The sequence below is a fragment of the Candidatus Delongbacteria bacterium genome (genome assembly GCA_041675285.1).
Lineage (GTDB): Bacteria > CAIWAD01 > CAIWAD01 > CAIWAD01 > CAIWAD01 > CAIWAD01.
Genome location: JBAYTZ010000002.1, coordinates 171,685 through 228,085, shown reverse-complemented (window position 1 = coordinate 228,085; position 56,401 = coordinate 171,685). Strand labels below are relative to the sequence as shown.

The 56,401-nt window shown below is 69.5% G+C and carries 55 protein-coding genes (2 of these 55 running past the window's edge); 47 read left to right on the top strand and 8 right to left on the bottom strand.

Annotated elements, in window-relative coordinates:
- The 10 genes from WC326_02755 to WC326_02710 all read left to right on the top strand — a co-directional run.
- Positions 1-1,103 carry the 3' portion of an aromatic amino acid hydroxylase gene (locus tag WC326_02755; GenBank protein ID MFA7329972.1) on the top strand. 613 nt of this gene lie to the left of the window's left edge, so only the last 1,103 of its 1,716 coding nucleotides appear in the window; its start codon lies beyond the left edge, outside the window; its stop codon occupies positions 1,101-1,103.
- Positions 1,094-1,462, top strand: a complete 369-nt coding sequence (locus WC326_02750; GenBank protein ID MFA7329971.1) for a DUF423 domain-containing protein — start codon at positions 1,094-1,096, stop codon at positions 1,460-1,462. The genes WC326_02755 and WC326_02750 overlap by 10 nt, the downstream gene beginning before the upstream one ends.
- A 31-nt stretch (positions 1,463-1,493) precedes the next feature.
- Positions 1,494-2,582, top strand: coding sequence for a 4-hydroxyphenylpyruvate dioxygenase (gene hppD, locus WC326_02745; GenBank protein MFA7329970.1), 1,089 nt, complete (start codon positions 1,494-1,496; stop codon positions 2,580-2,582).
- A gap of 25 nt (positions 2,583-2,607) precedes the next feature.
- Positions 2,608-3,768, top strand: a complete 1,161-nt coding sequence (locus WC326_02740; protein ID MFA7329969.1) for a homogentisate 1,2-dioxygenase — start codon at positions 2,608-2,610, stop codon at positions 3,766-3,768.
- Between the two features lie 5 nt (positions 3,769-3,773).
- A complete protein-coding gene (locus WC326_02735) occupies positions 3,774-4,406 on the top strand; it encodes a hypothetical protein (GenBank protein ID MFA7329968.1) in 633 nt (210 codons plus the stop codon).
- Positions 4,407-4,440: 34 nt separating this feature from the next.
- Entirely contained in the window at positions 4,441-4,926 is a 486-nt protein-coding gene (locus WC326_02730) for a GyrI-like domain-containing protein (protein MFA7329967.1), read from the top strand.
- Between the two features lie 14 nt (positions 4,927-4,940).
- The gene (locus WC326_02725; GenBank protein ID MFA7329966.1) at positions 4,941-5,726 is read left to right on the top strand and encodes an SDR family oxidoreductase; all 786 of its coding nucleotides are present in this window, start codon (positions 4,941-4,943) and stop codon (positions 5,724-5,726) included.
- A gap of 57 nt (positions 5,727-5,783) precedes the next feature.
- Complete coding sequence (gene yedF, locus WC326_02720; GenBank protein ID MFA7329965.1) at positions 5,784-6,116, top strand: sulfurtransferase-like selenium metabolism protein YedF; 333 nt, start codon at positions 5,784-5,786, stop codon at positions 6,114-6,116.
- A 265-nt stretch (positions 6,117-6,381) separates the two neighbouring features.
- Positions 6,382-7,458 carry a hypothetical protein gene (locus WC326_02715; protein ID MFA7329964.1) on the top strand — a complete coding sequence of 359 codons (1,077 nt, stop codon included), beginning with the start codon at positions 6,382-6,384 and terminating at the stop codon, positions 7,456-7,458.
- Positions 7,459-7,490: 32 nt separating this feature from the next.
- Entirely contained in the window at positions 7,491-10,655 is a 3,165-nt protein-coding gene (locus WC326_02710; GenBank protein MFA7329963.1) for a FlgD immunoglobulin-like domain containing protein, read from the top strand.
- Positions 10,656-10,738: 83 nt separating this feature from the next.
- On the opposite strand, the gene WC326_02705 is transcribed toward WC326_02710, so the two are convergent.
- On the bottom strand, positions 10,739-12,076 hold the full coding sequence (locus tag WC326_02705; protein MFA7329962.1) for a methyl-accepting chemotaxis protein: 1,338 nt from the start codon (positions 12,074-12,076) through the stop codon (positions 10,739-10,741).
- 279 nt (positions 12,077-12,355) lie between these two features.
- Here WC326_02705 and WC326_02700 point away from each other — a divergent pair, with 279 nt between their 5' ends.
- The 20 genes from WC326_02700 (at position 12,356) to rpmA (ending at position 32,804) form a co-directional block, all read left to right on the top strand.
- The gene (locus tag WC326_02700) at positions 12,356-13,186 is read left to right on the top strand and encodes a tRNA pseudouridine synthase A (protein ID MFA7329961.1); all 831 of its coding nucleotides are present in this window, start codon (positions 12,356-12,358) and stop codon (positions 13,184-13,186) included.
- A 101-nt stretch (positions 13,187-13,287) separates the two neighbouring features.
- Complete coding sequence (fsa, locus tag WC326_02695) at positions 13,288-13,935, top strand: fructose-6-phosphate aldolase (GenBank protein ID MFA7329960.1); 648 nt, start codon at positions 13,288-13,290, stop codon at positions 13,933-13,935.
- 418 nt (positions 13,936-14,353) lie between these two features.
- The gene (locus tag WC326_02690; protein MFA7329959.1) at positions 14,354-15,544 is read left to right on the top strand and encodes a trypsin-like peptidase domain-containing protein; all 1,191 of its coding nucleotides are present in this window, start codon (positions 14,354-14,356) and stop codon (positions 15,542-15,544) included.
- A gap of 22 nt (positions 15,545-15,566) precedes the next feature.
- Positions 15,567-16,262 (top strand): phosphoribosylaminoimidazolesuccinocarboxamide synthase, encoded by a 696-nt coding sequence (locus tag WC326_02685; protein ID MFA7329958.1) that lies wholly within the window; start codon positions 15,567-15,569, stop codon positions 16,260-16,262.
- Positions 16,262-16,915: a phosphatidylserine decarboxylase gene (locus tag WC326_02680; GenBank protein ID MFA7329957.1), complete on the top strand. Its 654-nt coding sequence runs from the start codon at positions 16,262-16,264 to the stop codon at positions 16,913-16,915. The genes WC326_02685 and WC326_02680 overlap by 1 nt, the downstream gene beginning before the upstream one ends.
- Entirely contained in the window at positions 16,912-17,697 is a 786-nt protein-coding gene (gene pssA, locus WC326_02675) for a CDP-diacylglycerol--serine O-phosphatidyltransferase (GenBank protein MFA7329956.1), read from the top strand. The genes WC326_02680 and pssA overlap by 4 nt, the downstream gene beginning before the upstream one ends.
- A gap of 834 nt (positions 17,698-18,531) precedes the next feature.
- The gene (purS, locus tag WC326_02670; protein ID MFA7329955.1) at positions 18,532-18,810 is read left to right on the top strand and encodes a phosphoribosylformylglycinamidine synthase subunit PurS; all 279 of its coding nucleotides are present in this window, start codon (positions 18,532-18,534) and stop codon (positions 18,808-18,810) included.
- Positions 18,807-19,511, top strand: a complete 705-nt coding sequence (gene purQ, locus WC326_02665; protein MFA7329954.1) for a phosphoribosylformylglycinamidine synthase subunit PurQ — start codon at positions 18,807-18,809, stop codon at positions 19,509-19,511. The genes purS and purQ overlap by 4 nt, the downstream gene beginning before the upstream one ends.
- Entirely contained in the window at positions 19,508-20,386 is an 879-nt protein-coding gene (gene tatC / locus WC326_02660; protein MFA7329953.1) for a twin-arginine translocase subunit TatC, read from the top strand. Before purQ ends, tatC begins: the two co-directional genes overlap by 4 nt.
- A 33-nt stretch (positions 20,387-20,419) precedes the next feature.
- A complete protein-coding gene (smc, locus tag WC326_02655; GenBank protein MFA7329952.1) occupies positions 20,420-23,968 on the top strand; it encodes a chromosome segregation protein SMC in 3,549 nt (1,182 codons plus the stop codon).
- Positions 23,955-25,370, top strand: a complete 1,416-nt coding sequence (locus WC326_02650; GenBank protein MFA7329951.1) for a GWxTD domain-containing protein — start codon at positions 23,955-23,957, stop codon at positions 25,368-25,370. The genes smc and WC326_02650 overlap by 14 nt, the downstream gene beginning before the upstream one ends.
- Positions 25,371-25,483: 113 nt before the next feature.
- Entirely contained in the window at positions 25,484-26,224 is a 741-nt protein-coding gene (locus tag WC326_02645; protein MFA7329950.1) for an ATP-binding cassette domain-containing protein, read from the top strand.
- Positions 26,208-27,554 (top strand): YihY/virulence factor BrkB family protein, encoded by a 1,347-nt coding sequence (locus WC326_02640; protein ID MFA7329949.1) that lies wholly within the window; start codon positions 26,208-26,210, stop codon positions 27,552-27,554. Before WC326_02645 ends, WC326_02640 begins: the two co-directional genes overlap by 17 nt.
- Positions 27,551-28,777, top strand: a complete 1,227-nt coding sequence (locus WC326_02635; protein MFA7329948.1) for an ABC transporter permease — start codon at positions 27,551-27,553, stop codon at positions 28,775-28,777. Before WC326_02640 ends, WC326_02635 begins: the two co-directional genes overlap by 4 nt.
- 71 nt (positions 28,778-28,848) lie before the next feature.
- Positions 28,849-29,310, top strand: coding sequence for a dihydroneopterin aldolase (folB, locus tag WC326_02630; protein ID MFA7329947.1), 462 nt, complete (start codon positions 28,849-28,851; stop codon positions 29,308-29,310).
- A complete protein-coding gene (folK, locus tag WC326_02625) occupies positions 29,307-29,822 on the top strand; it encodes a 2-amino-4-hydroxy-6-hydroxymethyldihydropteridine diphosphokinase (GenBank protein ID MFA7329946.1) in 516 nt (171 codons plus the stop codon). Before folB ends, folK begins: the two co-directional genes overlap by 4 nt.
- A complete protein-coding gene (locus tag WC326_02620) occupies positions 29,807-30,445 on the top strand; it encodes a deoxynucleoside kinase (protein MFA7329945.1) in 639 nt (212 codons plus the stop codon). Before folK ends, WC326_02620 begins: the two co-directional genes overlap by 16 nt.
- Positions 30,446-30,505: 60 nt before the next feature.
- Complete coding sequence (locus WC326_02615) at positions 30,506-32,161, top strand: Rne/Rng family ribonuclease (protein MFA7329944.1); 1,656 nt, start codon at positions 30,506-30,508, stop codon at positions 32,159-32,161.
- A gap of 57 nt (positions 32,162-32,218) precedes the next feature.
- Complete coding sequence (rplU, locus tag WC326_02610) at positions 32,219-32,530, top strand: 50S ribosomal protein L21 (GenBank protein ID MFA7329943.1); 312 nt, start codon at positions 32,219-32,221, stop codon at positions 32,528-32,530.
- Between the two features lie 22 nt (positions 32,531-32,552).
- The gene (gene rpmA, locus WC326_02605) at positions 32,553-32,804 is read left to right on the top strand and encodes a 50S ribosomal protein L27 (GenBank protein MFA7329942.1); all 252 of its coding nucleotides are present in this window, start codon (positions 32,553-32,555) and stop codon (positions 32,802-32,804) included.
- A 72-nt stretch (positions 32,805-32,876) separates the two neighbouring features.
- Here the strand turns inward: rpmA and WC326_02600 are convergent, their stop codons facing one another.
- Both WC326_02600 and WC326_02595 read right to left on the bottom strand, forming a co-directional pair.
- Positions 32,877-33,587 (bottom strand): DUF2807 domain-containing protein, encoded by a 711-nt coding sequence (locus tag WC326_02600; GenBank protein ID MFA7329941.1) that lies wholly within the window; start codon positions 33,585-33,587, stop codon positions 32,877-32,879.
- 72 nt (positions 33,588-33,659) lie between these two features.
- On the bottom strand, positions 33,660-34,328 hold the full coding sequence (locus WC326_02595; protein ID MFA7329940.1) for a DUF2807 domain-containing protein: 669 nt from the start codon (positions 34,326-34,328) through the stop codon (positions 33,660-33,662).
- Between the two features lie 190 nt (positions 34,329-34,518).
- On the opposite strand from WC326_02595, the gene WC326_02590 reads away from it, so the two are divergent.
- The 11 genes from WC326_02590 to WC326_02540 all read left to right on the top strand — a co-directional run bounded on the left by WC326_02590 (position 34,519) and on the right by WC326_02540 (position 45,642).
- Positions 34,519-36,855 (top strand): chemotaxis protein CheW, encoded by a 2,337-nt coding sequence (locus tag WC326_02590; protein ID MFA7329939.1) that lies wholly within the window; start codon positions 34,519-34,521, stop codon positions 36,853-36,855.
- Between the two features lie 41 nt (positions 36,856-36,896).
- The gene (locus WC326_02585; GenBank protein MFA7329938.1) at positions 36,897-37,253 is read left to right on the top strand and encodes a response regulator; all 357 of its coding nucleotides are present in this window, start codon (positions 36,897-36,899) and stop codon (positions 37,251-37,253) included.
- An 11-nt stretch (positions 37,254-37,264) separates the two neighbouring features.
- On the top strand, positions 37,265-37,732 hold the full coding sequence (locus tag WC326_02580; protein ID MFA7329937.1) for a chemotaxis protein CheX: 468 nt from the start codon (positions 37,265-37,267) through the stop codon (positions 37,730-37,732).
- A 4-nt stretch (positions 37,733-37,736) separates the two neighbouring features.
- Positions 37,737-38,198 carry a chemotaxis protein CheW gene (locus WC326_02575; protein ID MFA7329936.1) on the top strand — a complete coding sequence of 154 codons (462 nt, stop codon included), beginning with the start codon at positions 37,737-37,739 and terminating at the stop codon, positions 38,196-38,198.
- A complete protein-coding gene (locus WC326_02570) occupies positions 38,195-38,569 on the top strand; it encodes a response regulator (protein ID MFA7329935.1) in 375 nt (124 codons plus the stop codon). The genes WC326_02575 and WC326_02570 overlap by 4 nt, the downstream gene beginning before the upstream one ends.
- The gene (locus WC326_02565) at positions 38,566-39,810 is read left to right on the top strand and encodes a chemotaxis response regulator protein-glutamate methylesterase (GenBank protein ID MFA7329934.1); all 1,245 of its coding nucleotides are present in this window, start codon (positions 38,566-38,568) and stop codon (positions 39,808-39,810) included. The genes WC326_02570 and WC326_02565 overlap by 4 nt, the downstream gene beginning before the upstream one ends.
- Complete coding sequence (locus tag WC326_02560; GenBank protein ID MFA7329933.1) at positions 39,801-40,631, top strand: protein-glutamate O-methyltransferase CheR; 831 nt, start codon at positions 39,801-39,803, stop codon at positions 40,629-40,631. The genes WC326_02565 and WC326_02560 overlap by 10 nt, the downstream gene beginning before the upstream one ends.
- A complete protein-coding gene (locus WC326_02555; GenBank protein ID MFA7329932.1) occupies positions 40,631-41,014 on the top strand; it encodes a PilZ domain-containing protein in 384 nt (127 codons plus the stop codon). Before WC326_02560 ends, WC326_02555 begins: the two co-directional genes overlap by 1 nt.
- Positions 41,015-41,127: 113 nt before the next feature.
- Positions 41,128-43,116, top strand: coding sequence for a transketolase (locus tag WC326_02550; GenBank protein ID MFA7329931.1), 1,989 nt, complete (start codon positions 41,128-41,130; stop codon positions 43,114-43,116).
- Entirely contained in the window at positions 43,116-44,141 is a 1,026-nt protein-coding gene (locus WC326_02545) for a DUF4886 domain-containing protein (GenBank protein MFA7329930.1), read from the top strand. The genes WC326_02550 and WC326_02545 overlap by 1 nt, the downstream gene beginning before the upstream one ends.
- 205 nt (positions 44,142-44,346) lie before the next feature.
- Positions 44,347-45,642, top strand: coding sequence for an outer membrane protein transport protein (locus WC326_02540; GenBank protein ID MFA7329929.1), 1,296 nt, complete (start codon positions 44,347-44,349; stop codon positions 45,640-45,642).
- On the opposite strand, the gene WC326_02535 is transcribed toward WC326_02540, so the two are convergent.
- The 5 genes from WC326_02535 to WC326_02515 form a co-directional block, all read right to left on the bottom strand.
- Entirely contained in the window at positions 45,626-46,120 is a 495-nt protein-coding gene (locus WC326_02535; GenBank protein ID MFA7329928.1) for a hypothetical protein, read from the bottom strand. The genes WC326_02540 and WC326_02535 overlap by 17 nt on opposite strands.
- 107 nt (positions 46,121-46,227) lie before the next feature.
- Positions 46,228-47,712 (bottom strand): pitrilysin family protein, encoded by a 1,485-nt coding sequence (locus WC326_02530; protein ID MFA7329927.1) that lies wholly within the window; start codon positions 47,710-47,712, stop codon positions 46,228-46,230.
- Positions 47,709-49,457 carry a pitrilysin family protein gene (locus WC326_02525; GenBank protein ID MFA7329926.1) on the bottom strand — a complete coding sequence of 583 codons (1,749 nt, stop codon included), beginning with the start codon at positions 49,455-49,457 and terminating at the stop codon, positions 47,709-47,711. Before WC326_02525 ends, WC326_02530 begins: the two co-directional genes overlap by 4 nt.
- A gap of 65 nt (positions 49,458-49,522) precedes the next feature.
- Positions 49,523-50,230, bottom strand: coding sequence for an RsmE family RNA methyltransferase (locus WC326_02520; GenBank protein ID MFA7329925.1), 708 nt, complete (start codon positions 50,228-50,230; stop codon positions 49,523-49,525).
- Positions 50,227-51,096: a rhomboid family intramembrane serine protease gene (locus tag WC326_02515; GenBank protein ID MFA7329924.1), complete on the bottom strand. Its 870-nt coding sequence runs from the start codon at positions 51,094-51,096 to the stop codon at positions 50,227-50,229. Before WC326_02515 ends, WC326_02520 begins: the two co-directional genes overlap by 4 nt.
- A gap of 145 nt (positions 51,097-51,241) precedes the next feature.
- Here WC326_02515 and rpsU point away from each other — a divergent pair, with 145 nt between their 5' ends.
- The 6 genes from rpsU to WC326_02485 form a co-directional block, all read left to right on the top strand.
- A complete protein-coding gene (gene rpsU, locus WC326_02510; protein ID MFA7329923.1) occupies positions 51,242-51,451 on the top strand; it encodes a 30S ribosomal protein S21 in 210 nt (69 codons plus the stop codon).
- 117 nt (positions 51,452-51,568) lie between these two features.
- On the top strand, positions 51,569-53,344 hold the full coding sequence (gene aspS, locus WC326_02505; GenBank protein ID MFA7329922.1) for an aspartate--tRNA ligase: 1,776 nt from the start codon (positions 51,569-51,571) through the stop codon (positions 53,342-53,344).
- Positions 53,344-54,348, top strand: coding sequence for a PhoH family protein (locus WC326_02500; protein ID MFA7329921.1), 1,005 nt, complete (start codon positions 53,344-53,346; stop codon positions 54,346-54,348). The genes aspS and WC326_02500 overlap by 1 nt, the downstream gene beginning before the upstream one ends.
- Positions 54,323-54,874, top strand: coding sequence for an rRNA maturation RNase YbeY (gene ybeY / locus WC326_02495; protein ID MFA7329920.1), 552 nt, complete (start codon positions 54,323-54,325; stop codon positions 54,872-54,874). Before WC326_02500 ends, ybeY begins: the two co-directional genes overlap by 26 nt.
- Complete coding sequence (locus tag WC326_02490; GenBank protein MFA7329919.1) at positions 54,864-56,156, top strand: hemolysin family protein; 1,293 nt, start codon at positions 54,864-54,866, stop codon at positions 56,154-56,156. Before ybeY ends, WC326_02490 begins: the two co-directional genes overlap by 11 nt.
- Positions 56,131-56,401: the start of a hypothetical protein gene (locus tag WC326_02485; protein ID MFA7329918.1), read on the top strand. It continues 335 nt past the right edge of the window; 271 of the gene's 606 nt are visible here — the first part of the coding sequence; its start codon is at positions 56,131-56,133; its stop codon lies beyond the right edge, outside the window. Before WC326_02490 ends, WC326_02485 begins: the two co-directional genes overlap by 26 nt.

The following is a 56,401-nucleotide window of genomic DNA, read 5'->3' as shown; positions in this document are numbered from 1 at the left end:
ACTGGTGGACCGTGGAGTACGGCCTGGTGGGCGCACTGGAGAACCCGCGGATCTACGGCGCCGGGCTGCTCTCGTCCGCCGGGGAGAGCTGGCACTGCCTGGGTCCGCAGGTGGAGAAGCGCCCGCTGGGCGTGGACTGCGTCCATCAGACCTATGACATCACCAAGCCGCAGCCGCAGCTCTACGTCACGCCGGACTTCCTGACCCTGCGGGCCGTGCTGGAGGAGTACGCGGCCGGGATGGCCTGCCGCACGGGCGGCGTGCCAGCCCTGGACAAGGCCCTGCGCGCCCGCACGCCCGTCACCGTGACGCTGGACAGCGGCCTGCAGGTCAGCGGCGTGCTGGCCGAGCGCCTGCTGGACGCGGCCGGGCGGCCGGCCTACCTGCGTTTCAGCGGACCCGTGCTGCTGGCCGAGGATGAGCAGGTGCTGCGTGGCCACGGCCGGGACACCCACGCCCACGGCTTCGGTACGGCCCTGGGGCCGTTGGCGGGCCGGGAGGGCGGCACGGCCCGGCTGGACGGCGGCGCGCTGCGCGAGCTGGGCTTCGGCGGCGGCGGCCGGGGCCGGCTGGCCTTCGAGTCCGGCGTGGTGCTGGAGGGACGGCTGGCGGAGGTGCGGGAGGGCAAGGCGGGCAACCAGCTGCTGCGCTTCACGGACTGCCAAGTGAGCTGGGGCGACCGCCTGCTCTTCGATCCGGCCTGGGGCGATTACGACCTGGCCTGCGGGCAGGAGGTGCCGGCAGTCAGCGGCGGCTGGGTGGACGGGATGATCGATCCCGAGGACCTGCCCCGCGAGCGGCCCTGCATGAAGTGCAACCTGGACGAGGGCAACCGCGCCCTGAACGAGCTCTACGCCGAGCTGCGCCGCCTGCGCGAGCGCGGGGAACCGGGCCCGGCCGAGCAGCTGCGGCTGGAAGAGATCGCCGCCGAGCTGGACGCCGCGCACCCGGAGGACTGGCTGCTGCGGCTGGAGCTGCTGGAACTGGGCGCCGGCCTGCGGCCGGAGCGGATCACCGCGCTGCGTGGGCAGCTGGAGAGCCTGGCCGCCCGGGGTGGCGAGTGGCGGGAGTTGGTGGAGAGGGGGCTGGCCCTGTGCAACTGAACTGGCTCTGGGTGCTGGCGGGCCTGGACGGCCTGCTGATGGTGGCGCTGGGGGCCTTCGGCGCCCACGCCCTGAAGGAGACGCTGGGCCCGCAGGGCACGGAGTGGTGGCGCACGGCCGTGCTCTACCAGGGCCTGCACCTGGCGCCCCTGCTGGCTCTAAGCCTGCTGCCCGGGGGCGGCCGTCTGGCGCTGGCCGCGGGGATCTGCTTCCTGGCGGGCACGCTGCTGTTCAGCGGCAGCCTCTACGCCCTGGCCCTGTCGGGCATCCGTGGGCTGGGCGCCGTGACGCCCGTGGGCGGCCTGCTGCTGCTGGCCGGCTGGGCCTGCCTGGCCGCGCTGGGCCTGCGCCGCGGCTGAGTTTTGTGACACAAACCACAGAGAGGATCCCATGGCCGACTATCCCAAGCTGCGGCGTCTGCATCACGCCGAGTTCTACGTGGGCAACGCCCTACAGGCCGAGTACTACTACCGCAAGGCCTTCGGCTTCTCCCGCAGCGCCTTCCTGGGCCTGGAGACCGGCGCACGCGACCGCGTGTCCTACGTCATGACCCAGGGCCGCGTGCAGCTGGTGCTGACCGGCAGCCTGGACCCGCGGGAGAACGAGATCACGCGCTTCCTGGCCCGCCACGGCGACGGCGTGGTGGACCTGGCCTTCGAGGTGGACGACGCACGCGAGTGCCACCGGCTGGCCGTGGCCAACGGCGCTGTCTCCGTGCTGGAGCCCGTGGAACTGCGCGACGGGCACGGCTCCATCCTCAAGTCCGCCGTGGCCGCCTACGGGGACACGGTGCACTCCTTCATCCAGAAGCAGGACTACGCCGGGCCCTTCCTGCCCGGGTTCGCGGCCCGCTCCGTGCCGGGCGAGGGCGTGGGGCTGCGGATCATCGACCACGTGGTGGGCAACCAGGAGGACGGCCGGATGGAGGCCGTGGTGGCCTGGTACGAGCGCGTGCTGGGGTTCTCGCGCTTCCTGTCCTTCGACGACAAGGACATCTCCACCGAGTACACGGCCCTGCGCTCCGTGGTGATGGCCGCGCCCAACAACATCATCAAGTTCCCGATCAACGAGCCGGCGCCGGGCAAGAAGAAGAGCCAGATCGAGGAGTACGTGGAGTTCCACGGCGGCGCGGGCGTGCAGCACGTGGCCCTGCTCACCGACGACATCCTGAGCACCGTGCGGGCCTTGCGCGCCAACGGCGTGCAGTTCCTGGAAGTGCCGGACACCTATTACGACAGCGTGACCGAGCGCGTGGGCCCCATCGAGGAGGACCTGGCCGAGATCCGCGAGCAGCGCATCCTGGTGGACCGCGACGAGCGCGGCTACTTGCTGCAGCTCTTCACCAAGCCTGTAGAGGACCGCCCCACGCTGTTCTTCGAGATCATCCAGCGCAAGGGCAGCCAGAGCTTCGGCAAGGGCAACTTCAAGGCGCTGTTCGAATCCATCGAGCGCGAGCAGGAACTGCGCGGCACGCTGTAAAGCGGCACGCTGTAAAGGAGACCCCATGCCGATCTATCATCACCTGGGCGAGATCCCGCGCAAGCGCCACGTGGTCTTCCCCGGACCCCAGGGCCAGTTCCGCCACGAGGAGCTGGTGGGCAACAAGGGCTTTGTCGGACCCTCCAGCCTGCTCTACCACGTGAACCGGCCCGCGGCCGTGCTCTCCCAGCGCCTGCTGGCCCCGCTGCGCTGGGAGGCCGAGGAGCCGGGCGGCCTGCGCATGCGCCACCTGCGCTCCAAGCGCCTGCCCGTGGGCGGCGGCGTGCTGGGCGGCCGCACGCCCCTCTTCTTCAACCACGACGTGGCCGTCTCTGTCTGCCGGCCGGACCACGCCGAGGATGTGTTCTACCGCAACGGCCAGGGCGACGAGCTGATCTACGTGGCCGCCGGCGGCGGCGTGCTGGAGAGCCAGTTCGGCCACCTCGTCGTCGGCGAGGGCGACTACGTGGTGATCCCGCGCGGCCTGCTGCACCGCTGGAAGCTCGATCCCGCCGCCGGCCAGGCGCACCTGCTGGTGGTGGAGAGCGCGGGCTACCTGCGCACGCCGGAGCGTTACCGCGGCGAGCACGGCCAGCTGCTGGAACACAGCCCCTTCTGCGAACGCGACCTGCGCCTGCCCCAGGGGCTGGAGACCCGCGACGAGAAGGGCGAATTCCCGCTCTGGGTCAAGCAGGGCAACGCGCTGACCGAGGTGATCCTCCAATACCATCCCTTCGACGTGGTGGGCTGGGACGGCTACTACTACCCCTGGGCCTTCAACATCCGCGATTTCGAGCCCATCGTGGGCCGCGTCCACCAGCCGCCGCCCGTGCACCAGACCTTCGCCAGCGACGGTTTCGTGGTCTGCAGTTTCGTGCCGCGCCTCTACGACTTCCACCCCCAGGCCGTGCCCGCGCCGTATCACCACGCCAACGTGATGACCGACGAGGTCTTGTATTACGCGTCGAACGAGTTCATGAGTCGCAAGGGCATCGAGAGCGGCTCCCTGACCCTGCACCCGGACGGCCTGGTGCACGGTCCGCACCCGGGCCGCGCCGAGGCCAGCGTGGGCCAGCCCGCCACGGAGGAGCTGGCCGTGATGATCGACACCTTCCGGCCGCTCAAGGTGGCCCGGGCGGCGCTGGCCATCGAGGATCCCGACTACACGACGAGTTGGCTGGAGTAGGCCCGGTGGCCGGCAAGCTCACGCCCAAGCTCATCCTGGAAGGCACGCGCCTGACCTTCAAGACCGAGCTGGCCTTCGCGCTGAACGAGCACGCCCGCGTGGTCGGGCCGCGCCGCTACCGCTACCACAGCCCCGTGATCTCCGCCGAGTGGTGCGCGTTCACCAACTATCCCTGGGGTCGCGGGCTGATCAACTTCCTGCCCGAGGAGGAGCCCCAGGCCCTGGAGACCTACCGCACCTGGCTGCGCCTCTTCCAGCTGCAGCGCTACTACAGCTGGATCGTCGACCGCTTCCACATCAGCACCCAGGTCTACCAGGAGCAGGCCCACGGCCGGAAGCTGGACTTCGGCTGGCTGGAGGAGGGGCTGACGGAGCTGAACTTCCGCCTGATCTTCTGCACGCGCCGGGCGGAGACTTTCGCGGCGGCCCGGGAGCGCCGGCTGCTGGTCAGCGGCAAACCCTCCCAGTACGACGAGCTGGAGCGCTTCGTGGAGGAGCAGGAGCGGATGCGCGCCCGCGTGCAGGCCAGCCGCCTGCCCTGGCTGGAACTGGACGTCAGCGACAACGACATCGCGGCCGCCGTGGAGCGCGCGGCGGACTGGCTGGCGGCCAGCGGCGGCCTGGAGATGCCCGACTGAGCCTGCCAGTGCGAATGGATGGAAAGGACATCTGATGGAGATGGAACCCCGGGTGGAAGCCACCCAGTTGCCCGAGCTGACCCTGCTGGGCTACGCGCGCCGCGTGCCCGCGCCGGGTCCGGGCCCGGTCCAGGCGATCGGCGAGTTCTGGGACGAGTTCCTGGCGGGCGGCCTGGCCGCGCGGCTGCCGGATTCGGTGATCCCTGGCCTGCTGCTGGGCGCTTGCTGGAACGAACAGCCGGACGGCAGATTCGACTACCTGATCGGCGTGCCGGTCCGCACGGAGGCGCAGGCGGGCGCGGATCAGGTCCGGCTGGAGCTGCCCGCGGCGCGCTATCTGCGCTGCACGGTGCGCGGCCCCAAGGCCGAGGCCATTCCTGCCGGCTTCCACTGGCTCTTCCGGGAGTGGCTGCCCGGCAGCGGCCTGCGCGTGGCGCCCGGCGCCTGCCTGGAGTGGTACGACCACCGGGCGGAGGCCGACGCGGAGGCCGAGGTGGACCTGTTCGTGCCGATCCAATAATCACGGGGCGGAGCATGGACCTGCAGGTGAAGGACCGCGCCTTCCTGGTGGCCGGCGGCAGCGCCGGACTGGGACTGGGAACCGCCACCCTGCTGGCCCGCGAGGGGGCCCGCGTCTCCATCTGCGGCCGGGATCCCGTCCGGCTGCAGACGGCCCTGGACGACCTGCACGTCCTCGATCCCCGCGCCCACGGCCGGGCCCTCGACCTACGCGACGGGGCCGCCCTGGCGGCCTGGGTGGACGAGGCCGCCCGGCTCTTCGGCCGGCTGGACGGCGTGCTGGTGAACGCCGGCGGACCGCCCCGGGGCGGGCTGGAGAGCTTGGACGACGCGGCCTGGCAGGCGGCCTGGGAGCTGAACCTGCTCTCCGCCGTGCGCTTGGTCCGGGCCGTCCGGCCCCACCTGCGGGCGGCGGGGGGCGGCTCCATCGTGGCCGTGACCTCGGGCTCCGCCCGCGAACCCATCGACGGGCTCTTGCTCTCCAACGTGCTGCGGCCCGGCGTCGGCGCGCTGATGAAGAGCCTGTCCCGCGAGCTGGCGCCGGAGGGCATCCGCTGCAACAGCCTGGCGCCGGGCTTCATCGACACCGAGCGCCTGCGCAGCCTGGAGGCGGCCATGGCGGCGGAGGCGGGCCGCACGCGCGTCGAGCAGGAGGCGCGGCTCTGCGCGGAGGTGCCGCTGGGGCGCTACGGGCGCGTGGAGGAGTTCGCCCATGCGGCTGTCTTCCTGCTGGCGCCGGTCTCATCCTACCTTAGCGGCGTCCAGCTCCCGGTGGACGGTGGCCGTCAGCGCAGTGGCTGACGAATCGGCAGCCTCCAGCCGGGGTTCAGACAGCCACCACCAACCAGGATCCGGCACATGACCCTGCTCTACCTCAGTTCCGACCGCATGGGCCAGGGCGACGACGCCCTCGGCCGCAAACTGCTCAAGAGCTTCCTCAAGGAACTCGCGGCCAGCGCCCACACCCCGGACATGGTGGGCTGCGTGAACGACGGCGTCCTGCTGACCACCACGGGCAGCCCCGTTCTGGAGGAGCTGGGGATCCTGGCCGCCCGCGGTGCGCGCATCGCCAGCTGCGGCACCTGCCTGGACGACCTGCAGCGGCGCGACCAGCTGCTCATCGGCGAAGTGGGCACCATGAGCCAGATCGTTCAGGTGCTGTTCAGCGCGGAGCGCGTGATCCGGATCTGAGGGCGCTGGCCGCGACTCCGCTTCATTCTGAATGCAGGACGGATCCAGCGCAGCGGCTGCGCGGATCCCGGCCCCGGAATGGCCCCGGGCGGGATGCGCGGGCACCCGGCTGTCAAGTCCGGTTTACAGCTGGGCCCGAGGGCGGGGCAAAACCGGGCCGCCGGGGGCGAAATTCACTGGAACGATTTTTGCTTGGAAGGTTGAGCTGGATGGGCCCGCTCATCCGGTCGCAGCGGAACGATATACGCAAACACAATGGGCCAACATGAAATTGTCTAAAATTCTGTTCGCCTGCCTGGCGGGCGCGGGGCTGTTGCAGTCGTGCGCCGAGCGCGAGGACGCCATCCAGAGCGAAATCAGCCTGGTGGGCAGCTGGGGCGACGCCTGGGGCGAAGTGGCCGACGTGGCGGTGGGCCAGGACGTGCTCTACCTGGCCGCCAACCAGCGCGCCGGCGTGTTGACTTTTCCCCTGGCCGCGGAGGCCGCGCCCTTCCCGGCGGGCGGCGCGCCCGGCATCGACAGCCTCTACGCCCCGGGCGACGTGGACTATCTGTCCGCCCACCTGCTGGCCGAGCGCTACCTCTTCCTGAAGCTCTCCACCAACCTGCTGGTCTTCGACGTGCAGGACCCCTACCAGCCGCACTACATGCGCACCTTTTTCGCCAGCGGCGTCAACGAGGTGGAGACGGTGGTGGAGGACGGGACGGCCTACCTCTACTACAGCGACCGCTCCGACGGCTTGAGCCTGCACGCTTTCCCGCTGGATCCCGCGGGCCTGCCGGCGGACAGCCCGGCGCGCTGGTTCCACAACGGCGCCAACCCCACCACGGACTACGTGGACACCTTCCTCGACTACGAGAACGACGGCAACGACCTGGACGTGGTGGACGACCTGATCTTCCTGGCCGACGGCCGCTACGGGTTGAAGATCTTCCAGCACCAGGGCGCGCGCATGCCCATGCGCCTGAGCGAGCTGGCCACCCTGCGCCTGCCCGGCGACGCCCTGCGCCTCTCCGTCCGGGACGGGCTGGCGGCCGTGGCGCTTGGTTCCGGCGGCCTGGCCGTGGTGGATGTCAGCGATCCCAGCCGGCCCTACCTGCGCAGCGTGCTGCGGCCGGGCGGCACCACGCTGGACGTGGAGCTCAAGGACGACCACGCCTATCTGGCCAGCAGCTCCAAGGGCGTGATCGTCGCCGACCTGCGCGATCCCTCCCGGCCCGTGCCGCGCTGGCAGCACGAGGGCGGTTACGCGCGCCGCCTGCAACTCGCCCACGGCCGCATCTACGTGGCCGACGAGGACGAGGGTCTGCTGATCCTGGCGGATCCGCTGGGCGCCAACTGAGACAACAACGAACTGAACCGAAAGGACGCCTCATGAGCAAGACCCTGTGCCGGACCTGGTTGCGAAGCCTGCCGGCGGTGGCCGGGCTGCTGTTGCTGGCCTCGACCGCCCGCGCGGTGGATCCCCCCCGCTACTGGTCCAGTGAAAGTGGCATGGCCGTGCGCCAGGGCTACCACATCGAGTGGCAGCGCACGGCGGAGGAGGGCGGCCCCGGCGAGTTGATCATCAGCTGGTCGGACACGCGCTTCGGCATGCGCGACCTCTTCGCCCAGAAGATCGATGTCTCCAACCCCGGCCAGCCGGCCGTCTGGAGCACCACGGACGAGCACGGGCTGGTGGACGCGCTGATCGTCAACGACGACGTGATCCGCCAGGAGGACCCGGTGCTGATCGGCGACGGCGCCGGCGGCGCCATCGTCAGCTGGATCGATTTCCGCGACGATCCGCGCGGCGACATCTACGTGAACCGGCTGGTGGACGGCACGGGCTCGGGCGCCCTGGCCTGGGGCGCCTCCGGCGTTCCGCTCTGCACGGACTGCGCCAACGGCTCCGAGAACATGCCCAAGAGCCAGTGCATCGACGGCGCGGGCGGCTCGTGGGTGGCCTGGGCCGACCACCGCAACTCCACCTGGGACCTCTACGTCAGCCGGGTGACGGCCGACGGCGACGTGCCCGCCGCCTTCGGCAGCGACGGCTTGCTGGTGGTGGGCGAGGTGGGCGACCAGGAAGCCATGTCCATGGAGCACGACGGCGCCGGCGGCGCCTTCCTGGCCTGGGTGGACAAGCGCGACGCGGCGGACGACGACATCTACATCGAGCACGTCCTGGCCAACGGCACGCTGGTGGCCGGCAACGGCGGGCGGCCCGTGGTCAGCCTGCCGGGCAGCCAGCAGTCGGTGAAGGTCACCTGGGACGGCGGCACGGGCTGCTTCGTCAGCTGGGTGGACCTGCGGAACGACAACGCGGGCGACATCTACCTGCAGCACTTCAACACCTCCCTGACGGAGACCTTCGCCGAGGGCGGCCTGGCCGTGGCGGCGCAGGTGGGCAACCGCGAGAACAATCCCCGCCTGAGCTACGCCGGCGACGGCACCACGCTGCTCATGTGGGAGGACAACCGCAACGACCCGAACAACATCCAGGCGGACATCTACTGCCAGAAGGTCAGCACGGCAAACACGGCGATCTGGGGCGCGGGCGGCGTGCCCGTCTGCCTGGCCGCCGGACACCAGCAGCAGGCCCGCGCGCTGGGTGACGGCGCCGGCGGCGCCTTCTTCACCTGGCAGGACAGCCGGGACGAGGACTACTCCGCCATCTACGCCCAGCGGCTGAACTCCAGCGGCGTGCGCCAGTGGGCGGCGGACGGCGCCGTGGTGGTGGACCGCGCGGATCTCGAGTCCGACGCCATCGCCCCGGCCCTGCGCCTGGACCAGCAGGGCGGGCTGTTCGTGGTCTGGGGCGACCTGAGCCGCGGCAGCCTGGGCATTTTCTCCCAGCACCTGAACGCCGCCGGCCAGCGCAGCCTGGCTGTGACCGGCCATGACTCCGTCTGGGGCATCTCCGGCTCCTGCAGCCTGGTGCGCAACGTGGCCACGCCGGACGGCGCCCTGGTCTTCTGGATCGACCCGCGCAACGCGGGCGGCCCCCACGTCTACATGCAGAACCTGGCGCGCTTGACCGGCGCCCTCCAGCTGCCGGAGAACGGCGTGCCCGTGGCCCTGGAGCTCGACGGGGGGCAGAAGAACTTCCAGGTCGCGGCCGACGGCGCGGGCGGCGCCTACGTCTTGATCGAGGTGGGCTCCGAGTCCGCCCAGCGCGCCTGGCTGACCCGCGTGAACGCCAGCGGCCAGCCCATCTGGGACGCCCCGCGTCCCGTCACGCCGGGCTTCGACTCCGGATCCGGGCTCGAATACCAGGAGCGCTCGCGCCTGCTCGTGCACGGCGACCAGATCCTGGTGGCCTGGTCGGGCGTGGACACGGACTACAGCAACTTCATCGCCGAGGTGGGCATCCAGGCCTTCGACACCGCCGGCAACGTGCTCTGGGGCGACGACGGCCTGCGCATCACCTCCACCAGCGCCATCCACGAGAAGCTCACCGACCTGGTGGCCGGCCCCGACGGCGGCGCCTGGCTGCTCTGGGATTCGGGCAACTGGCAGGACACCAACGTGCTCACCCAGCTGGTGAACGCCCAGGGCCAGCCGGTCCTGGCGGCGGGCGGCGTGAGCTACGCCGGCGGCACGGGCAAGCAGGAGCGCGCCGTGGGCGCCCCCGGGGACCACGGCAACCTGCTGGGCGTCTGGCTGGATTACGCGGCGGAAGTCTTCGACAGCGACCTGATCGCCCGCAGCCTGTCCCCCGCCGGCGGGGTGGAGTGGACGGCCCAGATCGACATGCGCGCGCTCTCCCAGAAGACGCCGGTCATCATCTCCGACGGGCAGGGCGGCGCCTACGTGGCCTACACGGACTTCTCCAACGCGGCCAACGACGACGTCTACGCCACGCACATCCTGTCCGACGGCAGCCTGGCCTGGACCGGGACGGAGACCAACGTGGCCGTGGGCGCGGGCACCCAGGAGGACGTGGCGCTGGCCCTGGTGCCGCGCGGCGGCTGGAACGGCCTGGTGCTGGCGCTGGCCGCCGAGGAGATCGGCGACACCACCGGCTACAAGGACCTCTGGGCCCGGGACTCCCACGTGAACCCCATCGGCGGCGACGTGACGGATACTTTCTACGAGGGCACGATCTTCAACTTCTTCCACACCCAGCGCGAGCCCGTGCTGAGCCACGACCTGGCCGACGGCACCTACCTGTCCTGGGTGGACATGCGCGCCTCGGGCAAGGAAGACCTGAAGGACATCTACACCCAGCGGCTGGCCTTCGGCGACGTGGACGTGGAGTCCCCGCCCGCCGTGGCCCGCGGGTTCCAGCTGGCGCAGAACACGCCCAACCCCTTCAATCCCGACACGCGGATCGACTTCCAGATCCTGCGCGCCGGCGAGGTCAGCCTGCGGATCTTCGACTTGCAGGGCCGGCTAGTGCGCACGCTTGAGGACGGCCGGCTGGCCACGGGCACCTACCAGCGGATCTTCGACGGCCGCGACGCGGCCGGTCGTCCGCTGGCCTCCGGCGTCTACATCTACCAGTTGCAGGCCGGCGGGCACGAGGAGAGCCGCCGCATGCTGCTGGTCAAGTAGACCGCGCCTTCTCCTGTCACACAAAAGCCCCCCGGTCCACGGATCGGGGGGCTTTCTCATGTGTCACAACCATCTGCTCCGCGCTAGTTCTCCAGCCGCCGGGCCGCCTGCTCCAGGCTGTCGCCCAGGCTGCGCAGTTGTCCGGTGTGCTCGCCGGCCTGGCGGACCTGGCGGCCCACGTCCTCCATCCCGCCCCGCACCGACTGGATGCGCTGGCTGATCTCGTGGGCAGCGGCGGAGGCGTCGGACACGCTGCGCGTGGCGTCGTTCATCCCTTGCACGGCCTGGCCGATGTTGCGCGAGATCTCGCGCGTGGTGGCGTTCTGCTCTTCCAGGGAGCCCGCCACGGTGGTCATGGTGTGGCTGATCTCCGTGATGTAGCCCGTGATGCTCTGGATGTCGTCCGCCGTGGAGCGGGCCGTGGTCTCGATGCCCGAAACCTTGGTCTGGATGTCCACGATGGCGTCGCTGGTCTGGCGCGCCAGGTCCTTGACCTCGTTGGCCACCACGGCAAAGCCCTTGCCCGCGCTGCCCGCCCGGGCCGCCTCGATGGTGGCGTTGAGGGCCAGCAGTTTGGTCTGCTCGGAGATGCTGATGATGGTGTTGACGATGGAGCCGATCTCGCTGGAGGCCTGGTTGAGCGCCTGCACGCGGCCCTGCATGCCCTGGGACTGCTGGACGGCGTGCTGCGTGCGCGCGTTGGCCTCGGCCGTGGTGCGCGAGATCTCGTCGATGGTGGCGCTCATCTCCTCGGTGGCCGCGGCCAGGTTGCGGAAGATGCCGTGGGTCTCTTCCACCGCGGCGGAGGCGGTCTGGAAGTTGCCGCTCATCTGCTGGGCCCCGGCGGCCACTCCCTGCACCTGGAGGGACATGTCGGCGAAACCCTGGTCCACCGAGTGCGACATCTGGGCCAGCTGGCTCACGGCGCTGGAAAGCTGACCCGCGCCGCTCTGCACCGCGCCTTGCGCCTCCACGATGTGCGAGATGTCCAGCACGTGCTCGATGGCCCCGATGATCCGGCCTTGGGCGTCTCGGAAAGGCGAGCCGGCATAGAGGATGGGCACGCTGAGGCCGGGCCGCGGGTTGGCCACCGTGCGTTCGGTGACCGGCGCGCCCTGGGCCATGGCCTGGGCCAGGGCGCACTTGTCCGTTCGGCAGTGGCCCGTGCGGAAGAGGTCGTAGCACTTGGTGCCGATGTAGTCCTGGGCTCGCTTGCCTCCCAGCGCGGCGCCGGCCGCGTTGAGGGAGACGATGGTGAAGTCCTTGTCAATCATCATGACAGGCAAACTCATCGAGTTCAGCATGCGCTCGCCGCGCTCGTCTTCGGCCCCGGGCTTCGAGTCGGTCCGGGGGCGGCGCAGCAGGCTCCAGGCCAGCGCGCCCAGACTGACGAGCAAGGCGCCGATCAGTGTGTACAACATGGATCCTCCCGTTCTGTGCAGAACTATGCCGGTGCTTCGTTCGATTATCGGGCAGGCAGCCGCGGCGTCTTGAGGTGGATTCATTCTTTTTTGGGAAGAAATTCCCAACAATTCCACCCCCCTTTGCCAGCCCGGCCGCCGGACCCCGCTCCGCCCCGCCGGCCGGCGCGTCGGCCGGACCCTGGACGCCCTGCCGGAGGCGGCCCCGGCTTGGCTTTCCCCGCCTCCGGTGGTACTTTTCCCGGGCATTCCGCCGGCAGGTGAAAGGAGCGCTTCCGCGTGCTGCTGCAGGCCCCACAGCCCGGTTCGAGAACCTTTTCCATCGAGCTGGCTTACGAGGGCTCGGGTTTCCTGGGCTGGCAGATCCAGGCCACGGGCCGCACCGTGCAGGGCGAGCTGCGCGCGGCCTGCGAGCGCATTCTGGCCCAACCGCTGAACGTGAGCGGCGCGGGCCGCACGGACACGGGCGTGCACGCGCGCGCCAGCCTGTGCAGCTTTCCAGCGCTCACCGCGCGGCGGGCGGACGAATTGTGGCGCGGGTTGCGGCGCATCCTGCCGCCGGACATCCACGTGCGGCGGGTGGACGAGCGTGCCGCGGGCTTCAACGCGCGCTTCAGCGCCCGGGCCCGCGAGTACGGCTACCGGCTCGTGCGCGGGCTGGACCCTTTCCGGCGGCGGCTGGCCTGGTGCAGCAGCTACCGGCTGGACGTGGACGCCATGCGCGCGGAACTGGCCGCGCTGAGCGGGCGCCGGGATTGCCGGGGCTTTTGTGTCACGGGTTCGCTGCCTCCCCAGGCCTGGTGCGATTTCCAGCTGGCGGAGCTGGAGGAGCGGGATGACGAGCTGCTGTTCCGCGTGCGCTGCGACCGCTTCCTGCACAGCATGGTGCGCAGCCTGGCGGGCACCCTGCACGACGTGGGCCGCGGACGGCTGGAGCCCGGCGCGCTGGAGCACGTCCTGCGCACGGGCGAACGCGCCCGCTGTGGCGTGGTGGCTCCACCCCAGGGCCTGTACCTGGAGCGCGTGGTGTACGAAGAGTTCAGCACCGGCGGCCCCGAGGGCTGGAGCCGGCTTGAGGATGGGGTGAATCCGCAGCGGCTGGCGGACTAAGCGGGGCGGTCCTGGTCCGTCCGCGCGCGGCCCGCTGCGACAATGGCGCAATCTGTGGCCTCCCGGCCCCCCGGGACGCCCAACGAGGAAGGACGAAGGGCATGAAGTTTTTCATCGACACCGCCAACCTGGCGGAGATCCGCGAGGCGGCGGCCATCGGCATCCTGGACGGCGTGACCACCAATCCCACGCTGATCGCCCGGGAGAAGCGGCCCTTCCAGGAGCTGATCCTCGAGATCTGCCAGATCGTGGACGGCCCGGTGAACGCCGAGGTGATCAGCCTGGACGCCGAGGGCATGATCCGCGAGGGCCGCGAGCTGGCCAAGCTGCACGCCAACGTCTGCGTGAAGATCCCCATGACCGTGGAGGGCCTGAAGGCCGTCAAGGTCTTCAGCGGCGAAGGGATCATGACCAACGTGACGCTGATCTTCCAGCCCCTGCAGGCCCTGATGGCCGCCCGGGCGGGGGCCAGTTTCGTCAGCCCCTTCGTGGGCCGGCTGGACGACATCGGCGAGGTGGGGATGGACCTGGTGGCGGACATCCGCCGCATCTACGACGCCTACGCGCTGGAGACGGAGATCATCGTGGCCAGCGTGCGGCATCCCATCCACGTGCTGGAGGCGGCGCGCATCGGCGCGGACATCTCGACGATCCCCTTCAAGGTGATCCAGCAGCTGTCGCACCACCCCCTGACGGAGAAGGGCATCGCGCAGTTCCTGGATGACTGGAAGAAGGTCCCCCAGGCCTGATCTCTCTCTCGCGCTTGGTCTCTCAACACAGAGACACAGAGGCACAGAGACGAGAATTGGATTGAATGTTGGGCGTGGGCAGAGAGTCGCGCGACCGGGAATCTTGGTGAGCGCGAAGACACGGAGACTCAAAGACGAGTTGTGTCACGTGAGGTGAAGGCCGTAGGCCTGAACCAGAACCAGGTGGTGACGCTTTCAAGCGGAACCAGCTACATGGCGGCAGGAAGCCCAAACGCCGGCCAGCGGAAGGCCACCGCGAGGTGGCCTGACTCTGGCCGATGAGAAAAAGCGCCTCTTTGGCACCACCTTTCTGGCGCAGGCAGAAAGGTGGTAATCAAGGGCACTCGGCAAATGACAGGAATGCGGTGAACCCCCATCCCAGCCTTCCCCCTTGCAGGGGGAAGGGGAGGAGCGCCCAGTGAGACGTGCCGTGCAGCGAATGGTGGAAGGCGTCTGGCTGGCCCTTGGCATGGTGCTGGGCCTGCTGTTGCTGCGCACCCTGACGCCCATGCGCGCCCAGACTCCCGGCGCTGGCGCCGGCGCGGACTTAAGCCCCGCCGCCCTGCAGGGCCAGGTGGCCGAGAGCCGGCACAACGCCATCACGCGCGCCGTGGCCCTGGCCGAGCCCGCCGTGGTGGGCATCAACGTGGTGCAGGTGGAGCGCTACATCGAGCGCAGCCCCTTCGCCCGCGACCCCTACTGGGGCCAGTTCTTCCCCGACCGGGTGATCGAGCACCCGGTGCAGAACCTGGGCTCGGGCTTCATCATCAGCGCCGACGGCCTGACGGTGACCAACGAGCACGTGGTGCACCGCGCAGAGAAGATCGTCGTGACGCTGCCCGACGGGCGCGAGGTCAACGCCAAGCTGGTGGGCGCGGACTACAACTCCGACATCGCCCTGCTGGACCTGGACGGCGACGGCTTTCCCGTGCTGGAGATGGGAGACTCGGACAAGATCCTCATCGGCGAGTGGGCCATCGCGGTGGGCAATCCCTACGGGTTGTTCTCCAGCTCCAGCCCCAGCGTCACGGTGGGCGTGATCAGCGCCGTGGACCGCGATTTCGGCGCCCAGGACGACGCGCGCGTCTACATCGGCATGCTGCAGACCGACGCGGCCATCAACCCCGGCAACTCGGGCGGGCCGCTGGTGAACGCCGAGGGCCAGGCCATCGGCATGAACACGATGATCTACAGCCAGAACGGCGGCAGCGTGGGCCTGGGCTTCGCCATCCCCGCCAACCGCGTGCAGGAGATCGTCCGGGACCTCAAGGGCCAGGGCTACGTGGATCGCAACATCTGGACCGGGGTCTGGATCCGCGACCTGAACCGCAAGACGGCCCAGGTGCTGGGCTATCGCGGCAAGGGCGGCGTGCTGGTGGTGGAGTTGAGTTCGGGCAGCCCGGCGGAACAGGCCGGGCTCAAGGTCCACGACATCGTGCTCAAGCTCAACGGGCGGGCCGTGAACACCTCGCGGGACATCAAGACCATCATCGCGGACACGGACGTCAAGGTCGGGGACCGCCTCGTGATGGAGGTCTTCCGCGAAGGCCGCGTGCTGACCATCGGCATGCGCGCCGGCACCATGCCCGAGACCCGTCGCGAACGCTGAGCAAGGGAAGACTGGAGGAACGGTGGCCAAGAATGGCGTGACCCATCGGACCAAGCGGGTGTACGAGGACGGCCCCAGCACCCTGGAGCTGGAGTTCCTGGATCTGGCCGAGCTGCCCGACGGACGGCTCAAGGCGCCGTTCAAGGGCAAGGGCGAGGTGTGCGCGCGGTTCTCGGAGGCGGTCTTCCGCTATCTGGAGAGCTACAACATCGGCCACCACTTCCTGGCCATGAGCGGCGAAGCCCGCATGAAGGTGCGCCGGCTGGACATGCTGCCGCTCTCCGTGCGCGTCCGCAACTTGGCCGCCGGGGAGCTGGCCGAGATCTTCCCGGTCCAGGAGGGCCAGCTGCTGGACGTGCCGGTGGTGGAGCTGTTCTACAAGCGGCCCGGCGCCGGGCTGGTGCCGGTCAACAGCTCCCATTGCCTGGCCTTCCACCTGGCCACGGAGGACGAGCTGCGAGCCGTGGACCGGATGGCCTCCAAGATCAACGCCGTCCTGCGCAGCTTCTTCGACCGGCGGGACATCCAGCTGGTGGACGTGGAGCTGGAGTTCGGCCGCCACCAGGGCCAGCTGCTGCTGGGCGACGAGATCAGCCCGGACACCTGCCGGCTCTGGGACCGCCGCACGCGCCGCAAGTACGATTCCGACTGCCTGCGTTCCGGGCTGGCCGCCGCCGAGTCGGCCTACCGCGACGTGCTTGAAAAGGTGCTGGGCTGATGAGACTGCATCCCGCCGGCCGGTCCGTCGTGAGCCGCTTCCTGGGGGCGGGCATCCTGCTGCTGCTGGGCCCCGGCCTGTTGGACGCGGCCCTCTGGCTGCGCCCCGTGGGCGCGCTGACCGTGGCGGCGGGGGCCTTCCTGGCCTGGTTCTACCGCGACCCCGAGCGCGCCTCCGCCGCCGGGCCGGGGGCCATCCTCGCGGGCGCCGACGGCAAGGTGATCCAGATCCGCGAGCTGGCGCACTGTCCGGAGATCGGCGGCCCGGCCCGCCAGGTGAGCGTTTTCATGAGCCCGCTCAACGTCCACGTCAACCGGGCCTCCGTGGCCGGCCGCGTGGCCTCGGTGGTCTACCGGCCGGGCGAGTACCTGATGGCCTTCCACGAGAAGTCCTCGGAGTTGAACGAGGCCAACCTGCTGGTGCTGGAGGACGAGCGCGGCCGGCGCGTGGCCCAGCGGCAGATCGCCGGCTTCCTGGCGCGGCGCGTGGTCTGCGAGGTGGCGGAGGGCCGCGACCTGCAGCGCGGCGAGCGCTACGGCATCATCAAGCTGGGCTCGCGCATGGACCACTTCCTGCCACTTGAGAGCACGCTGTGCGTCCAGCTGGGCGAACGCGTGCGCGCGGGGGAGAGCATCCTGGGAGAATGGACATGAACCGACTGGGACGACTGCCCAATCTGATCACCTTCCTCAACGTGATCTTCGGCTTCGCCGCCGTGGCCAGCCTGATCCGCTACGGGGCCGAGCCCGCCGGCGTGGGCCGCGCGGCCTGGTTCATCTTGATCGCCGCGCTGCTGGACGCCATGGACGGCAAGCTGGCGCGCGCCATCGGCCGCCAGAGCGAATTCGGCAAGGAGCTGGACAGCCTCTCCGACGCCGTTTCGTTCGGCCTGGCCCCCAGCGTGCTGCTCTACACGATGGAGTTCTCCAATTGGTCCGAGCGCGGCGACCTCTTCGGCCTGGCGGGCTTCTTGCTGGCCGCCCTGCCGCTGACCTTCGGCTGCTACCGGCTGGCCCGCTTCAACGTGGAGACCTCGGTGGAGGGCAAGAAGAACTCGCACTTCGCCGGCCTGCCCATCCCCGCCGCGGCGGGTCTGATCGTCTCCTACGTGCTGTTCTGCCTGGACCTCTTCGGCGAGGTCTGGCGGCCGGGCATCCTGCCGCTGGCGCTGGTGGCCTCCTTCCTGATGATCAGCCGTGTGCGCTTCGAGGGCATGCCCTACTTCAGCCTGCGCCAGGGCAACCGCAACCTGACGCGCCTGACCCTGTTCGTGCTGACGGTGGGCAGCATCCTGTTCCTGCAGGCCATGGCGCTCTTCCCCGCCGCGCTGGGCTACATCGGCTACTCCATCGTGCAGCACCTGCGCCGCGAGCCGGCCGTGGTGCTGGAGGACGAGGAGGAAGGCGAGGAGTGGACGGATCACACGCGCTTCTAGCCGCGCCAGGTTCTTTCACCACAGAGGCACAGAGACACAGAGACGAGAATTGGATTGTGTGTTGCGCTAGGGTAGTGCGTAGCGCGACCGGGAGTCTGGGTGAACACGAAGACACAGAGACTCAAAGACGATTTGTGTTACGTGAGGTGAAGGCCTGAAGGCCTGAACCAGAACCAGGTGGTGACGCTTTCAAGCGGAACCAACAACACGGTGGCAGGAAGGCGTAACTGCCGCCAGCGGAAGCCCGCCGGGAGGCGGGCTGACTCTGGCGGGTGAGAAAAAGCGCCTCTTTGGCGCCACCTTTCTGGCGCCAGCAGAAAGGTGGAAAACACGGCACCCGGCCCCTGCCGGTGGATGGGTAAGCGGCCCGACCGTCAGACCCTCCCCCCATCCCGGCCTTCCCCCACTTCGCGGGGGAAGGGGTCGCACAGGCGGACGTGTCTGGGTGCGTGAGGTGAAGCCCGCTGGGGCTGAACCAGAACCAGGTGGTGACGGCGTCAGCCGGAACCAACTACACGGCGGCAGGAAGCGCAATCGCCGGCCAGCGGAAGGCCACCGGGAGGTGGCCTGACTCTGGCCGTTGAGAAAAAGCGCCTCTTTGGCTCCACCTTTCTGGCGCAAGCAGAAAGGTGGAAAACAAAGGCTCCCGGCAGTCTCCGGGAGGGCGATCAATTGGCGTGGGCGCGCCCCCATCCCATCGCGCCCCGGCGTTGCCGGGTCGCGCCTTCCCCCGCGGGGCGCGAGGGAAGGGAATTGGCTTCGCCTCGCACATGGACACAGGATGACAGATAACCAGGGCCGCGCGCCCAGCGCAGAGCACCCGCAGGAGGATTGATGATCCAGGCCCAGATCCGCATCATGCCCAAGGCGGGCATCCTGGACCCCCAGGGGCAGACCGTTCTGCGCGCCCTGGCCAGCCTCGGCTTCGAGGCCGCCCACGCCTGCCGGGTGGGCCGCTTCGTCACCCTGGATTTCCAGGGCGTGGGCCAGGCGGAGGTGGAACTCGAAGTGGCGCAGATCTGCAAGCGCCTGCTGGTGAATCCCAACACCGAGTCCTGGAGCGCCAGCTACCTGACGCTGCCGGATCCCGCCCCCGCCGGGGCCGAGGCATGAGAACGGGCATCGTCGTCTTTCCCGGTTCCAACTGCGACGCCGACACGCGCTGGGTGCTCGAGGAGAAACTGGGCCTCAAGCCCGTCATGCTCTGGCACAAGGAGCCCATCCAGGGCGAGTTGGACCTGATCATCCTGCCCGGCGGCTTCTCCTACGGCGACTACCTGCGCACCGGGGCCATCGCCGCCGTCAGCCCCGTGATGCGCGACGTGCGCGCCCACGCGCAGCGCGGCGGCCTGGTGCTGGGCATCTGCAACGGCTTCCAGATCCTCTGCGAGGCCGGCCTGCTGCCCGGCGCGCTGATGATCAACGCCGGGCTGCGCTTTCTCTGCAAGGACGTGCACCTGAAAGTGGAGCGGTTGGATACGCCCTTCACGGCGGCGCTGGACCGGCCCGCCGTGCTGCGCCTGCCCATCGCCCACCACGGCGGACGCTACGTCTGCGACCCCGCGGAGCTGGAGGCGCTGGAGGACGAGCGCCGCATCCTGTTCCGCTATTGCGACGAGGAGGGCCGGGCGTCGGCGGAGGCCAATCCCAACGGCAGCCTGCACGGCATCGCCGGCGTGCTCTCGGAGAACGGCCGCGTGCTGGGCATGATGCCCCATCCCGAGCGGGCCGCCGAACTGGCCCAGGGCAGCGACGACGGACTGGCCGTCTTCCACTCCCTGGTGGGGGCCGTGGAGACCCTGCACTCCCTATGAGCCGCCCGGCTGCGCGGCCCAATCCGGGCTCCCGTGACCTGACCTTCTGGGAGCACCTGGACGAACTGCGCGGCGTGCTGGTCCGCAGCGCCGTGGTGGTGCTGACGCTGATGGCCCTTTGCTTTGTGTTCGCCTCCACGCTGCAGGAGCTGCTGATCCGGCCCTTCGCCCAGGCGGCCGCCCGGGTGGGTCCGGGCGCCGGCCAGCTGGCCCTGCTCAGCCCCACCGAGGGCTTCCTGGTGCGCATGAAGCTGGCCCTGTTCACGGGCCTGCTGCTGGGCAGCCCCTACCTCTTCCTGCAGGTCTGGGGCTTCGTCTCACCTGGCCTGCACGCCCGGGAGAAGCGGCTGGTGCTGCCGGTGGTCAGTGTGGCCTCCGTGCTCTTCCTGGCGGGCGCGGCCTTCGGCTACTTCGTCATGGGCGTCGCCACGGAATTCCTGCTGCGCTTCTCCACGCCCGACATCGGCAACCAGTGGTCGCTCTCCAGCTACCTGACCTTCCTGACCCAGATCATGCTGGGCCTGGGCCTGGTCTTCCAGCTCCCGCTGGTGCTGCTCTTCCTGATGCGCCTGGGTCTGGTGACGCCCGCGCAGTTGGCGGGCTGGCGGCGCCACGCGGTCGTGGCGATCCTGGTGGCCGTGGCCCTTCTGCCCATGCAGGACCCGCTCTCGCTGGTGCTGATGTCCGCGCCGCTCTACCTGCTCTACGAGGCCTCCATCGTGGCCGGCCGGCTGCTGGCCAGACCCCGGCGGACACCGGCGGCGGCGCCGGACGCGACCCCGGCGGGTCCGGCTGCGGCCGGGCCGCGCGTGGTGGGACGGCCTGCCCGCGAGGACCGTGAAGGACCCCGAAGCCGCGGGGACTATCCCGATTGACCGCCGGCCGCGAGCCGGCCTTGAGGATGCCAGATGTATTTGTCCCGACTGGAGCTGTACGGCTTCAAATCCTTCGCCCAGCGCACCGTGGTGGAGTTCTCCTCCGGCGTGACCAGCGTGGTGGGCCCCAACGGCTGCGGCAAGACCAACATCCTCGACGCCGTGCGCTGGGTGCTGGGCGAGCAGCGCAGCGCCACGCTGCGCTCCGAGCGGATGGAGAGCGTGATTTTCAACGGGTCCGCCCAGCGCCGTCCCCTGGGCATGGCCGAGGTCAGCCTGACCATCGAGAACAGCCGCGGCATCCTGCCGATGGAGTACGGCGAGATCGTGCTCACCCGGCGCCTCTATCGCTCCGGCGAATCCGAGTACCTGATGAACCGCCAGCCCTGCCGGCTGAAGGACATCAACGACCTCTTCATGGACACGGGCATGGGGGCGGGCTCCTACTCGGTGATCGAACTCAAGATGGTGGAGGACCTGCTCTCGGATAAACCCGAGGAGCGGCGCCAGCTCTTCGAGGAGGCCGCCGGGATCACCAAGTACAAGCACCGGCGCCGCGCCGCCCTGCGCAAGCTGGATGAGACGCGCCAGCACATCCTGCGGCTGGAGGACGTGGTGGCCGAGGCCGAGCGCCAGGTGGCGGCCCTCAAGCGCCAGGTGGGGCGGACGGAGCGCCACCGCGAACTGACCCTGGAGCTGCGCGAGACCGAGCTCGGCCTGGCCCGCGAGGATCTGGCGCGCTGGAACAACCGGCTGGCGCCCCTGCGCCGCCTGGTGGAACAGGGCGGGCTGCAGGCCGCGCGCCTGGAGGCCGAGCTGGCCCGCCAGGGCAGCCTGCTCAGCAGCCTGGGCAACGACCTCCTGCGCGCCGAGGAGGCCGCCGCCGAGGGCGATCTGAGCCTGCGGGCGCGCTGGGAGGATTGCCGCAAGCTCGAAGACGAGGCCCTGGTGACCCGCGAACGGCTCAAGGCGCTGGAGCGCGAGCAGGCGCGGCTGGAGCGCGAGCAGGCCGAGCTGGCTCCGCGGTTGGCGGAGAACCGCGCGCGCTGCGGCGGGCTGGAGGCCACGGAGCACGAGGCCGCCGCCGCCCAACTGGAGTTGGACACCGGACTGGAGCAGGCCGCCTCGCGCGCCCTACAGGCCGAGCAGCGCCTGGACGCCCTGCGCGCCCAGCTGGAGCAGGCCCGGGCCCGGGTGCTGGATCTGCTGGGCCGGCAGGCGCGGCTGGGCGGCGAGCAGGCGGGCGTGACCGCCGCCCTGGACGGCCACCGCCGGCGGCGCGCCGATCTGGAGGAGGAGCTGCAGCTGCTGCAGGCCGACCGCGGCGAGCGTGGGCTGGAGCGCGAGGCGCTGGATCTGCTGCTGGGCCAGGGGCGCGAGCGCGTGCGCCTGGCCGGCGAGACGCGCGGCGCGGCGCGGGAGTCCGTCGAGGCGGCGCGGGAGGCGCTGCAGGAGGCCCGCCGCGCCCAGCAGGAGCTGCAATCCGAGCTGCGCGCCCTGGAGGGTCGGCGCCAATTGCTGGAGCAATTGCTCAGCCGCTTCGAGGGCGTGCCCGGCGGGGCGCGCGTCGTGCTGGAGAAGCGCCTGCCCGGCGTGCTGGACGTGCTGGGCAACTTGGTGCACGCGGACGCCGGCCTGCTGCCCGCGCTGGAGAGCGCCCTGGGCGAGGCCGCGGGCTGGGTGCTGGCGGAGGACTCTGCCGCCGTGGACGCGGCGGCCGGGCTGCTGCGCGAGGCGGGCAAGGGTGGCTGCACCTTCGCCGTGCTGGACCGCGTGCCCCGACAGGACGGCGCGGCCGCGGCTCCCGCCGGCTGCCGGCCGCTGGCGGCGATCCTGCGCTGCGACGAGCGGGTGCGCCCGCTGCTGGAACACCTGCTGCGCGACTGCTGGCTGGTGGAGGACGCCGCTCGCCAGCCCTGGGAGGATCCGGCCCGCGCGGGCCAGCTCTTCATCACGCCCGACGGCGAGAGCCGCCGGCCGCCGCTCTTGCGCCGGCACGGCCGGGGCGCCGGGGGCGGGCACCTGGGTCTGCGCTTTCAGGCGGAGGGCCTGAAGGGCGAGGGCGAGAACCTGGCCCGGCAGGCCGGGGAGCGCGACCGGCTGACGGCCGAGCGCCAGACCGGGCTGCGCGCCGCCGAGGAGGAACTGGCCGCGGCCGAGCTGGCCCACCAGGCCGCGGGCGAGGCCCTGCGCGAGCAGGAGCGCCGCCGCGAGCGCCTGACCCTGGAGGAGGAGCGCGCCGGACGCGACGAGGAGGGCTTCCGCCGCAGCCTGGCCGAGCTGGCCCAGCGCGTGGGCGAGGTGGAGCACCGGGAGCGCGCCCTGCGGCAGCAGCACGACGAGTTGCAGGCGGAACGGGACGAGGCCGAGGACGCCAACTCCCGGCTGGCCGCCCAGTCCGAGGAGCAGGCCCGGGCCACCCGCGGCCTGCTGGAGGCGCGCGGCACGGCGCAGATGGCGGCCTCCGAGGGCCGGCTCAAGCTGGACGCCCTGCGCCGGGAGTTGGAGCAGGTGCGGCGCTTCCTGCTGGAGGGCGGCGAGCGCCTGGAGCACGCCAGCGCCGAACTCGCCGAGGGCGAGGCCCGCCGCGTGGGTCTGGCCGCGCGCCGCGAGGAGTTGGAGCGCCTGCAGATCGCCGCGGCCCTGGCCCGGGAGGAGGAGGAGCGGCGGCAGGACGAGCGCAAGGCCCTGTTGGCCGAGCTGCGCGGCCGCCAGCGCGAGTTGCGCGGCGCGGAGGACGAGTTGCGCGGCGAGCGCGACGGGCTGCGCGAGCGCGCCCACCAGGCCGAGCTGGAGAGCCGGGGCTTGGAGGCGCGACTGGCCGCGCTGCTGGAGCGCATCCAGTCCGAGTACGAGGTGCAACTGGAACTGCCGGAGCCGGTGGAGGAGGAGGACGAGGATTCCGACCAGGCCGCCCTGCGCGAGGAGTCGCGCGAGGAGCGCAGGCGGCGGACCGCCGAACTCAAGGACGCCCTGCGCCGGCTGGGTCCGGTCAACCTGCTGGCCATCGAGGAATACGAGACGGAGAGCAGCCGGGCGGGCTTCCTGCGCGCCCAGCTCAACGACCTGCTCGAGGCCGAGGCCATGCTCCAGGAAACCATCGGACGCATCAACCGGGTGGCCCGCGAACTCTTCGAGGAAACCTTCCGCCAGATCCGCTCCAACTTCGAGTACCTCTTCCGCAAGCTGTTCAGCGACGGCCGCGCCGACCTGCAGCTGGGGGGCGAGGACCCGCTCGAGGCGGACATCCAGATCAGCGCCACGCCCAGCGGCAAGCGGATCCAGAACCTGATGCTCATGAGCGGCGGCGAGAAGACCCTGACGGCCATCGCCCTGCTCTTCGGCATCTACATGGTCAAGCCCAGTCCCTTCTGCATCCTGGACGAGGTGGACGCGCCGCTGGACGATTCCAACATCGCGCGCTTCAACACGCTGATCCAGGAGTTCAGCGGCATGACCCAGTTCATCATCATCACGCACAACAAAAAGACCATGGGCTACGCCGACCAGCTCTACGGCGTCACCATGGCCGAGGAAGGCGTGAGCAGCATCGTGAGCGTGCAATTCCATGAACAGGCCTGAGTCCGTTCCCATCCCGCGGCGGCTGTCGCCGATCTGGCTGCTGCTGCTGCTTGCGCTCGGCGCCCTGCGGGCCGCGGCCCAGCCCGTTTTCTCGCTGGATCCCGTCTGGTGCCTGGGGCCTGCCGGCACGGAGCGCGTGCTGGAGATCAACCTGATGGTCCAGCGCAGCAGCCTGGCCTGGGTGGAGGCGGACGGCGGGCTGGGGGCCGGCTGGGAGGCGCAGCTGGTGCTGGAGCGCGCCGGCGCCCCCGTGGCGGACACGGTCTGGACCCGGCGCGACTGGCGGCTGGCGGACCGCGAGCCGGGCAGCGCGGAGAAGGTGCCCGACCAGATCCGTCTCGCCTTGCCCACGGGCAGTGGCCGCCTGCGCGTCCAGTTGCGCGACCTGCACAGCGGCCTGGCCGTGGAGAAGAGCCTGCGCCTCGCCGCGCCCGCCGCCGACGGCCGCCTCTCGGAGATCCTGCTGGGGGTCAGCCTGCCCGACACGGCCGCCAGCGGACCCTTCCGCCGGGGCGGCTGGCGCTTTCTGCCCTACGCCGACGGCCTCTACGGCGCGGGCCTGGACACCCTGCGCGGACTGCTTGAGATCCGCAGTGCGCGCCCCGCCGACTCCCTGCAGCTCAGTCTGGCCCTGCTGGGCGAGCGCCGCAACCGGCTGGAGAGCCGCCTGCCCCGCGCCCTGAGTTCCTTCCCCCACTTGCCGGGCGATCCGCAGCGCGTGGTGTTCTCGCTGCCCGTGACCCATCTGCCCAGCGGCAGCTACCAGGTGGAGGCCACGCTGACGAGGGATGGCGCCCTGCCTGCGGTGACCCGCCGGGCCTTCTGGGTGCACAACCCGGACGTGGCCGCGCCGGCTCCCACCCTGGACGACGCCGAGTTCGCCACCGCCGCGCCGGAGGAGCTGGCCCGGCAGTGGGAGGCCGCCCAGGTGCTGGCCAGCCACTACGAGCTGGAGGCCTGGGACCGGCTGGACCTGGAGGCGCGCCGGACTTTCCTGCGCGAGTTCTGGCTGCGCCGGGATCCCGACCCCGCCACGCTGGTGAACGAGGAACAGGTCTCGCTGCTCTCGCGGCTGGAGGAGGCCCGCCTGCGCTACGTCGAGCCCGGCCCCGACGGCGGTCTCAGCGACCGGGCGCGGATCTTCATGCGCTACGGTCCGCCGGACGCCGTGGAGACGGACTTCGCCCAACTCAACTCGCGTTTCAATTTCGACCTCTCCGACGCCCAGAACGCCACGGGCGCCGACCACCGGGACTTCGAGCTCTGGCTCTACAACCGCCTGGACGGCGGGGTGGAGTTCATCTTCATCGATCAGCGCGGGTTCGGTACGTTTGAACTGGTCCATTCCACGAAGAGCGGCGAGTACTACGATCCCAGCTGGTCGCGCAAGCTCTTCCCCTGACCGCTGCTTGTCTCAACGGGTCTTCACCACGGAGGCACAGAGACACGGCCAGTCAGGTATGGAAGAGTGACGGTGTCTCTGTGACTCTGTGGTTGTTCGCGAGGAGATCGGGCATGATCGAGATCGAAGGCTTCCGCAAGAGCTTCGGCAAGGGCGCCAAGCGCGTGATGGCCGTGGACGGCATCGACCTGCGGGCCCTGCCCGGGCGCGTGTTCGGCCTGCTGGGTCCCAACGGCGCCGGCAAGACCACCACCCTGCGGGCCATCGCCACGCTGCTCAAGCCGGACGCCGGGCGCATCCTCGTGGACGGCCACGACGTGGTGACCGAGCCCGACGTGGTGCGCGCGCGGCTGGGTTTCCTGACGGGGGCCACGGGGCTCTACGACCGCCTGACCCCGGCGGAGACGCTGCAGTACTTCGGCCGGCTCCAGGGCATGAGCGCCGAGCGCATCGCCCGCCGCACGGAGCAGCTGGCCGACCTGCTGGAGATGCGGGACTTCCTGCACCAGCGGGTGGGCAAGTGCTCCACGGGCCAGAAGCAGAAGTGCAGCATCGCCCGCGCGGCCCTGCACGAGCCCCAGGTGATCGTGCTGGACGAGCCCACCAGCGGCTTGGACGTGATCGCCTCCGCCAGCGTGGTGGAATTCATCCGCCGCTGCGCGCAGGAAGGGCGCACCGTGCTCTTCTCCACCCACATCCTGCCCGAGGCCGAACGCCTCTGCCACGACCTGGCCTTCATCCACAAGGGCCGAATCGTCGAGGCGGGCACCCTGGACGAGATCGGCCGGCGCCACGGCACCCACGACCTGAACTCGATCTTCCTGAAGGTGACGGGCCATGCCGAAACGGCCTAAGACCCCGCGCGAACCCCACACCGGTTTCGTGGCCGCCGCCCGCACCCAGTTGGGCCGCATCAACTGGCCGGAGCAGAACCCCGCCTTCTTCTTCCGCGACCTGGTCCTGCTGTTCGCGGAGACCATGCGCGAGTTCTTCCAGCGCGGCGCCGCCGCCCGGGCTGCGGCCCTCACCTACACCACGCTGCTCTCGATGATCCCGCTGCTGGGGCTGGTGGTGGTGGTCTTCAAGCAGGTGGGCGGCTTCGAGTGGCTGATGACCCAGCTGCAGCCGCTGCTGTCCGAATACCTCAGCCCTGACGGCTCGCAGCTGGTCACCCAGTTTCTGCTCACCCGGGTGGCCGAGCTGGACCTGGGCACACTGGGGCTTTTCGGAGTGGTTTCGCTGGGGCTGGGCGTCTTCTCGCTCATCTCCACCATCGAGACCGACCTCAACAACATCTGGCGCGTGCGGCGCTCGCGCAGCATCCGCCAGCGCCTGAGCAGCTACTGGCTCTTCATGACCCTGCTGCCCGTGGTGGCCGGCGTCTCCATGTTCCTCTCGGGCGAGGCCGCGGTGGTGCGCGTCTTCGACGTGCTGCCCGGCTGGGTCAACCAGGCCCGCGGGCACCTCTTGCCCATCGCGGTCCAGTTCGGCGGCTTCCTGTTCCTCTACTGGGCCGTGCCCAACACGCGCGTGCGGGCCTCCGCCGCCGCTGTCGGCGCGGCTTTCGCGGCGACCGGCTGGGAACTGGCCAAGATCGGCTTCGCCTTCTACACCGTGCGCGCCAGCAGCTACAGCATGGTCTACGGCTCGCTGGCCGCGCTGCCGCTCTTCATGATCTGGGTCTACCTGACCTGGGTGATCGTGCTCACCGGTGCGGAGATCTCCTTCATCACCCAGAACCGCCGGGCGCTCCTGCTCAAGCGCAAGAGCCGGCGCGACGGGCCGCTGCCCGAGTACATCATCGCCCTGGCCGTGCGCGACGCCGTGCTCGACCGCTTCGAGGTGGGCAGCGAACTGACGGTGGAGACGCTGGGCCGGCTGTTCTGGCTGCCGGAAGCGGAAATCAACGCCGTGGTGGAGACCATGATGGAGGGCGGCCTGCTGCGCCGGGCCCGGGAGGGCGAGAAGGTGCTGGTGCTGCCCGCGCGGCCCCGGGAGCACCTGGACGCCGGCGCCGTGGCCGGGCTCTTTCTGCGCGATCCGGCGGAGTTCACCCGCCAGGACCGGCCCGAATACCTGAAGGACCTGCTGGGCCGCCTGTCCAGCCGGCACAAGGACATGCTGCGGGCGCTGACCCGCGAGGACCGGGCCATGGCCCAGGCGGAAGGGGAGGACGAGGCATGAACGCGCGCATCATCTGGGTGGTGGCGGCCAAGGAATTGCGCGACCTGTTCCGCGACCGGCGGACCATCGTTTCCATGATCCTGATCCCCATCCTTTCCTTTCCCCTGCTCATGTCCGGCGTGGTCTGGATGACCAGCAAGTCGATGGAGAAACTCAAGAGTGCCGAGACCGGCGTGATGGTGCGCGGAGAGAGCCCGGCCCTTGGGCTGCTGGACTCGCTCAAGGCCCAGGACGGGCGCTTCGTCTATCTCGAGGACGCCGATCCCGCCCTGCCCGTGGACAGCCTGCTGGCCCGCGAGGGCGTGGACATGGTGCTCGAGTTCGGCCCCGGGCTGGCCCAGGCCCTGGAGCGCCTGTCCCGGCCCGCGGACAGCAGCGCGACGCCCGCGTTGCGTCTCTACTTCGATTCCACCGACGACGAGGCGAAACTGGCCGGCGAGGAGCTGCTGGCGGGCCTGACCACCCTGCGCGAGGCGCATCTGCAGGGCTGGTTGCGCCGGCAGCAGCTGCGTCCCGACCTGGGCACACCCTGGAGCATCCAGCACGTCGAGACCGCCCCGCCCAAGCGCCAGGCCGCGGAACTGATCGCCCGCTTCCTGCCCTACCTGATCCTGATCCTCTGCATCCAGGGCGCCATGTATCCGGCCATGGACCTGACGGCCGGCGAGAAGGAGCGCAGCACCATCGAGACCCTGCTGGTCAACCCTGTGTCGAGGCTGGACGTGGTGCTGGGCAAGTACATCGCCACCTCAGTGATGGCCCTGGGCAGCGCGATTTTCACCCTGGGCGGCCAGTACGCCTACTTCCGTTTCGCCGCCGACCGGCTGCTACGCGGCGGCCTGCCCCTGCACATCGAGCCCTCGGCGCTGGGGCTGGGCCTGCTGCTGCTGCTGCCCGTGGCCCTGACCTTCGCCGCCGTGATGCTGGCGGTCTGCCTGCACGCACGCTCCATGAAGGAGGCCCAGAGCTACATGGGTCCGCTGCTGATGCTGGTGATCTTCCCCTCCATGGCCAGCATGATCCCGGGCCTCAAGCTCAACCTGGCGCTGGCCTTCGTGCCGGTCTTCAATGTCACGCTGCTGATCCGCGACGCGCTGCTGCAGGATTACAGCCAGCTGGGCCTGATGGCCGCGGTCTTCGCCATCAACCTGGGCTACGCCGGACTGGCCCTCTGGGCGGCGGTGCGCATGTTCCAGCGCGAAGAGGTGATCTTCCGCAGCTGATTCTCGCCACCGGGTGGCAGACGGGCCGGCGGGAGAGGTGCCGGGACGGGCGCGAGTTTCTACCTTGGGCCATGCATCGTGACGTGTTTCTCCGCATCCGCCGCAATTCCGACCGGGTGGGAATCGAGGGTATCCAGTTCTACGCCTACCATGGCCACCGCACCGAGGAATCCACGCTCGGCCAGCGCTTCGAGCTGAGCGTGCAGGCCTTCCTGGATTGCGCTCCGGCCGGGCGCAGCGATGCGCTGGACGACGCCCTCAATTATCAGACCCTCCATGCCGGCGTGACCCAGTGGGTCACCAGCCGGCGCTTTCATTTGCTGGAACGGCTGGTGGAGGGCCTGGCGGAGGAGATCTTCCGGCAGTTCCCGCGCGTGGACGCCCTGCAGCTCTGCGTGCGCAAGCTGAGTCCGCCCATTCCCAACTTCTTCGGGCACGTGGAAGTGGAGATCACCCGGGTGAATCCGCGCTGGCTGCAGCGGGACGATGGAGCGCCCGAACCTGACGCCGGGGCGGAGAGCGCGGGGCGATGATCGCCTGGCTCGGCCTGGGCGGCAACCTGGGCCCCGTGCGCGCCACGCTGGCCCGGGCGCTGCGCGAATTGGACCAGGGCCCCTGCCGCGTGCAGGCCGTCTCCAGTCTCTGGTTGACCCGGCCTGTCGGGCCGGCCGACCAGCCGGATTTTCTCAACGCCGCGGCCCGGCTGGCCGTGGCCCTGGGGCCGGGCGCGCTGCTGGAGCGGCTGAAGGAACTGGAGCGCCGCCTGGGACGGCAGTCCCGGCCCCACTGGCGGGAACGGGAGCTGGACCTGGACCTGCTGCTGGCCCTCGAGGACGGCCCCCTGTTGGTGGCGGGAGCGCGGCTGGCGCTGCCCCACCCGGGCCTTTGCCAGCGGGCCTTCGTGCTGGAACCCTTGCTGGAACTGGATCCGGACCTGCGGGACCCGCGGGACGGCCACGAGTTGAGTCTGGATGTGCGGCGCCTGCGGGCGCAGGAGCCGGACGCGGTCCGGCGCATGGAGGACCCTGGATGGTGCCGGAGCTGAAATCGGTCGCCGTGGAAGGCGTGATCGGGGTGGGGAAGACCAGCCTGTGCAACATCCTGGCGCAGGAGTGGGGCGCGCAGCTGATCCTGGAGGAGCCGCACAAGAATCCCTTTCTGGAGGATTTCTACCGCGAGCCCCGGCACTACGCCTTCCAGGTGCAGCTCAACTTCCTGTTCGCGCGCTACAACCAGCTGCTGCGCCACCGGCAGATGAGCCTGTTCGCCGAGGTCTCGGTCTGCGACTACCTGTTCGACAAGGACAAGATCTTCGCCTACCTCAACCTGGACGAGCGCGAGCTGGTGCTCTACGAGAAGATCATCGAGTTCATGGAGCGCGACGCGCACCGGCCGGACCTGGTGGTCTACCTCCAGTCCAACGTGGACCGCCTGATGCGCAACATCCAGGTGCGCAACCGCAGCTACGAGCGGGAGATGAGCACCGAGTACATCCGCCAGCTCAACGACGCCTACAACGCCTTTTTCCTGAGCTACACGCGCACGCCCCTGCTCATCGTCAACGCCAACGAGATCGACTTCGTCAACAACGCCGCGCATCGGCAGGCACTGCTGGAGCGCCTCTGCCGTCCCGTCAGCGGGACCATGTATTACAACCCGGGCATCTGAGGCATCCATGCTCCCCTGTTCGACCCCGGCCGCTCCACCGCCCCGCCCCGGAACCCGGCCATGAAGCGCCAGATCGTCATCAACAGCTCGCCGGCGGAGAGCCGGGTGGCCATTCTCGAGGACGGCCGCCTGACGGATTTCTACGTGGAGCGGGCGGAGCGTGACCGTCTGCTGGGCCACGTGGTCAACGGCCGGGTGGTGAAACTGGCGCCCAGCATGCAGGCGGCCTTCGTGGACGCGGGCCTGGAGGCGGACGGCTTCCTGCCCTTCCCGGACTGCTGCACGCCCCGGCGCTGGAACTTGCCCGGCCGCTCCAAGTGCGGGCTGCCCGCCGGCCAGGCCCTGCAGGTGGGGCAGCTGGTGCCCGTGCAGGTGGTGAAGGAACCCATCGGCACCAAGGGTGCGCGCCTCTCGATGGAGATCAGCCTGGCGGGACGCTACCTGGTGCTGATCCCGGGCGACGAGATCACGGGCGTCAGCCGGCGCATCAAGTCCACGGCGGAACGGCGCCGGCTCAAGGACCTGCTCAAGGAGCTGCGCCCGGAGGGCCACGGCCTGATCGTGCGCACCGTGGCCGAGGGCCACTCCCGCGAGCAGATCGGCTCCGACCTGCGCGACCTCCTGGCCCACTGGGAGGAGGTCCGTGTCAAGCTGGAGCAGGCCCCCGTGGGCGAGGTCGTGCACCGGGAGCCCGGCATGGTCTCCCACGTCATGCGCGACCTGTTCACGGCGGACCTGGACGAGGTCATCTGCGACAACCGCGGCCTGCACAAGGAGCTGGGCGCCTACATGCAGGAGGTGCTGCCCGAGCTGCGGGACCGCGTGCACCTCTACACCGGCCGGGAGCCGCTCTTCGACAGCCTGGGCATCGAGGAGGAGATCGAGCGCAGCATCGAGCGCCGGGTCTGGGTCAAGGGCGGCTGCTATCTGATCATCGAGTCCACCGAGGCCATGAACACCATCGACGTGAACTCGGGCCGTTTCGCGCGCCGGCGCAACCTGGAGGACAACGCCCTCCGCGTGAACCTGGAGGCCGCGCGGGAGATCGGCCGCCAACTGCGGCTGCGCGACCTGGGCGGGCTGATCGTGATCGACTTCATCGACATGCAGCAGGAGGAGCACCGCCTGCGCCTGATGCAGGAGATGCGCCAGATCCTCAAGCAGGACCGCGCCCAGACGGACGTGGCCCCGCTCTCGCGCTTCGGCCTGATGGAGATGACCCGCGAACGCGTGCGGCCGGCGCTGATCCACACCCTGCACCAGCCCTGCCGGCACTGCGGCGGCTCGGGCCTGGTGCCCAGCCGGGAAACCCTGCTGACGGAGCTGGACCGCTGGATCCGTCGCTTCAAGGCGGCCACGCGGGAGCGCCGGCTGCTGATCCAGGTGGCGCCGCCCCTGCACGCCCACTTGACGGCGGGCAAGCGCAACCTGCTTTGGCGCCTGATGTGGCGGCACTTCATGTTGATTCGCGTCAAGGCCGACGAGCGCCTGGAGGAGACCGAGTTCCGCTGCCTGTCGCCGCGCCAGGGCCGGGACGTCACGGCCGAGCACGCGCGCGGCGTGGGCGCCCAGCGCATGACGGGGGCCACGGCGGACCACGGACCGGCCTTCGACGCCGCGGAGTGGGACGAGGCGGCCGGCGAGGAGCTGGACGATCTGCCCGGTCTGCCGGGGTTGCGTTCGCGCCTGGACGTGGATGTGGACGAGGAACCTTGACTCTTCACGCCCAAGGCGCTATACTTTCCGCCTTTGCAACGGACGGAGGAAGCTGACATGTACGCCATCGCGGAAATCGCCGGCCGGCAGTTCCACCTGAGCCAGGGTCTCAAGGTGCGGGTGCCTTTGCTGCAGGCCGAGGCGGGCGACAAAGTCGCCGTGGACCGGGTCTTGGCCCTGGTGGATGGCGCGCAGAGCCGTTTTGGCTCCCCGGCTCTTGAGGGTGTCAGCATCGACGCCACGGTGTTGGAGCACGGCAAGGCGCGCAAGGTCATCAACTTCAAGATGAAGCGCCGCAAGGGCTTTCGTCGCAAGCATGGACATCGTCAGCAGTACACGCTGATTGCCGTCAACGGCATCCAGGCCTGAACCAGCGGGAGAGGAACACGTCATGGCACACAAAAAGGGACAGAGTTCAACCCGCAACGGGCGTGACTCCAATCCGCAGTATCTGGGCGTGAAGAAGTACGGTGGCGAAGTCGTGCGCAACGGCAACATCATCGTGCGGCAGCGCGGCACCAAGTTCCATCCAGGCAAGAACGTGGGCATCGGCTCCGACGACACCCTGTACGCCACCTCGGACGGCGTGGTGAACTTCTACAGCCGGGACGGCCGCAAGCTGGTGCGCATTCTCGTCGACTGAGCCGCCCCCGACCGCCAGACCATTCAAAAGGCCCGCTTGCGCGGGCCTTTTTCGTGTTCGGTACGGTGAAACCTAGTCGGCCAGGGGACCGCGTTCCCGCACTTCCGAGGCGCCGGAACACTCCACCTTGCGCCGGGGCGGATCTCCCCACAACTCCAGTTCGCTGGCCCCGGAGCAGTCGGCGTCCAGTTGCTCCAGCACCTCGAGTTCCCCTTCGGACGCCCCCGACAAGTCCAGCTCCGCCTGCTTCACCTGGCAGGCCCGGCCCTTCAGTTCCGAGGCCCCCGACAACTGGGCCGTCAAGCGGCCGATCCGCCCGCTGAGCAGGGCTTCGGACGCGCCGCTCAAGTCCAGCACCAGGCTGGCCAGCTCGGCGTTCTCCAACAGCAGCTCGGCCGCGCCGCTCATTTCCACTGCCTTCAGCTCCGGAATCCAGATCTCCGCCTTGAGGGGCAACTTGGGCGACATGGACGGGCCGTCCATGCTGAGCTCCAGCTGGCCGCCCTGGACCCGGGCCTGGACGTACTTGAGCAGGTTCGAATCGCCGGAGAGCACCACGCGCTGGGCCTGGCCGGGATGAATCACCACCTCCAGGGCCGAACCGGCTTCGACGGAGTGGAAGCTGGCCAACTCCAGGACCTGTTCGGCGGCCTGGCCGTTCCCCGTCACCCCGTCCCCCCGGAAGGGACTGCGCCGGCCGGAGTCGGCCGAGGACGTGCACGTGCAGGAGGCGCAGCCCAGGGCCACGCCCAGCAGCAGGGAAACCGAGTCACGATGAAGCATGGGGCGATCCTTTCGGTTGGTTCCGTGGCGGGCCGGCCGCGCCGCCGCATCCCACGGGTGTCAAGTTGTCTGTCAGGTCTCCGCGCCGGACCATTCCGGCTCCGGTTCGCGGGCCGAGGCCGCTTCCGCCCGAGGCTTCCGCCAGCGCACCAGCGCCACGCCGGAACAGTCGATCTGGTGCCGGGCGGGGGTGCCGCACAGTTCCAGCTGGGACGCGCCGGAACAGGTGGCCAGCAGCTCCCGGCGCACCGTCAGCTGGGCGCGCGCCGCCTCCGTGCAGGTGGCCCGCACCCGCTCGGCCGGGCAATCGAAGCCATCCAGCCGCGACGCCCCGCCGCAATGGATCTCCAGTTCCCGAGCTTGGCCGGCCAGCCGGATCTGGCCAGCGCCGTCCAGCGCCAGACGAAGTGTCTCCAGGCTGCCGTGCACCACCAGCCGGGCGGCGTCCCCCACCTCGATCCGTTCCAGCTTTGGCGACCACAAGGTCACGTGCAGGGGAACGCAAGGCTCGATCTCGTGCAGGAGGTTCAGGCCCAGGTGGCCCTGCTCCTCCCGCAGCTCCACCAGATCCAGCAGGTTGCGATCCCCGGAAATCTCGCCGCGCCAGACGGACCCCAACTGGACGATGACGGACAGGCCGGCGGCGACGCTCACGCTGTGAAAGGGAAGCAGCTCCAGCGGGCGCGTCGCGGCCAGTCCGTTGCCACGCAGACCGGCCTGGGCGGACACGCCCAGAGCCATTTGAAACGGAAGACAATCGGCCAACTGCTTCCACATCGCCTTCCCCCGGAAAAAATGAGTTCCTTCGACCACGGGGGCGGCGATCGTTTCACGGCTCCGGCCCGGCTATGGGGCCGGTACGGGTCCGCCCCTTCACCTCAAGATCAGCAACAGGTGAACCGATGATGGGTGAAGGCAACCGGGAGGAACCATGAGCCAGTTCGAGGGAATGGAAGACATCCTGAAGGAATTCCTCGTTGAGAGCTACGAGAACCTGGACCGACTGGATCAGGAGTTCGTGATCCTGGAGGAGGATCCGGGCAATCGGGAGACCCTCGCCAGCATCTTCCGGACCATCCACACCATCAAGGGAACCAGCGGGTTCTTCGGCATGGGGCGGCTGGAGAAGCTGGCCCACGCGGGCGAGAACCTGCTGAGCCTGCTGCGGGACGGCAAGCGCCCCCTGACTCCCGAGGTCACGACGGCCCTGCTCAGCCTGGTGGACGCGGTTCGCCGCTTGTTGCGCAACATCGAGGACACCCAGGCCGAGGGCGATGCCGACCACGGCGATCTGATCGCCGAGCTGGCGCGCCTGACCGAAGCCGCCGACGCCCCCGTGCCGGCCGCGCCCGCCGTCGTCGCCGCTCCGCCGGCGCCGGAGCCGGAGCCGCAGGAGGCGCCGGCCCCCGAAGAGCTCAAGCCGATTCCCAGCATGGGCCAGTTGCTGGTCAGCGAGGGGCTGGTGCACGAGGAGCAGGTGGAGCAGGCCCTGCAGCAGCAGGTGGACGGCGACCCGCGGCACTTAGGGGAGATCCTGGTGGAAAAGGGCTCGCTGCAGCCCGGGGCCGTGAAGAAGGCGCTGAACAAGCAGGCCGAGGAAGGCCAGGCCCGCGAGGGCGGGATCGCCGACAGCACGCTGCGAGTGGAGGTGGCCAACCTGGACCGCCTGATGAACCTGGCCGGCGAGCTGGTGCTGGTGCGCAACCAGCTGCTGCAGTTCGCCACCCGCATCGACGACGCGACCTTCAATCCCATCCTGCAGCGCCTGAACATCATCACCACCGAGCTGCAGGAAGGGGTGATGAAGACCCGCATGCAGCCCATCGGCAACCTTTGGAACAAGTTCCCGCGCATCGTGCGCGACCTGGCCATGGCCTGCAACAAGCAGGTGCGGCTGGAGATGGAAGGCAGGGACACGGAGCTGGACAAGACCCTGCTCGAAGCCATCAAGGATCCGCTGACCCACATCGTGCGCAACTCGGTGGACCACGGCGTCGAGGATCCGGCCACCCGCCTGGCCGCCGGCAAGCCGGAGGAAGGCGTGATCCATCTGCGGGCCTTCCACGAGGGCGGCCAGGTGAACATCGAGATCCGCGACGACGGCGCGGGCATCGACGCCGAGGCCATCCGCCGCAAGGCCGTGGAGCGACGGCTGGTGACCGCCGAGGCCGCCGAGGAGATGAGCGACCGCGAACTGATCAACCTGATCTTCCTGCCCGGCTTCAGCACGGCCCGTCAGGTGACCAACGTCTCCGGGCGCGGCGTGGGCATGGACGTGGTCAAGACCAACATCCGCCGCATCGGCGGCATCGTGGACATGCAGAGCGAGCCGGGCCGGGGCTCGGTGCTCAAGATCAAGATCCCGCTGACCCTGGCGATCATTCCGGCTCTGGTGGTGAAGGTCCAGGGCGAGCGCTTCGCCGTGCCGCAGGTCAGCCTGCTGGAGCTGGTGCGGCTGGAGGGCGAGCAGGCCCGCCAGGGCATCGAGATGATCCACGGCGCGCCGGTCTACCGCCTGCGCGGCCGATTGCTTCCGCTGGTGAACCTGCGCGACCAGCTGGGGTACCCGGCCGCCGACGACACGGGCAAGGTCAACATCGTGGTGCTGCAGGCGGACGGCCGGCCCTTCGGCCTGATCGTCGACGAGATCACGGACACCGAGGAGATCGTGGTCAAGCCGCTCTGGAGCCAGCTCAAGCAGATCCGCATCTTCGCCGGCGCCACCATCATGGGCGACGGTTCCGTGGCCTTGATCCTCGACGTCCTGGGACTGGCCCAGCAGAGTCGTGTGATCGAGGAGAACCGCCAGGACCGCCTGACGGAGTATGCCAACACTCAGGACGAGAGCCAGGGCGACCGCGAAACCCTGCTGCTGTTCCGGGTGGGCGACAACCACATGGCCGTGCCGCTGGATCAGGTGGACCGCCTGGAGGAGCTGCCCTGGGACCGCGTGGAGCGGACGGGCGACCAGGAGGTGGTGCAGTACCGCGGGCGGATCCTGCCCCTGGTGCGGCCGGAGTCGCACCTGCCGGAGCGGCGCAGCGAGCGGCGCGGAGCCGCCGGCCAGCCGGCCCAGCTCCAAGTGGTGGTCTACAGCCACGAGGGGGCCAGCTACGGCCTGGTGGTGGACGGAATCGAGGACATCGCCCACGAGGCGGTCGCCGTGCGCCGGGAGGCGACGCGCGAGGGCGTGTTGGGCGTGATCGTGGTCAACGACCGGATCACGGAAATGCTGGATTTGCAGCGTTTGGCCCGCCTGGTCGGATGAAGGGCTGACCGGACGGTGGAAGCAAGGGAGGTTGCAAGGATATGAGAATTCTCGTTGTGGATGACTCGACCACCATGCGGCGCATCATCAGCAACAGTCTGCGCGCGGTGGGCTACGAGGACATCGTGGAGGCGGGGGACGGCCAGCAGGCCCTGGAGACGCTGGAAGGCGTGTCCATGATGCTCACGGACTGGAACATGCCCAACATGGACGGGCTGACCCTGGTCAAGACCGTACGCGCCAACCCCGCCCTGGCCGGCATGCCCATCATCATGGTGACGTCGGAAGGGGCCCGGGACGAAGTCATGGAGGCCCTGGCCGCCGGGGTCAATGATTACATCGTGAAGCCGTTCACCAAGGATGTCCTGGCCGAGAAGGTCAGGGGAATGCTGAAGTAAAGGGACCGAGCATGGACGCCAAATACATCAATCCCTTCGTGGTCGCCATGGTGAACTCGCTGGAGACGATGCTCAACATCACTCCCGAACGGGGCACGCCCTACCTCAAGCGCGAGGGCCAGACCCAGGGCGACATCTCCGCGATCATCGGGTTCGCCGGGGCCAGCGTGACGGGTTCCGTGGCCCTCAGCCTGCCCACCCCGGTGGCGCTCAAGTTCTACAGCCTGATGATGGGCGAGAAAGTCTACCGCATCACCAACGATGTCCAGGACACGGTGGGCGAGCTGGCCAACATCATCGCCGGCGGGGCCAAGGCCGAGTTGTCCAAGGAAGGCATCACGTTCAACATCTCCATTCCCACCGTGGTGGTGGGTCCCGGGCACACGATCTCGCACCGGAACGACGTCCCCGTGATGGTCATCCCCTTCGAGATCGGCAAGCACCGCTTCGTGTTGGAAGTCACCATGAAGCTGGAGTAACACCATGGCCGAGCAGCAACAGTATTGCACGTTCTTCCTGAACAACCTCTTCCTGGGAGTCGACGTTCGCCTGGTCCAGGAGGTGATCCGCTCCCAGCACCTCACCCACGTTCCCCTGGCCACGCGGGAGATCAGCGGGCTGATCAACCTGCGCGGCCAGATCGTCACCGCCATCGACCTGCGGCGGCGCCTGAACCTGCCGGACCGGCCGGCGGGGCAGGCCCCGATGAACGTCGTCGTGCGCAACGAGGACAGCATCCACAGCTTGCTGGTGGACCTGGTGGGCGACGTGGTGACGGTGGAGGACAGCACCTTCGAGAAGCCGCCGGACACCCTGGATCCCGCCCTGCGCGGACTGATCACGGGCGCCCACAAGCTGCAGGACCGGCTGCTGCTGGTCCTGGACGTGAAGCAGGCCGTCCAGCTGGACCACGCCGGCGCCACGCTGCGGGAACCCGTCGCATGAAAGCCCTCATCATCGATGATTCCTCCTCGATGCGCATGCTGTTGGGACGCATCCTCGACGATCTGGGCGTGCAACACGCCCAGGCCGCCGACGGACGCGAGGCCCTCCAGGTCCTGGAACACGACGGACCCTTCGATTTCGCCCTGGTGGACTGGCAGATGCCCGTGATGGACGGCATCGAGTTCGTGCGCGCCGTGCGGGAACTCCTGCCCCGCGAGGCCATCCAGCTGGTGATGGTCACCTCGGTCAACCAGATCGAATCCATCGTGGAGGCCCTGGGGGCCGGGGCGGATGAGTACATCATGAAGCCCTTCACCAAGGATGCCCTGCAGGAGAAACTGGCCCTCCTGGGCATCGAGCTGGGGCCATGAGAGGAATCCGCATCCTGGTCGTGGACGATTCCGCGGTGGTGCGCCGTCTGTTGACGCGGATCATCGAGGAGGAGCCGGGTCTGGAAGTGGCCGGCCAGGCGTCCAACGGCAGACTGGCCCTGGACATGCTGGATCAGGTCGAGCCGGATCTGGTGACCCTGGACGTGGAGATGCCCGTGATGGACGGCCTGGCCACGCTGGCCGAGCTGCGCCGGCGCCGGCCCCGCCTGCCCGTGATCATGTTCTCCACGCTCACCAGCCGGGGCGCGGCCACCACCATCGAGGCCCTCAGCGCCGGCGCCAGCGACTATCTGACCAAGCCCGAGGGCGCGGCCAACCTGCAGGAGAGCCTGGAACGCCTGCGCGCCGATCTGGTGCCGCGCGTCCGGGCCCTGGCCCGGATCCGGCCCGCCCAGCCCGTCCACACCGTCAAGGAACCCGCGATGTCCACCTCCCCCCAGCCGCGCCCGACGACGGACCCCTTCCCGCGCACGGCCCCGGCCTTCCCGCGGGAGGCGCGACCCGGCCTCGAGCGGAGCGCCCTCCGGACCCCGGCACCGGGCCGGCCGATCCCGCGCCCGCCCATGCCCAATGTGATTCCGGCGGCGGGACCGGCCCGCCACTTGGCGCGTCCGGCGGAACTGCTGGTGGTGGGCGTCTCCACCGGCGGCCCCAACGCCCTGGCCCGCGTGATGCCCCTGTTTCCCGCCACCCTTTCCGTTCCCGTGCTCATCGTGCAGCACATGCCCCCGCTGTTCACCCGCATGCTGGCGGATCGCCTGGACCAGCTCAGCCCCCTGACGGTGCGTGAAGCCCGCAACGGCTCCGTGCTCCTGCCGGGCGAGGCCTGGCTGGCCCAGGGGGACTGGCACATGGAAGTGGCGCGGGAGGGCGGCCGCCTGGTGCTGCGCGAGCATCAGGGTCCGCAGGTGAACTCCTGCCGGCCGGCCGTGGACGTGCTGTTCGATTCCGCCGTGCGCTGCTGCGGCGGGGCCGTGCTGGCCATGGTGCTGACGGGGATGGGTCAGGACGGGATGAAGGGCGCGCGCGCCATCCGCGAGGCCGGCGGGCTGGTGCTGGCCCAGGACGAGGAGAGTTCCGTGGTCTGGGGAATGCCCGGGGCCGTGGCCATGGCCGGCCTGGCCGACGCCGTGCTGCCCCTGGACGGGCTGGTGCCGCACGCTCTGCAGCTGCTGACCAGCATACGCCCCCTCGGCGGAAGGAGCAGCGCATGCCGCTGAACCGGATCGAGTTCGACTACCTGCGCAACCTGGTGCGCGAGCGCTCGGCCATCGTGCTGGACGACTCCAAGGAGTACCTCGTGGAGATGCGCCTGATGAGCCTGGCGCGCCTGGAGGGCTACGACTCCGTGGACGAGCTCTCGCGCAACCTGCGCGGCAAGCCCTACGGCGCGCTGCACGCCCAGGTGGTGGACGCCATGACCACCAACGAGACTTCCTTCTTCCGCGACCTGCACCCCTTCGACACCTTCAAGCGCGAGCTGGTGCCCGAGATCCTCAAACGCAACGAGGCCACCCGCACGATCAACATCTGGTGCGCGGCCTGTTCCAGCGGGCAGGAACCCTACACGCTGGCCATGCTGCTCCACGACGGGTTTCCGCAGCTGCGCGGCGGCTGGCGCGTCAACCTGCTGGGCGGCGATCTCTCCCAGGAGATGCTCAGGCGGGCCCGGCAGGGCTTGTTCAGCCAGCTGGAAGTCAACCGCGGACTGCCCGCGCCGCTTCTGGTGAAGTACTTCCAGAAGGACGGGGCCTCCTGGCAGGTGAAGGAGGAGATCCGCGCCATGATCCAGTTCCATGAGCTGAATCTGGCCGGTGCCTGGCCCAGCCTGCCGTCCATGGACTTCGTCTTCCTGCGCAACGTGCTCATCTACTTTGACATCGAGATGAAGCGGCAGATCCTGCGCAAGGTGCGCGGCGTGCTGAAGCCGGACGGGGTGCTGTTCCTGGGCGGCGCGGAGACCACGCTCAACATCGACGAGAGCTGGGAGCGCGTCCAGTCGGGCAAGACCGTGTACTACCGAATTCGACGGGATGCATGATGAGCACTGAACGCAGAGAGTTCGTGCGCGTGCCCCTGCACGTGGACGTGCAACTCAAGGGCAGCGGAGAGCTGGTGCTGACCACCAGCACCCAGGATCTCAGTCTGCGGGGCGTGCGGATCGCCCACGTGGAACAGCTCACCCCCGGCGAGGAGTGCGAGCTGAGTCTCGTGCTGGGCACCGGCGGCGAGGCCGTCCGCGTGGAGATCATCGGCCGCGTGGTGCGCATCTCGGCGGAGTCCATGGGGCTGGAGTTCCTGGGGATCCGCGGCGTGGAGTCCCTGGACCACCTGCGCCGGCTCGTGCTCTACAACGCGCCCGACGCCGGGCTGGTGGAGGCGGAATTCCGCGAGCATCGCGGACTGAAGAAACGCGAGGAATAGGCTCCGATCGAGGTTTCTCCCGCGGCCGGAACGCCCAGGGCGCGGCCGCGGAACCCAGACCCTGCCGGCCCTTCACTACTTTCAGGCGTCACGACCACCAGCCTGGAAGAACCATGTCCCTCTCCCTTGACCAGATGCGGCTGGCCGCCGCCGTCGCGCGCGGCCTGGCGCTGGATTCCATCGCCACCTGCAAGTCCGGCCACCTGGGCCTGCCGCTGGGCGCCGCCGAGATCGGCGCGGCGCTGTTCGGCTCTGTGCTGCGCGTGGATCCGGGACAGCCGCGCTGGCTGAACCGCGACCGCTTCGTGCTCTCCGCCGGCCACGGCAGCATGTTCCTCTACGCCTGGCTGCACCTGGCCGGTTTCGAGCTCACCCTGGACGACCTGCGGGACTTCCGCAAGCTGGGCAGCCGCACGCCCGGCCACCCGGAGTTCGGCCACACGCCGGGGGTGGAGATCACCAGCGGCCCGCTGGGGCAGGGCGTGGCCAATGCCGTCGGGCTGGCCCTCTCGCGCCACAAGGCCGCGGGGCGCTGGAACACGGCCCAGCATCCCCTGCTCGACTGGCACGTCTTCTGCCTGGCCGGGGACGGTTGTCTGCAGGAGGGCGTGGCCCTGGAGGCCACCGAACTGGCCGGCCACCTGGGTCTCAACCACCTCACGCTGATCTGGGACGCCAACTCGGTGACCCTGGACGCGCCCGCCGCCGTCACCCAGAGCCAGGATGTGCGGGCCCGCTACGAGGCCTGCGGCTGGAGCGTGGTGGACGTGGACGGCCACGACCCGGCGGAGCTGGTGCGCGTGCTGGAGGCCAGCCGCCAGTCGGAGCGGCCCGTGCTGGTGATCGCCCGCACCGAGATCGCCCGCGGCGTGCCCGAAGTGGCCGGCACGCCCAAGGGCCACGGCGAATCCGGCGCCGCCTTCCGCGACCAGGCCCGTCAGGGGCTGGGCCTCCCGGCCGAGGGCTTCCAGGTGCCGGCGGAATTGCGCGCCGCTTTCCAGGCCCGTCGCCGCGACCAGCAGTTGGCGGCCGCTGCCTGGGAACAGCGCCGACAGGCCTGGGCCGCCGCCGAGCCGGCGCGCGCCGCAGAACTGGCCCGCGTGGTGGACGGGACCGCCCCCGCTCTGCCGGCCTGCCCGGACTTCGATCCCGCGGCCAGCCTGGCCACGCGCAAGGCCGGCGAGCTCTGCCTGCAACACCTGGCGGCGGCCGAGCCGCGGCTGGTTTCGCTCAGCGCGGACCTGTTCGGCTCCAATCTCAACTACATCGCCGGCGGCGGCGAGATCCGGCCCGGCGAGTTCGCGGGGCGCAACCTGCGGGCCGGGATCCGCGAGCACGCCATGGGCGCGCTGCTCAACGGCCTGGCCTACGACGGCCTGTTCCGGCCGCTGGGCGCCACCTTCCTGGTGTTCTCGGACTATCTGCGGCCCAGCCTGCGGCTCTCCGCCCTGGCCGGCCTGCCGGTGATCTGGTGGTTCACCCACGACTCGGTCGGCGTGGGGGAGGACGGCCCCACCCATCAGCCCGTGGAGCAGATCGCCTCCTTGCGCCTGATCCCGGGGCTGGAGCTCTACCGCCCGGCGGACCCGGAGGAGACGGCCGCCGCGCTGGAAGAGGCCCTGGCCCGCCGGGACGGTCCGACGGCCCTGGCCCTGAGCCGCCAGGCCCTGCCCATGCTGCCCGGCTCCGCGGCGGAGCGCCGAGCGGGCACGCGCCGCGGCGGCTACGTGGCGCTGCGCGAGGAGTCCGCCCTGGAGCTGGTCCTGCTGGCCACGGGCAGCGAGGTGCAGTGGGCGCTGGCCGCGGCGCGGACCCTGGCCGCCGAGGGCCGGGGCGTGCGCGTGCTCTCCCTGCCCTGCCTCGAGCGCTTCGCCGCCCAGGACGCCGGGTGGCGCGATCAGGTGCTGCCAACCGCCTGCCGCCGGCGCCTGGCCGTGGAGGCGGGGTCCGGCGCCGGCTGGCATCGCTGGACGGGACTGGACGGCCGCGTGCTCTCCATCGAGCGCTTCGGGCTGAGCGCGCCGGCCGATCAGGTGATGACCACCCTGGGGATGAGCACGGCGGCCGTGCTGGCCGCCGCCCGGGAACTGCTGGAGGCCTGATGCGCCGCCTGTTCGCCTGCTGGAGCCTGTTGCTCCTGGTGTCCCTGGCCGCGGCCCAGGACACCCTGCGCGTCCTCTTCGTGGGCAACAGCCACACCTACACCAATTCGCTGCCCAGCCTGCTGCGCCAGTTGGCCACGGGCGGCGGGCACGTGCTCGAGACCGGCATGAGCGCGCCGGGCGGCTACACGCTGCGCCAGCACGTCAGCCACGCCGCCACCGTGAGCGCCATCCAGCAGGGGGATTGGGACTGGGTGGCCCTGCAGGAGCAGTCCCAGGTGCCGGTGATCCCCTACTGGCGCGCGACCTGGATGCTGCCCGCCGCCGTCAGCCTAGACAGCCTGATCCGCCTGAACGACGAGCGCACGCTGCTCTTCATGACCTGGGGCTGGCGCGACGGCGGCCCCCAGTGCATCCTGGACTCCTGCGCCGAGTACCGCGACTTCCAGCACATGCAGGACAGCATGTCCAGCAGCTACCGGCGCCTGGCCATCCAGTTGGATTGTCCCGTGGTGCCCGCCGGCGAGGTCTTCAGCCGCGTGCTGGCGGGCGACCCCTTCGCTGATCTCTGGAACGCCGATGGCTACCACCCTTCGCTGGAGGGCAGCTATCTGGCGGCCTGCGCGTTCTACGTCCAGCTCTACGATGAAAGCCCCGTGGGCCTGCCGCATCCCGTGGAGATTCCCGTCGAGCGCGCCCGCTGGCTGCAGGAGCAGGTGGCCGAAGAACTGCGCGGACCCGGCCCCCCCGGCCGCGCTCCGCAGCTGGATCTGCTGGAGGGCTGGCCCAACCCCTTCAACCCGTCGCTGACCATCCGCTGCGCACTGGGCGCCCCGGCCGGGGCCCGGCTGGAACTGCACAACCTGCTGGGCCAGCGGGTGGCCCTGCTCCAGGACGGTCCGCTCCCCGCGGGCCGGCACTTCTTCCGCTGGCAGGCGGCCGGCGCGGCCAGCGGCACCTACCTGCTGCGCCTCAGTCTGGACGATCGCCCTGCCCTGATCCGCAAACTGACCCTGCAGCGCTGACCCGCCCTGGCCGGGGTCGTTCGAGTACCGGTTCGCTTTCAGACCATATGTATGAACGATGAGGATCCTGCGCTTTCGTGATTTTTCATGTTAAAAAGTTGGCAGAATTCGCCCTCCTCCCTACCTTTCGCCGTTCATCAATGGGACTGTTCGTCAAACGAACCATGGACGCGGGCAGCCTCCGCGTCCACATCGGGAGGATTGGATGAAGCGCACACTGACTCTGCTGACGCTCGGCCTGGCCACCAGCGCCATGGCCACCAACGGCATGAACCTCATCGGCTACGGCGCCTGCTCGGCCCTGCTGGCGGGCGGCCGGATGGGCAACGTGAATCCCACCGCCATGGTGGGCAATCCGGCCCTGCTGGCGGACATCGACAAACCCATGTTGTGCGGCTCGCTGACCCTCCTGATGCCCAGCCTGACCTACACGGACCACGTGCCCATGGGCATGGGCATGCCGGGCGAAGGCGCCGTGATGAACGACGCGGTGGAGGGCGAGGCGTCCACCTTCCCGCTGCCCTATCTGGGCTACGCGCGGCCGCTGAACGAGCGGATGGTGGTGGGGGTCTGCGGCTATGCCCAGGGCGGCATGGGCGTGGATTTCCAGGACTTGAACACCGCCTTTGGCACCCAGGACGACATCTACTCCAACGTGGCCTACATGCGCGTGACGGGCGGTTTCGCCTACAGGGCCAGCGAGCGCAGCGCCGTGGGGCTCTCGGTCAGCCTGGGCTACGCCATGCTGGACTTCGACTACTTCCCGCACACGGTGATCGACATGAACGGCGACCTGCAGCCGGACTTCAACGGCATGAGCGTCACGGATCTCACCAGCTTCGGGTACAACGCCCGGCTGGGCTTCAGCAGCCGCGCGCTGGACAACCGCCTCAACTGGGGCGCGTGGTTCGGCACCCAGGCCGCCGTGGATTTCGACGGCGGCACGCTGACCTTCGCCCAGGGCATGCCCGACGGCTCCAACGGCTTCGACGCCCGTTTCACGGACTTCTCCTGGCCGGCGGAGATCGGCGCGGGCTTCGCGTACAAGGTCAGCGAGCGCCTGACCGTGCTCAGCGATCTGGTGCACTACAGCTGGCGCAACGCCGTGGACGAGCCCGCCCTGAAGACCGACGTGGCGATGATCAACTCCATGCTGCCGCCCTTCACCATGCACTGGCAGAACCGGACGGCGGTCAGCGTGAGCGGCAAGTACGAGCTGACCCCGGACTTGACCCTGCTGGCCGGCTACAACCACGGCGCCAGCCCGGTGCCGAGCAAGGCCCTGAACGCCCTCTTCCCGGCCATCGTGGAGGACCACATCACGTTGGGCGCCAAGTACCGGCTGGGCGACTGGGCCCTGATGGGCGGCGTGGAGCTGGTCCCCGAGGCCAGCCAGACCAATGTCCAGGCGGACGACGCGACGGACTACTTCGGCATGACGAACACGACCATCGACCACAGCCAGCTCAGTCTGCATCTGGGCTTCAGCAAGGATTTCTGATCGCTGCAGAAAACCCAGCACTCTTGCCAGCGGCCCTCCTCGCGAGGGTCGTTGCGCGATAGTCCTTGGCTGGCGCTTCTGTTTTCGCGCTGACGCGCCATGTTTCCCGCTTTCTTTTCGCGGAAAAGAAAGCGGGACCAAAGAAAAGGCTCGGGCAGAGCAGGCGCGAGGGCGCGCCTATCACCTCTCCGATCAGGTCCAAGTCTTCGGCCTCAGCGCGCTGTGATTCCCGCTTTCTTTTCGCGGAAAAGAAAGCGGGACCAAAGAAAAGGCTCGGGCAGAGCAGGCGCGAGGGCGCGCCTATCACCTCTCCGATCAGGTCCAACTCTTCGGCCTCAGCGCGCGCGTACTGACCATCGGCGCATGGGAATGCGCCGACGGTCAGTGGCGACGCGCTGTTGAGGCCGAAAACAGGGACTCGATCCATCAGTGGATCGCTTCGCCACTGACGATTCGAGAGCCATTCCAGGAAATCCAACTTGATCTCTGTGTCTCTGTGTCTCTGTGGTGAATTCCAGTTCCGACAAAAGAAACGGGGGCGGCCTTATGGAAGCCGCCCCCGCGTTTATCTTTTGGTTGGTCGGCTCAGTCCAGGGGCAGGGGCTCCTGGGTCAGGGGATCGTAGAGCGGCAGGCGGGTCAGCGGGCCGAACTGCTCCAGGCTGAGCCCGTGGCCGGCATCCGGCGCCTGGACGGCCTGGGCGTCGCCCACCAGCACCCAGATCAGCTGGTCGGTTTGCAGCATGCGCCGGGCGGCGGCCTGCACGTCGGCCTTGCTCACCCGGGCCACCCGCTCGCGCAGTTCCTGATAGAAGCGCGGGTTGCCCTGGCTGCGGCCGCTGAGTTCCTCCTCGGCCAGCACGCTGGCGATGGTGGACGCGCTGGCGAACCAGGTGGGGAAGGCCTGGATCAGCTGGTTCTTGGAATTCTCCAGCGCCTCCTCGTCGATCTCGCCGGCCGCCATCTTGCGGTACTCGTCCACCAGCAGGCTCATGGCGTACTGGGTGCTTTCCACCTTGGTCTGGAAGCCCGCCCAGAAGATGCCAGGGCCGAAGACGCGCTCCTCCAGCTGGCTGCCCACGCTGTAGGCCAGGCCTTCCTGGGTGCGGATGCGGTTGAGCAGCTTGGAAGACATGCCGGCACCGCCCAGCAGCTCGTTCATCAGCCAGGCGGCATGCCACTGGGGATCGTCCCGATCCAGGCCGGGCAGGATGCAGCGCACGCGGGTCTGGTTGATCGGCTTGTGGATCAGGTACACGCCGGGCTTGACGGCCGCGTAGCCCGCCTCGGGGTTGGGGAAGCTGGAGGAGCCCTTCTTCCAGCCCTTCATGTGCTTTTCCAACAGGGGCAGGATCTGCTTGGGCGTGATGTCGCCGCTCACCCGCACCAGCAGGTTGCCCGGATGCGTCCAGCGCTCGTGCCATTCCTTCAGGGTCTGGGGCGTGAGCGCCCCCACGCTGGCGGCGGTGGCCGGCCGGAAGGTCTGGTCGTCGTACATCAGGCGGCGCCACTCCATCCGCTCCAGCCGCTCGGGATCGTCGTTGCGCTCCTTGAAGGAGGCCAGCCGCTTGTCCTGCCACTCGCGCAGGCGGTCCGCCTGGAAGCGCGGCGTGCGCAGCACTTCGAAGGCCAGGTCGAGGCCGTGCTCGAGGTCCTTGGTGAGAGTCTGCAGACGCAGGTTGCCGCCGTAGGGATCCTCGGTGCCGCTCTCCAGATAGGCCCCCAGGAAGGCCGTCTCCTCCTCGATCCAGGCGGCGTCGTGGGCCTGGCTGCCGCCGTCGGACAGCAGGTCGTAGGTCGCGCTGTGCAGGCCCTCCAGCCCGGTGGGCTCCTGGCGGTCGTCGGCCTTGATGGTGATGGAGACGTCCACCAGGGGCACGCGGTGATCCTCCACCACGAAGACCGTGACGCCGTTCTTCAGGACGTGGCGATGCGCGGCGGCCTGGGGCGGCTCATAGGTCAAGGGCGGGAACTGGATCTGGTCCGGATGGGCGGGCAGGTCGGCGGCGGGGGCCGCGACGCCCAGACGGGCTCCGAGCAGCGCGCCCAGCAACAAGGTTTGGGTGATCATTTCGGGGCTCCTTCCGCCTTCAGGGCTTCCAGCCGCGCGTCCACGGACTGCAGGAGGAAGCCCACGAAGGCCTTTTCCTGCTCGTCCTCGGGCGTCTGGGAGGCCAGTTGGGCGCGCATGGCCGCCAACTGGGCCGGATCGCCCACCTGCTTGATCTGGGCCAGGGCCATCCGAGCCGGGCCCTGCAACTCCGCGGGCAGGGTGGCCAGCGCGGCCGCCTCCGGGCTGGGAGCCGCACCGTCCTTGCGCACCCACCAGGTCACCAGCCGATTCTCGGGTTTCAGCAGGCCGCCGGCCACGCGCTTGATGTCCGCGGCCGTCACGGCCTGAATCCGCTTGGCGTAGGCCTCCTGCTCGCGCCAGTCGCCCATCCCGGCGTTTTCGATCAGCGTGAAGGCGGCGCGGATGGGGTTCTGCTGCTCGCGGTAGGCGTTGGTCAGCCAGCCGTTCTTGACCTTCTGCAGCTCGCGCTCCGGCACGTCCTCCGTGGCCAGGCGCAGCACCTCGGCGTCCAGCGCGGCTTCCAGCTCCTGGTTGGAGATGTCGCCGGCGGCTTCGGCCTCCACCTGGAAGGCGCCCTCGAGCTTCTTGCGCTCGTAGTAGGCGTAGGCCTGGACGGCGGTCTTGCCATCCTGGACCAGCTTGCGCTGCAGGCGGCCGGTGTCCCCGTTGAGCAGGGAGGCGATCACCTCCAGCACGCCGGAATCCACGTGCTTGAAGCCGCCGCAGTGGTAGCGGAAGTTCACGGTGGGGTTGACGTCCGCGGCGCCCACGTAGCGGCTCTCGCCGATCTGGCGGGGCTCCAGGGTGACCACGGGGGGCGGATCCTGGCGGGCTTCCATCCGGCCGAAGTAGCGGCGGGCCAGTTGGACGGCCTCGTCGGTCTTGAAGTCACCCACCACGATGCCCGTGACGTTGCCCGGCCCGTACCAGCGGTGGTAATAGTCCTGGGCCTGGGCCATGCTGAGCTCGCTGACGTCGCTGGCCCAGCCGATGATCGGCCAGTGGTAGGGCGAGGCCTGCCAGAAGATGGAGTTGACGGCTTCCTCGTGCATGCCCGTGGGCGTGGACTCGGTGCGCATGCGGCGCTCCTCGTAGACCACGTCGCGTTCGGCGTAGAGTTCGCGGAAGACCGGATTGGTCAGGCGGTCGGACTCCAGCCAGAACCAGAGCTCCAGCTTGTTGGCCGGCAGCACGTTGAAATAGGCGGTCATGTCGTCGCTGGTGAAGGCGTTGCCAAACAGCTCGCCGTTTTTCTGCATAATCTGGTCGAACTCATTGGGGATCATGTTGTCCCGCTGCTCGACCACCAGCTGCTGGAACTCGGCTTCCAGGCGCCGACAGAGGGTGTCCGCCTCCTGGGCCTCCTTCAGGCTGGCCACCCGGCCCTGCCGGACCTCTTCGCGCAGCGTGCGGGAGCGCTGGCGGATCCGCTCCTTCAGCTCCTCCTGGCGGGCGATCAGATCCAGGTCCTTCTGCAGGTCCTTGGTGCCGATGACCTTGGAACCCTTGAACATCATGTGTTCCAGCAAGTGGGTCAGGCCGGTCTGGCCCGGAATCTCGTTGGAGGATCCCACGTGGGCGACCCAGGCTCCCATGAAGCTGGGCGAGGTGTGGTCCTCGATGAACAGGAAGCGCATGCCGTTGTCCAGCATGACCTCCTTGACGGGTAACGCGGCCTGCGCAGCTCCCAGGGCGAGCAGTGTCAGCAGCAGGCGCAGTCCCGTGCGGGGAATTTGTGGCACAGGGGATCCCTCCGGTTATACACGAACCGCCGCCCACCTGTCGCCAGGGGGGCGGCGCACGACCATCAGTTGTTTGTCAAGGCCTGAACGACTCCCGTCAGGGTGACGAGGGCCGTTTCGGCCCGCACCACGTGCGGGCCCAGACTCACCAGGGCCAGACTGCGTTTCATCACGAGTTCAATCTCTTCGGCGGAGAAGCCGCCCTCGGGGCCGGCCAGCAGCGCCAGCGTCCCGTGCGGGCGGTCCAGGGCCGCACCCAGGCGGGAATCCGCCACGGGCAGGGCCGCCAGCAGCGGCAGTTCGCCGTCCAACAGGGCGGCCAGGCTTGCCGGCGGGGCCAGCCCGGGACGCCAGGGATTGCCGCTCTGTTCCAGCGCGGCGTCGATGATCCGGCCCAGCCGGGCCAGGTCCGGCGGCCGCTTCTGGTTGCCGCTCCGCGCGCTGCTGTAGGGCACGATGCGCCAGATCCCCAGCTCCGTCAGCTTCTCCACCGCCCATTCCAGCCGCTCCGGGCGGATCAGCGGCAGCCAGGCCTCGAGCTTCAGGTCCGGCTCGGCTGCCTGGCGCGGCGCCTGGCAGCTCAGGCGCACCTGGCGATCCGCCGACTCCAGCCGGGCCGCGGCCCGGCCTCCGCGGCCGTCCAGCAGCTCCAGCTCCTGGCCGACGGCGGCGCGCAGCACGCGCAGCAGATGGTGGCTGGCGGAGGCCTCCAGCCGCACCTCGCCTCCGGCCGCGGGCAGGGAATCCAACAGCAGGCGCGGAACCCGGTTCATGGGCGCGCCGCCTTGCGCACTTTGAGCCAGCGCGACGCTTCGTCCAAATAGGCCCGCTCCCGGGGTTCCAGCGAGCCCAGTCCCTGCCGGGAGACCTTGCCTAGCAGATCGTCCAGCCGGCGCTCGATCTGGGCCTCGTCGCTGGCCTCCGTCAGGCGGAAGGGATCGGAGTCCGCCAAGGCCGGCCGGGTGCCCGCCCGCCGCAGGTGGCGCAGCATGCGACGCCGGTGCCGCCAGAGCCGCCAGGCCCGGCGGGCTGGACCGAAGTAGAGCAGGGCCAGGCCCGAGAGCATGCCGCCCAGGTGGGCGAAGTGGGCCACGCCGTCCTGGCTTTGCACCACGCCGGAGAAGAGCGCCAGGCCGCCGAAGACCAGGGCCAGCACGCCGGCACGGACGGGGATCAAGCCCAGGAAGAGCAGGCGGCGTTGGCGAAAGAGCAGGCCGTAGGCGGCCATAAGGCCGTAGACCACGCCCGAGGCGCCCATCACGCCCGCGGCCTCGCCCGTGCGCCAAGTGTCCAGCACGGCGTGGCTGAGACCGGCGCCCACGGCGCAGACCAGCGAGTACAGCCAGTAGGAGCGCGCCCCCCACAGCCGTTCCAGCTCCGCGCCGAATACCCAAAGTCCCAGCAGGTTGAAGAGCAGGTGCAGGAAGTCCTGGTGCAGGAGGGCATAGCTGAGCAGCTGCCAGAGCCGGCCCTGCAGCAGGGCTTCCTCCGGCCGCAGGACGCCCCAGGCCTCCAGGCCCAGCGGCGTCTGGAGCAGGAAGACCGCCACCAGCAGGATGGCCTGGGCGCGCAGGGCCGGCCCGGGCCGCCCTAGCGGGTCCAGCTCGCGCCAACCCTCATATGTGGGACTCAGACTCATGCTTCAAGGTGCCAAACAGGGCGGGGGCCCGCAACGCGCCCCGCCGATGCGGCCGCCGGGGCGGCCGAGGGGTTCTTGCGCATGGGTGAAGGAGATGCTACTCTTACGGGTTCCCAAGTCTATTGCGCTGGAAGGAGGTGACGGCATGGCGCACATTCGAGTTCGCGAAGGCGAGCCGTTCGATCGGGCTTTCCGCCGGTTCACAAAATCGTGCGAGAAAGCGGGCATCCTGAGCGAACTGAGGCGCAAACAGCGCTACGACAAGCCCTCCGAGATCCGCAAGCGGATGATGAATGCCGCGAAGCGCAAGCAGCGCAAGCTGATGTCTGAGCAGCGTCGTCAGGGCCTGATCTGACGAACTGCCGCGGGGCCTGCTGGCTCCGCCGGACCTGTTCCTTCAGCCCCGCTTCTCCGCACGGCGAAGCGGGGCTTTGTTGCTATTCATCGCACCCAAGCATGGGGGATCGCAGCCATGATGCGCAGCCACACCTGCGGGCAGTTGAGGGCCGAGGATGAGGGCAGCCGGGTCCGGCTGGCCGGTTGGGTCAACCGGGTGCGCAACCTGGGGGGCTTCTGCTTCCTGGACCTGCGCGACCGCTACGGCATGATCCAGGTGGTCTTCGAGCCCGAGCGCCCGGAGCTGATGGACGCCGCCGGCCGCCTGCACATGGAGAGCGTGATCCTGGTGGAGGGCGTCGTGCGCCGCCGGCCGGGCGCCATGGCCAACCAGGAGCTGGCCACGGGCGAGATCGAGCTGCTGGCCGAATCCTGCGAACTGCTCTCGCGCGCCGACGTGCTGCCCTTCACCCTGGAGGCGGAGGACACGGCGGGCGAGGACCTGCGCCTCAAGCACCGCTACCTGGACCTGCGCCGCCCCACCAAGGCGCGCTACCTGCTGCTGCGCCACCGCATGGCCCAGGCTGTGCGCCGCACGCTGGACGGGCTGCAGTTCCTCGAGGTGGAGACGCCGATCCTGATGAAGTCCACGCCCGAGGGCGCGCGCGACTATCTGGTGCCCAGCCGCATCCACGCGGGCTGCTTCTACGCGCTGCCCCAGAGCCCCCAGACCTACAAGCAGCTGCTGATGGTCTCCGGCTTCGACCGCTACTTCCAGATCGTCAAGTGCTTCCGCGACGAGGACCTGCGCAGCGACCGCCAGCCCGAGTTCACCCAAATCGACATCGAGCTCTCCTTCGGCGACGAGCAGGACGTCCAGGACACGGCCGAGGCCGTGATGGCCGGGCTGTTCCGCGAGATCAAGGGCGAGGAGCTGCCCCTGCCCCTGCCCCGCCTGACCTGGCGCGAGGCCATGGACCGCTACGGCAGCGACAAGCCCGACCTGCGCATCCCGCTGGAGATCCGCGATCTGGCCGGCCTGGCGGCGTCCTCCAAGTTCAGCGTGTTCCAGCAGGCGCTGGAGCAGGGCGGCGTGCTGCGCGGGCTGGTCTTCCCCGGGCTGGCCGAGGAGTTCAGCCGCAAGAGGATCGACGCGCTGCAGGACTACGCGCGCCACCTGGGCGGCCAGGGCGTGGTGGTGGTGCGCTGGACGGCCGAGGGCCTCTCCAGCCAGATCGGCAAGTTCACGGGCGAGGAGTGGCTGAAGAGCGCGGCCGAGGCCGCCGGGGCCGCCCAGGGCGACCTGCTGGTGCTGGCGGCGGGCGAGTACCGCCTGGTCTGCAAACTGCTGGGCAACATGCGCCTGCGCCTGGCCAAGGAGCACGGCCTGCTGGACGCCTCGGGGCACAAGCTGCTCTGGGTGACGGACTTCCCCATGTTCGAGTACGACGACGAGGAGCAGCGCTGGATGGCCGCGCACCATCCCTTCACGCAGCCCAACGCCGCGCAGCTGGCCGCCGGCGTGCCCGAGTCCGACCTGCTCAGCCGCGGCTACGACCTGGTGATGGACGGCCAGGAGATCGCCGGCGGCAGCGTGCGCATCCACGAGCGCGAGATGCAGGCCCGGGTCTTCCGCATGTTGGGCATCTCCGACGAGGAGGCCCAGGAAAAGTTCGGCTTCCTGCTGGAGGCCTTCCGCTACGGCACGCCGCCCCACGCCGGCTGCGCTTTCGGCTTCGACCGGCTGGTGATGATCTTCGGCGGCACGGAGAACATCCGCGACGTCATCGCCTTCCCCAAGACCAACCGCGCCGCCTCGCCCATGGACGGCTGCCCGGGCCGCGTGGACGCGCGCCAGCTGGAGGACCTGCACCTGCGGATCGTGGGCGACAAGCCCAGCGTGGAGCTCTGATGAAAGGCGCTCCGGGAAACGGATCCGCAGCGGCGGACGACGGCTTGACCCTCAGCTTGGCGGGCGTGGAGCCCCAGGCCCTGTTCGGGCCGGGGGACGTGCACATCCGCAAGATCGAAGAGGTCTTCAGCGCCCGGCTGGCCTTGCGTGGTGGCGACCTGCAGATCGTCTCCAGCCGCAGCGACGCCGGCCGCCTGAAGCACGCCCTGCTGGAGCTGGTGGCCATCCTCAAGCGCAAGGGGCACCTGGAGCTGCAGGACGTGGACACGGTCCTGCGCCTGTCGCTGGCGGAAGGTGGGCCGGTCCAGGACCCCGCGGGGAATTCCGTCGTGGTGAACACGCCCACCGGCGCGCTGCGCACCCGCAGCCCGGGGCAGGAGCGCCTGGTCCAGGCCGCCCGGGCGAACCTGGTGACCTTCGCCATCGGCCCGGCGGGCACGGGCAAGACCTACCTGGCCGTGGCCATGGCCGTGGCGGCCCTGTTGGAGCGCAGCGTGCAGCGCATCGTGCTTACGCGCCCGGCGGTGGAGGCCGGGGAGAACCTGGGCTTCCTGCCCGGCGATCTGAAGATGAAGGTCGACCCCTACCTGCGCCCGCTCTACGACAGCCTGTTCGACATGATGGACCCCGAGCGCATGGCCCGGCTGATGGAGCAACAGATCGTGGAGGTGGCCCCGCTGGCCTTCATGCGCGGCCGTACGCTCAACAACTCCTTCATCATCCTGGACGAGGCCCAGAACACCACGCCGGGCCAGATGAAGATGTTCCTCACGCGGCTGGGGCAGAACAGCAAGGTGCTCGTGACCGGCGACGTCACCCAGATCGACCTGGCCGAGCCCTCCCAGAGCGGCCTGCTGCAGATCCGCGAGGTGCTGCGCGGGGTGAAGGACGTGGCCTTCGTGGAGCTTGAAAAGGCCGACGTAGTTCGCCATCGTTTGGTACGCGACATCATTCACGCCTATGAGGAGTATGACGGCCGTGCAACACGACCAGCAGGTGACTGAAAGCGACGCTTCCTGTTCCTTCCCCCAGCCCGAACTCGAGGACCCCGACGGTCGAAGTCCCAGGCTGCTCGAGATTGAGATCACCCACCCCTCCATCCGGGCCAACCGGCGCGTGCTGCGCCGGATCGTCCTGCACGCCCTGCGCGAGGAGTCCCTCCGGCACCGCGAGCTGACCCTGGCCCTGGTGGACCCGGCGGAGATGCAGCGGCTCAACCGCGAATTCCACGGTGCCGACGAGCCCACGGACCACCTGGGCTTCCAGTACGAGGCTCCGCCGGGCGAGGTCTCCGGCGACATCTTCGTCTGCCCGGCGGTCTGCGCCGAGCAGTCCGCCCAGTGGGAGGAGACGCCGCGCCGGGAGCTGGCGCGCGTGGTCCTGCATGGCGTCCTGCACCTGGCCGGCTGGCGCGACGACACGCCCGCCCAGCGTCGCCGCATGCACGTCCGCGAAGACGAGCTGCTGGCCGGCCTGCTGGCCCTGCGCGAGCCCGCCGCCTGGCTGGAGGGCGCCGCCCATGTTCGCTGAGCTGCTGCTCTTCGTGCTGCTGCTGGTCCTCTCGGCCTTCTTCTCCAGCAGCGAGACCGCCTTCTTCAGCCTCACCAAGCTCCAGACCAAGGCACTGCGCGAGGACGACGAACCCTCCGGCCGGCGCGCGGCGCGGCTGCTGGCCCGGCCCCAGCGCCTGCTGGTGACCATCCTGGTGGGCAACACGGTGGTGAACACGGCGGCGGCCACCCTGGCCACGCTCATCGCCACCCGCTGGGCCCTGGCCAGCGGACTGGCCATGGAAGTGGTCATTCCCGTCCAGGTGGTGGCGGTGACCCTGGTGCTGCTGCTGGTCTCGGAGGTGACGCCCAAGGCCCTGGCCTTCCGCCACAACGAGGCCCTGGCGCGCAGCGCGGCCCTGCCCATGCTGGGCGCCCAGCTGCTCTTCTGGCCGCTGGTCAAGCCCGTGCTGGCCCTGACCCACCGCGTGCGCCACCACCTGCAGGGCTCCGACCGCCTGCTGTTCACGCCGGACGAACTCAAGGCCCTGATGGAGGTGGGCCAGGAGCAGGGCAGCCTGGAGGAGGACGAGAAGAAGCTGATCCACAGCATCTTCGAATTCGGCGAGACCACGGTGCGGGAGGTGATGGTGCCGCGCATCGACATGGTCTGCCTGTCCCACGACGCGGGCTTCGACGAGGCCGTCGACCTGATCCGCCGCGAGGGCCACAGCCGCATCCCCATGTTCCGCGAACACGTGGACAACGTGGTGGGCATCCTCTACGCCAAAGACCTGATCCCCTTCCTGCAGCAGGACCAGACGCCCCAGTCGCTTGATCAGCTTGCGCGCCTGCCCTACTTTGTTCCGGAGGGCAAGAAGATCGACGAACTCCTGCGGGAGTTCCAGGCCAACCACATCCACATGGCCATCGTGGTGGACGAGTACGGCGGCACAGCCGGGCTGGTCACGCTGGAGGACATCCTCGAGGAGATCGTCGGGGAGATCCAGGACGAGTTCGACGCCGAGGCACCGCCTTGGCGCCGCACGGCGGATGAGGGCTGGGTCTTCGACTCCGGCATGCTGCTGGAGGACGTCAATGCCCTGTTGGAAGAGGATGTGCTGCCCACGGTGGAGGACTACGAGACCCTGGGCGGGTTCATCTACGAGTTGGCCGGAGAAGTGCCCAAGGCGGGATCCCGGTTCGAGCACGTGGGCTGGAGCTTCACGGTGATGACCATGAAGCGCCACCGCATCGGACTGGTGAAGGCCATGCGCCTGGAGGCGACGGAGCTGCATGAGCGCGACGGGTCTGAGAAATAAGCTGGCCTCGTTCTACGCCAGCGCCCATCACAAGTACACCCAGGAGCCGGAGCCGGTCAGCTTCTTCCAGGAGCTGGGACGCAAGGGTCCGATTCTCGTCGTGATGCCCCGGGAGGCCACCTGCTTCGAGGCGGCCCGCCACGTGCTGCCCCACCTGCGCCAGTTCACCACCGGCGACGACGGCCCTGCCCGCATCCACACCTTCCTGCACGAGACCTACAAGAACTGGATCGACTCGCGCCTGA

Excerpts from the sequence above, each read along its gene's own strand:
- hppD (MFA7329970.1), top strand. The coding sequence starts at position 1,494 with ATGGCCGACTATCCCAAGCTGCGGCGTCTGCATCACGCCGAGTTCTAC.
- WC326_02740 (MFA7329969.1), top strand. The coding sequence starts at position 2,608 with ATGCCGATCTATCATCACCTGGGCGAGATCCCGCGCAAGCGCCACGTG.
- WC326_02730 (MFA7329967.1), top strand. The coding sequence starts at position 4,441 with ATGGAGATGGAACCCCGGGTGGAAGCCACCCAGTTGCCCGAGCTGACC.
- WC326_02725 (MFA7329966.1), top strand. The coding sequence starts at position 4,941 with ATGGACCTGCAGGTGAAGGACCGCGCCTTCCTGGTGGCCGGCGGCAGC.
- yedF (MFA7329965.1), top strand. The coding sequence starts at position 5,784 with ATGACCCTGCTCTACCTCAGTTCCGACCGCATGGGCCAGGGCGACGAC.
- WC326_02715 (MFA7329964.1), top strand. The coding sequence starts at position 6,382 with ATGAAATTGTCTAAAATTCTGTTCGCCTGCCTGGCGGGCGCGGGGCTG.
- WC326_02710 (MFA7329963.1), top strand. The coding sequence starts at position 7,491 with ATGAGCAAGACCCTGTGCCGGACCTGGTTGCGAAGCCTGCCGGCGGTG.
- WC326_02705 (MFA7329962.1), bottom strand. The coding sequence starts at position 12,076 with ATGTTGTACACACTGATCGGCGCCTTGCTCGTCAGTCTGGGCGCGCTG.
- fsa (MFA7329960.1), top strand. The coding sequence starts at position 13,288 with ATGAAGTTTTTCATCGACACCGCCAACCTGGCGGAGATCCGCGAGGCG.
- WC326_02680 (MFA7329957.1), top strand. The coding sequence starts at position 16,262 with ATGAGACTGCATCCCGCCGGCCGGTCCGTCGTGAGCCGCTTCCTGGGG.
- pssA (MFA7329956.1), top strand. The coding sequence starts at position 16,912 with ATGAACCGACTGGGACGACTGCCCAATCTGATCACCTTCCTCAACGTG.
- purS (MFA7329955.1), top strand. The coding sequence starts at position 18,532 with ATGATCCAGGCCCAGATCCGCATCATGCCCAAGGCGGGCATCCTGGAC.
- purQ (MFA7329954.1), top strand. The coding sequence starts at position 18,807 with ATGAGAACGGGCATCGTCGTCTTTCCCGGTTCCAACTGCGACGCCGAC.
- tatC (MFA7329953.1), top strand. The coding sequence starts at position 19,508 with ATGAGCCGCCCGGCTGCGCGGCCCAATCCGGGCTCCCGTGACCTGACC.
- smc (MFA7329952.1), top strand. The coding sequence starts at position 20,420 with ATGTATTTGTCCCGACTGGAGCTGTACGGCTTCAAATCCTTCGCCCAG.
- WC326_02650 (MFA7329951.1), top strand. The coding sequence starts at position 23,955 with ATGAACAGGCCTGAGTCCGTTCCCATCCCGCGGCGGCTGTCGCCGATC.
- WC326_02645 (MFA7329950.1), top strand. The coding sequence starts at position 25,484 with ATGATCGAGATCGAAGGCTTCCGCAAGAGCTTCGGCAAGGGCGCCAAG.
- WC326_02640 (MFA7329949.1), top strand. The coding sequence starts at position 26,208 with ATGCCGAAACGGCCTAAGACCCCGCGCGAACCCCACACCGGTTTCGTG.
- WC326_02635 (MFA7329948.1), top strand. The coding sequence starts at position 27,551 with ATGAACGCGCGCATCATCTGGGTGGTGGCGGCCAAGGAATTGCGCGAC.
- folB (MFA7329947.1), top strand. The coding sequence starts at position 28,849 with ATGCATCGTGACGTGTTTCTCCGCATCCGCCGCAATTCCGACCGGGTG.
- folK (MFA7329946.1), top strand. The coding sequence starts at position 29,307 with ATGATCGCCTGGCTCGGCCTGGGCGGCAACCTGGGCCCCGTGCGCGCC.
- WC326_02620 (MFA7329945.1), top strand. The coding sequence starts at position 29,807 with ATGGTGCCGGAGCTGAAATCGGTCGCCGTGGAAGGCGTGATCGGGGTG.
- WC326_02615 (MFA7329944.1), top strand. The coding sequence starts at position 30,506 with ATGAAGCGCCAGATCGTCATCAACAGCTCGCCGGCGGAGAGCCGGGTG.
- rplU (MFA7329943.1), top strand. The coding sequence starts at position 32,219 with ATGTACGCCATCGCGGAAATCGCCGGCCGGCAGTTCCACCTGAGCCAG.
- rpmA (MFA7329942.1), top strand. The coding sequence starts at position 32,553 with ATGGCACACAAAAAGGGACAGAGTTCAACCCGCAACGGGCGTGACTCC.
- WC326_02600 (MFA7329941.1), bottom strand. The coding sequence starts at position 33,587 with ATGCTTCATCGTGACTCGGTTTCCCTGCTGCTGGGCGTGGCCCTGGGC.
- WC326_02595 (MFA7329940.1), bottom strand. The coding sequence starts at position 34,328 with ATGGCTCTGGGCGTGTCCGCCCAGGCCGGTCTGCGTGGCAACGGACTG.
- WC326_02590 (MFA7329939.1), top strand. The coding sequence starts at position 34,519 with ATGAGCCAGTTCGAGGGAATGGAAGACATCCTGAAGGAATTCCTCGTT.
- WC326_02585 (MFA7329938.1), top strand. The coding sequence starts at position 36,897 with ATGAGAATTCTCGTTGTGGATGACTCGACCACCATGCGGCGCATCATC.
- WC326_02580 (MFA7329937.1), top strand. The coding sequence starts at position 37,265 with ATGGACGCCAAATACATCAATCCCTTCGTGGTCGCCATGGTGAACTCG.
- WC326_02575 (MFA7329936.1), top strand. The coding sequence starts at position 37,737 with ATGGCCGAGCAGCAACAGTATTGCACGTTCTTCCTGAACAACCTCTTC.
- WC326_02570 (MFA7329935.1), top strand. The coding sequence starts at position 38,195 with ATGAAAGCCCTCATCATCGATGATTCCTCCTCGATGCGCATGCTGTTG.
- WC326_02565 (MFA7329934.1), top strand. The coding sequence starts at position 38,566 with ATGAGAGGAATCCGCATCCTGGTCGTGGACGATTCCGCGGTGGTGCGC.
- WC326_02560 (MFA7329933.1), top strand. The coding sequence starts at position 39,801 with ATGCCGCTGAACCGGATCGAGTTCGACTACCTGCGCAACCTGGTGCGC.
- WC326_02555 (MFA7329932.1), top strand. The coding sequence starts at position 40,631 with ATGAGCACTGAACGCAGAGAGTTCGTGCGCGTGCCCCTGCACGTGGAC.
- WC326_02550 (MFA7329931.1), top strand. The coding sequence starts at position 41,128 with ATGTCCCTCTCCCTTGACCAGATGCGGCTGGCCGCCGCCGTCGCGCGC.
- WC326_02545 (MFA7329930.1), top strand. The coding sequence starts at position 43,116 with ATGCGCCGCCTGTTCGCCTGCTGGAGCCTGTTGCTCCTGGTGTCCCTG.
- WC326_02540 (MFA7329929.1), top strand. The coding sequence starts at position 44,347 with ATGAAGCGCACACTGACTCTGCTGACGCTCGGCCTGGCCACCAGCGCC.
- WC326_02530 (MFA7329927.1), bottom strand. The coding sequence starts at position 47,712 with ATGATCACCCAAACCTTGTTGCTGGGCGCGCTGCTCGGAGCCCGTCTG.
- WC326_02520 (MFA7329925.1), bottom strand. The coding sequence starts at position 50,230 with ATGAACCGGGTTCCGCGCCTGCTGTTGGATTCCCTGCCCGCGGCCGGA.
- WC326_02515 (MFA7329924.1), bottom strand. The coding sequence starts at position 51,096 with ATGAGTCTGAGTCCCACATATGAGGGTTGGCGCGAGCTGGACCCGCTA.
- rpsU (MFA7329923.1), top strand. The coding sequence starts at position 51,242 with ATGGCGCACATTCGAGTTCGCGAAGGCGAGCCGTTCGATCGGGCTTTC.
- aspS (MFA7329922.1), top strand. The coding sequence starts at position 51,569 with ATGATGCGCAGCCACACCTGCGGGCAGTTGAGGGCCGAGGATGAGGGC.
- WC326_02500 (MFA7329921.1), top strand. The coding sequence starts at position 53,344 with ATGAAAGGCGCTCCGGGAAACGGATCCGCAGCGGCGGACGACGGCTTG.
- WC326_02490 (MFA7329919.1), top strand. The coding sequence starts at position 54,864 with ATGTTCGCTGAGCTGCTGCTCTTCGTGCTGCTGCTGGTCCTCTCGGCC.